Genomic DNA, 53,505 nt, shown 5'->3' with positions numbered 1-53,505 from the left:
GGCTAATGCCATCCGGTGCGTCGTCGTTGATTGCCGCCACGTCGATGTTCTCGGCGACCTGCTCGGGGACTTCCCACGCATTCCCTGTGGACTCGGCGCGTTCGAGGTCACGGAGTGCGGTTGCGAGACTCGTTTCGGGCATCTCGTCGGGATAGAACCCGCCCTGCCGAGAGTGGTCACCAGAGGCAGCTTCCTGCGCTTTGTCTGAAAGCTGTACGTTGTTGTGCGTTGTCAGACCGGCGAACTGTACTACGTCGTCGGGGGTCGTGCTTCGGTTGCTCATAGTTGTGTCCCGCTCGTTGTTTTAGGACGCGGCGGGCTTACGTCCAGTGAACGCCGGGGTCATGAACCCCGCGAAGGCGTTACCTTACGTTCGGAACTTTTTTGCCGATTATGCGACCAGCCCTCCGTGTGGATTCTGTTGCGACCACTTGATGTAGTCGGGGTATTGGTGTTCAAGTGGCCCGTACCGCAGTTTCTTCTGGTTGAAGGCTTCGATAGTGTCGATTTCTGCCTTCGTCCAGCGGTAGCTATCGAGCGCCTTCTGTCGGTCGCGCAGATACGGCCACGCTGTTATGGCGATGCGGTAGCCGGCTTCGTGGAACCCAGCGAGGAGCCAGTATTCTACGCCATCGCCACGCGTCCAGTTGAATGCCGCACAGCCATCCTCGTTCACTCGGAGCGCCCCACAGGTGAATGTGCGGGCGATGACTTCACCAGAGAGGAACCGTTCTGGGTCTTTCATCCGCTGGCGAAAGTGCGTCGTGATGTGGTATTTCTCCGGCTGATGCGGGTAGTCACTGAGGGAGAAATCTTTCCCGCGCTGAATGTCGAGTTCGATTTCAGGGTTCACGGGGAATCACCGTGGTGTCGGGGTCTAGCATCGCCCGCTCGATGAGGAACCGCACGCCAATGTTTTCGGCCATCACTTCGTCCATCATGGCGTCGTTCTGGTCTCCCGTCCCCATCCCCAGTGTGACGCCTTCGACGGCGTTGGTTCGGGGCCAATCGTCGCCCTCGAACTTGATTTCTGCCCGTTTTGGGACGCTATCGAGGTTCGTGTGCTCCGAAGTCGTCGGGTCGAAATCGAGGTTGGTGAGATACTGTTCCACTTCTGAAGTTCGCTTTGTTTCGGTCATGTTGTGTCCCGCTATCGGCGCGGGAACGCACCGCCGGGGAGTCGAACCCCGGTTGCTCCAACGGTGCGGCCCCATCGAGTCCCAACCCGATGAGGCGGAGGTGCCCTCTCCAGCAAAGAATTAACTCACGATGCCTTAACTGTTACGCCGACTACAGCTTGGTGAAGTCTTCTGTTTTCGGTCCCTTATCAGCGAACACCACGTTGAAGGCCACTTCGTCACCTTCTGCGATGTCATCGAAGTCCGCTTCTCCCATGTGGAAGAACACCTCTCGGTCTACTGTGTCGGAGTCGATGAAGCCGCATCCCCCGGTTCAGTTGTAGAAGGACACAAAGCCTTCGTGGTCGTAGTCGTCGCCGGCCTCATCGGATTCCGACTCTTCCGAGATTGCCTCTACGATGATTTCACGGAGTTCAGCGATGTCGTCGCGGGTTTCCCCGGCGATTGGTGCGCCGTTTGCAGCACTCTTGATGTCCATCCACAGATTGTAGAACTCATCGAACTCGTCGCTGTTGTCGAGAATGTACTCGCCCTCTTCCTCGCTGATGGAAGACTCCGCGAAGATTTGTGGGTTCGTGACCTCTTCACTCGGCTCGGACTCCAGCACGAGGTTGCGGCGCGTCTGGCAGTAGCTCATGAGGGAGTCCGGGTCCAGCCCCAACACTGCATCGAAGTCTTCGTGCTCAAACACTGGCTGTGAGAGGTAGCCGAAGAAGTCGATGAGCATGGAGAGTTCGTTAACCCCGCAGTGACAGTACGGGCAGAACTCCATCTCTTCTACGAACTGGTCGGTTACGCCGAAGCCGGGGTCATTGCTCGCATACTCTTCGCGAATGTCGTGCTTGTGGTCTTGGTGCGTGTGGCCCAGCCCACAGATGTTGCACTCGAAGCGGGTTACTTGACTCTCTGAGATACCTTTCTTCGCTGCTGTCAGCACGTCAGCGAGACCGGGGTTCAGGTCTTTCACCTGATTGATAGCCGAGTCTAACTGCTCGGTATCGATGCCTGCATCTGCCGTGTGGCTGCCAAGCGACCAGCGACCGGCGCTGCTTTCGTACTTCTCGACCGGCTCTGGCTCTGGCGATTTGGACCGCTCATAGAGTCCACCGAGGAAGCTCGTGGCGCTTTCATTCTCGTTCTCGTTACCGCTGTCGTTGTCGTTGTTATCTCCAAACATAGGTCGTTGTCCCGCCGTCATTTGGGCAGAGCGCCCGGCGAGTGGCGCAAAACGTAGTCGGGGAGTCGAACCCCGAACCGGGCCTATCCCGCTACGTCACTCGAAGGCATTCACCGCGCATTAATTCTATGGAACTCGCTTCGTCTGTTTCGATGAGTTCGTAAGTAGAGGAAGCGCCCACCACAGTTGTGCTCATTGGTTTGGTGCCGCGGTGATGGCCCACATTGCCCGAGCAATGAAGTCCATCTCGGTGTCTGAGAGCCGATACTCCACGCCGTCGAGTTCAAAGTGCCGCTTCGCATCTTGTTGTGATTGCCACGTCGATAAATTCACGTGGTATGCCATTACGGACTGTCCATCGCCGATGATATTGCCCGAGCGAGTCTTCGACTCGGTGTTCGGATGGTAGAACTCACCATCCCATGTCAACAGCAGATGGTCGTTGATGAACCAGCCGCCGTCTTGCCTTTCAGCGTGCCCGTCAAAGGGCGGGAACTCGATGAGGCGGGAGAACAGCCGCTCCCGCACGTCGCTGTTTCGCAGCCGGTCGTAGAGTTCGGTGAGAGCCTGCTGTATGTCGTCGTTTTCGTGGCCCTTCATCAGCGCATCAACGAGTTCGGCCTTTTGGTGCGCTTCGAGGTGCAGCGGTTCGAACTCGCCAAGTTCGAGTGTGAATGTTCTGGCGTTTTCGCCAGGAATCAGCCGAACTTTCGGCTTCACTTCGTAGATTTCACTGCCGCTTCTGAGCACCCCCCACAGATTACGCTCCATGATGAGGCGGTTCATCGGCGATTTCGAAATCATATCGACGCTTCCATCATCGTACTTCACGAGATAGTTCGCGTCGTTTTCATCGACTATATCGACCATCTTACTTGTCTCCTGTTTTGATGTGGTTCATAGGCCATTCTGAATCCTCGTTCCACGTCCGGTCATCCATCGTCGCAACGAGGTTGCGGATGGATGTGTTGTCCAGTTGCATCGGGTCAAGCCCGATGTCGTGCATCCCCATTAGGACGCTGCCGGTGAAGTCGTCTGCTCGATTGCGGTTGAACAACCCGTAGACTTCACTGTCGTTGTCCCATTTCGGAGTATCCGCCTTCAACTTATACTCGTCCATGTCGCCATCGAGCGATTCCCAATCGATGTGGTCAACCCACTCCATTCGAGCGTGGTACCTGAACTTCAGCCCGATGATGTCGCTCCTTCGTGGGTAATCCTGAGCGAACGCATACGCGGCCTGCTCCAGCGTCTTCGCATCTGCCACACAGAACAACGGCTCGGTGCGAAGCGAGTTGCCATCATCGTCCGTGTTCCAGTAAGGCTGCTCGTTCATGTCTTCGGCGAGCAGTGCACGAAGTGAATCGTTCTCCTCGCTCAAGAGCAACTTGTGTTCCTTCTTGGTGGCGTAAGCGATGATGACGTGCCTGTCGTCCATCTCGATGAGGTCTTTCACCTTCATGCCGCCCTCTTCGGTGGCGATGACTGTGTTTTCAGCCCGCGAGATGAACTCGTCTTTGGTCATCACTCGTGGGTTGTCCTTCATCACCTCGTACTCCTGTGAAGTGACCGACGTGATTGCGGCCCACCGCTGAAGCCCGTAGTTGTCGCTTACGTTGTGTTCTCCGCCGCGGGGGAACACAACCAGCGTGCTTTTCCCGTTGAGCCTGCCTTCATCGAGCTTTTCAAGCGTCTCATCGACCGTTACCTTCCTATCGATGGTGGTGTTGCGGTTGTTCAACCGCAGCGAGAGCTTCCGGTCACCGATAGCATCAACCACTTCGTCGCCGGCCTCATCGGATGGCGACACGTCCCGTTTGTGCGCATTGTGAATGTGCTCCGGTACGTCGAAGTCGTGGTCGTCGCTCTGCTTCATCGGCACGTCGTTGAGCAGCTTGAAGCCGAAGTTCTCTTGGTACGGACCATACTCGCTGGTCTTCTTCGCAGCGATAATGCCTGCGGTATCGTGCGTGTTGAAGACGACTTTTGCGCGGTCTTCGTTGATGGTGCAGCCAACGTAGACGTTTTCACGTGGGATGTCAGCCAGAATGTCCCCGAGGCGCTTATTTTCACGGGAACCTTTGTTTCGCGGGTTGTGGCATACCCGACTCGCGTAGCTCACTTCATCGAACATCTCGTAAACGCGCTCTGCGGTTTCGTCGTCCCAATCTGCGAACTCGTCTCTGTCGTTTACGAAGTCCGTGAAGTTCACCATTCGAACGAAGACCTTCCAATCGTCCGGGTTGTTGCGAATGGCTTCTGCTGGGTGGTCAACCGCAGTTATTTCGTTCGTAAACTCGGTGACGAGGGCGAGTTCAGCAGACTTCACTTCCTGCGAGACGTACTCGAAGAACGCTTCCTGTTCGTCGTCCTTCTGAAGCCTGTCGCGGTCTGCCGTTGGCTCTGGAAGTACGATGTCGTCTTCGTGAAGGCCACCGTTTTGCTCAACCGGAGTGCGGTACTTCCCGCGGTTTGGTCCCGAGATAATGCGACCCTGTTCGTCGTGAATCTGGATGGCAACGTTCCAGAAACTATTCACGCTCGCTTTTGTGTTTCGGCTGATAGGCATTGACACCAGCCATGTGTCATCTCGGGTATCGTTGTACGAGAGCCGCCCAACCTTCACGTCTGGTCCGGTGACTGCCGTGAACTCGCCGGGACGGTCGATGGCAACTGGTGGTTCACCGAACGAGTCGATGAACTTCACGCCGCCGTACTCTTCCTCGCGGATTTTGGTTCCGTTTTCGTGCTCGGTGTAAGCGACCGGCACCTTCAGTTTTGCCGCATACTTTTTCACCCAGCCGTGAAGGTCGCTCATACTGACGCCGCCCTTCTCCGGTGTAAGCACCGGAATCTCGAAGCGCGTTCCCTGAAAGTCGTCGGAAACGTCGCCGGGAAGCGGGTTGAAGCCACCGAGATAGGCGCAGACTCGAATGCCTTCGTAGTCGTAATCCTCTGCATCAGGGCGGCACGTCTTTGTCGTCAAGTCCATGTCGCCCTTTTTCCCGGCGAGAGGGACGAAGGTGAGTGCCCCCATCCCCCACTTGCCGCCGGTATCGCCCTCGATACCAGAGCCGGAGCGACCCGTGAAGTTGTACGCTTCATCGAGTTCTTTGAACGTCATGCCGATGCCGTTGTCTTCCCACACGATTTCTCGCTCATCGTGGTACACGTCCACCTCGATGGTTGGGTCATAGCCAATGTCGCGGGCTGCATCGATGACCGTTTCAATCTTTCGCGGGAGCGTTATCTTCGTGAGGTCATCATCGGCGATGTCGTACTCCGCGAGGATTCGCTGGCGGTCTGGCGTGTTGTTGACTTCGGTGATGGTCTCGTCGTTCTCTGCGTCGTACCACACCGTTCGGTTAAGGAACTGCGAACCGTACTCGGGGTGCTGTGAGAGCAGCAGCCGAGCTTTGCGAATGCACGCCGTTTCGGAGTTCTGCAAGAACTCCCGTGCGAATGCTGAATCCTCATCGTAAATCTGTTCGGCGAGGATTTCGTTCAGCCAGTCGTTGTCCACTTGGCGCTTTCTCGCATCGGTGGAGCCAGTCGCTTGTGCGACAGGGTGCGTTTCATCGACTACCGTGAAGTCCTTCGTGTCTGTTTCGCCCGAAGCGGCGCTTACGATGTCGTTGTTCTGGTAGGTGTGCACTTCTGCATCATTACTCTCCTTCTTCTGCATTTCTTTTGTCTCTGAATCCATAGGTGTGTCCCGCTATTATAGCGGGAAAGAACCGCCGGGGAATCGAACCCCGGTTACACCAGTCGGTTTGTCGTGCTCATTCGAGCGCTCTTATGGGCATTACGCGATGCTCGTCCAATGGAACGACGGTGTTGTGCCGTATTTCCACCTTCTGCTGAAGCACATGGCGACCGTTTCCGTTGTATCCATCGAAGATACCCACCGATTCCCATCTTTGTTCACTCACCGTATAGCTCCTCAGCCGCAGAATCGATGAGGTCGCTCATCTCACTCATGTTTTCTTCGAGTTCATCCCATTGGTCGGCTGGGAGGGTGTGTCGCAGTTTTCTGAACTGCTCAAGATGGTCGTTCCACTTTGCCGTGAAGTCGTCTTTGCCCTTTGCTCTCGTCATCGCTCGTTTTCCTCCATGAATACCAACGCTTGCTCTTCGACTTCAGTTCGGTCGTTGCTGTCGTGAATCACGTCGATAACCCGATGGTCATCCACGAAATTTTCGGGCAGCGTTACCGCACTGTAATCGGTTTGGTGGCCTGTTCCGAACTCGATGGACACAATGAGGCCATCTCGCGGTCGTTGAAATGCTTGCTTCTGTTGCGTGAACTCCGTGTTCAGTTCGTGCCAGCCGTCGGGAATGTCGTTTGGTTGAATCATTAGTAGGTCAGGACGAACTCTTCTACGTCGTCCATCGGTTCGAGTTCCGTGTTGTATCGCTTCATTGGTGTCGTCTCGGATTTGACCACGTGAAGCCAGTAGTCGCCGCCGTCAATCTCAGCGCGTTCGCTCCGGCGAAGCTGTTTGAGCACTCGATTGTGGAACGACGCGCCGCTTTTTCGCCATGCTTGCTCGGCATAGCTATCTTGCTTTCGTGCTTCTGAGTCGCCCTTCGAATCCTGGATTTCGTAGGCGAAATACTGCTCGTAGTACGTGAACTTGATGATGTGGTCCCACAGTTCGATGCGGTCTTCGCGGTTCTTCACGCCGTACTCTTTCGCGAGAATCTGCTGAATAGCAAGTTCATGTGCGAAGTCTTTCGGGTGGTCGTACATTCTCTATTTCGCACTGCTTAGTTCACTCCGGACTACCTCGGAGCCCAGCCACTCGGGGAGGCCGCCCGCTTCGCGCCGCAACTTCCACTGGTAGGTGTCGTTTTTGTAGCTGTGAAACGGGTGCTCTGGAATATCGCTCATAGTTCCTCCGGGGGAAGGTCGGTCAGCATGTAGCCGTCGCCGTTTTTCCACACGTTCGATTCATCGACTTCGAACTGCTCGCCGCCATCGGTAACGATGGTGCAGCGGGGGCCGTGGTCTACGAGTTCACCGAGAACGACGCCTTCCCACGGGATTTGCGCAAGCACTTCATCGCCGCGCTGCATTGCTGCGCTCATTGGGCTGCACCTCCGTACAGCGCCTCTTTGTTCTCAAGCCATGTAAGCAGGCTCATGAAGTCCGGAGACTTCATTCGCCCGCCAAGTGGAACTCCCTCGCGGCTCACTTCGATGCTGTCTAACTCCGTTCGGTTCACCATGAAACCGCGCCATCTTACGCACACGAACGTGCCATCCAGCAGTCCCGCTAAGAGGCCGATTTCTTGCTGCTTCGTTGGGTTCATGATGCTCTGTACTTTGCTCTCTTCGTTGTTTTCGTTCGTCATTGGTTGTGTCCCTTCAAAGGGGGCTGAACGTAGCAGACTGAAGGGTAGCCTGCCGTCATTGCCCAGTGTTCGCTTCGTGTTTCAGACCGTTTCGCCGGCCTTCAGTCGCTCTCGGTTACTCCGAGTGTCCTTCGCTCCATCAGTGTACTTCCCACTGCTTAGATGCCGTGGTTCGAACCCGTCTTCCCAGTCGGTACGGCGGGCAGCCTCATCGGGTTCCGACTCGTCCTTAGTGCTGTGGTTGTCCCTCGTAGGGTGGTACTGCTCTACCTTACCGTATCTTCGGGCATTGTAATTCGCGGTTACAGCGCGAAGTCCTGGGTCGGTTACGTCTTTGAACTGCGAACGGTGGTTCCAGTCGTTTTCTTCGCTCATCGCCACGAAGTCCCTGAAATGTCTTTGCTCTCAATTTCCGCGCATTGCATCTCGTAGTCGGTTGCTCTGTCTCGCTCTCGTACTTCTTTCCACAGCTGTTTTTCCTCGTCCGATACCTGCCTCGTCACTTCGTGCGTGTCGCTCTGCGAGGTGCGGCGGTTCACTTCCCGTCGTTGCCCTCGCTCTCTATCTTCGCGCCGTACTTCGTGCTTTCGCGCCGCTCTTCGCGCTTCTTGTCTTCGACCTGCTTCAGTACGTCCTGCACTTGGGCCTTAAAATCACTCATGGTTTCATGCGTATTTATGCCGGGCGGTCGCCACCGCATTGCTTTCGCCGGTCATGAACCGATGAGGCCGTTAGCCTACGAAAGCGGGAACCGTGGTTCGCAGCTTAGAGGTTGCGAACCTGTTCGATGGCTTCGCCTGCGTCCATGCCGCCGTCGATGAGGCGGTTAACCAGCGCCGCCTTCTCCTCGCCGCTCTCTGGGGCTGCTTCAGCCTCTTCGCTTTCCTGCGAACCCTCGTTCTTCGCGAGCTTGTTGCGGCGGCTTCGCAGCGCCTTTAGCGCCTGCTTTCGCCCGCCTTCGTAGCTCTCGTTCTGCTGCTCGGCGGTGATGTAGGCTTCAGCCTCTTCGACCGTGTGAATCTCGGTCACCATGTCGCGAACTTCGCCGACCGTAAGCTCCGTAATGCCGGCTTCGGGGCCAAGCTCTACGCTCTCCTCCTCTTCGCCGAAGAATGCGTTCGCCGTTTCCGCGCCTTCGGCGGGTGCTTCGCTCTCTTCCTCTTCGACCGGGGCAACGCCCGACTCTTCGGGAAGCTCTTCAAGCTGCTCCAGAGCAGCCCCAAGCTGCGCTTCGCTGCTAACGAAGCACGGCATCACTTCGCCGCCGAGAACGGGCAGGAGAACGGGCAGGCCGTTGCCAAGCTCTGCCGTAGAGCCTTCGGGCCACGTCTCGTCGCCGTCGTCGTCGGTTGCCTTCCCTTCCTGCGCTTCGAGGGTCGAGAGAATGCCGCCGTCGATGGCCTCCGTCTCGATGGTGGGAAGCTCGGAGCCAAAGGCTCCCGCGTACCAATCTTCGCTCCCGAAGCCGATGGCGACGTTGCCCTCTGCCTCTCGCTGTCGCTGGCCGAGGTCACCCTTCACTTCGTGAAGGGCCTTCACGTAGCGAAGCTGGGGGGACATCTCTCGCTCTGAAAGGCCGCTCCAGTTCGTGTCCATTGCCGGGTGCGCCTTCAGGAAGGCCGAAGCAACCGCCTTCAGGTGACCGATGCCGATGTAGAAGTCGCTCGTTTCGTTCGCAACGATGCTTCGCACGTTGCTGCTGTCGTCGGTGGATGCTGTCTGGCTCATGGTTTCGTTGTCGTTTTCGCTCGCAAAGAAGTCGTTTGCCGCGCTATCGTTGTCGCCGCTGTAATCTTTGTTGTATCGGGTCGTCATGGGGTTTAAGCCTCGCTGTGGTGGGGGACCGTTTCGCCTGCTTCGTGCAGTTCGAGCGCTTCCTGTACCTCTTTCGCTTCCTTTCGTGTCATTCGGTTGTCGTATCCCATAGTCTCTTTGCACTCTTTAACGGGAGCGCAAACCGTTGCCGGGGGAACGAGGGGCTTCCCTCGCTCCCTAACCGGCGGCGTTAATCGCCTGTCGGTTGCAGAGCATCATCGCCGTAAGCCCTCCGGACTCCCTGCCTCCTTCACGCCATCTTAAGTGGGTCGTGAAGACTCTCCGGGTCGGTTTGGCGCATAATTCTCGCGCCGTTTGGGCCGTTTCGCCGTTTGAAAGCGCAACTGGCTCCGGGGCTAACTGCTTTTAAGCAGGACTCCTCCGGCCTTCTTAACGCTGTGTTGCTCGCTCCACCGTCATTACTGGACTCTCCTCTCGGAGCCATTGTAGCGGCTTCGACGCGTCAATTTCCGCGGCGGTTGGCCGCACTCTTAATGAGTGCTTTCGCTCTGGGTAACATCTCGTGACCTTTGCCCCACTGCCCCGTAAGGGGCGCAGGATTCACGTCGGTCGGTTAACGCGTTCTTTGCTTTTCGACCCGATGAGGGCCGCCAAGAACGCGAGCCTTCGTAGCTTCATCAGAACACACTTCGCGGTCAAACTTCGCGTGTTCCTCGCCTGCCTCGGTTGCTACCCAGCCAATTACTGCCTCTCCTCCCTTTGCGGGTTTCAAGTACGTTCGTTGGTGGGGCCGATAGTCTCCCATTAGGGAGCGAATTTATCTCCGAATCCAGACCGGCTACTGCCTCATTAAGAGGGTTCACGATTTTCGCTGGGGGAGCGCTCCTGCTTCCACATTCGCGCGTTCCCCATAAGGGGTTCGCGCTTCGGGATAGCCCGAAGGCCGCGACGGGGCGTGCTTAAGATACACAGGGTTTTGGGGCGAATTAACGCGAGACACTTTAAGTCTTTCGCGCATTTAGGTATTCGACGCTTGGTGTTCCGCCAAGCGACCCACTTTGGCCCCCCTTACCCGAGACTGCCTTCGCGCGGTTAATCTTCGCGCGAAGCCCTTATCGGAACCGAGGGGGCTACCATTTGCGCTCGTTTAATGCGAGCGTTCGTAGCGTACCTCACCGCAGCGACCCAGAGGGCCTTTCGCGTAATGCGTGTGTGCGGTGATGTCGATGTCCCGCCGGACCAAGCCGAGTCAGGCAGCGTGCCGGCTGCCCGCGGGAGCGACGTATCAACAGACCCACCGGGGGATAATAAAGCTACCGATGGTCCGAAAGTCGCCGCCCTCTTGCGGTTTTCGACGGAATCATGTGGTGTGGTAGCATGGTTTTGACAGAGTGGTATCACCGGAGTATAAATCAGCAGTTTGAGAGTGATGAGAAGCTGAAAACGACAGTCTCCAGCCTCCTACTGTCGGAATCCTCAAATCAGGGAAATCCGACGAAAAGTGGATTCTGAGGGTAGCAGGCTCCTACCGTCCGATTTCGGCAGTCTCAGCGGTTTTGAGATACCCCGTTGACTCGGTGGTATCACTGGGTGGTATCGACCTTTCTGGCCCCCTTCGCGCGAGAGCGAAATGGAGCGAATCGGCGGCGGCTGCCTCATCGGATTCCTGCCGCGAAAGCCGTTTCAAGCGTCGAAACGCGAAGCCTTCGCGGGGCCTTTCGCGGGGCCTTCCCCCGAGCCATTTGCCCCTTACGGGGCCTTACGGCCCCCGATTCGCGCGATTTCCCGATTGGCGGGGCTGAAGCACGCCAATCGACGCGCGAAGTCCCTTAGCGCGCGCTATGGCGCGCGAAGGCGCGCGCTATGCGAGGCTCGCAAAAAAGGCCGCCCGCCCGCTTTCGCGCTTTCGCGCTTAATTAAGCGCGTCGGGGTGGATTTCGCGCTTTCCGGCCTTCTCGTGTTTCACACAAAACGTCGTGTTGAAGCCCTGACGGCCGTAATCGCAGCGTTCCCCGTTCGCTTTTTTCGCGGGGCAGCGCCCTTTCGCGTGCCTGTGCTCTTTCGTGCCCTCGCAAATTTTGTTCACCGTCTCGTCGTCTGCCATTTCGCGCAGATTCGCCCGCTCTTCGTCGGTCAAGTCGAACCAGCTTCCCTCGTGCGATTTTTCGCTCGTGCCTGCCTTCGCGAGCGAGGCTTTTTGCTCTTCAGTCTTCTTAGGCTTCGCGCCTTTTTCGGCCACGCCTTCGTGCGTAATTTCGTGCGAACCGAAAACTGGGTGCTCGACATTAATTCGCACGTGCGAAGGGGAGACACCGAGCGATTCTGCGATTTGGTTAACGGCCTGTGCCACGTCGTCGGCTGCCATGTCGTTTGACATTGCGATTCAAGAGATGCACCGCTTTGACTTATATCTGTCGATGGTTGAAATCGCAAGACGGCGGCGGGGCGACCACGTAGCGAGGGTCGCATAAGTCACCGCGCACGGGCACGGCTTGCGCGCGAAACGCACAGGCGTAGCGCGAGAGCGGAGCGAGGCTGGCGGCAGCCTCATCGGGTGTATTCTCCAGAGTTGAGGCTTGAGAGTGGAGAATCGCGATTTCACTGCGGGCCAGCCAGAGAGAGCGAAATGCCCCAGAGAAGGGCCAGAGAGGCAAGATTCCCCCCGAACTTCACCACTTCATGCGAAACCCGATATTGGCATGTCCATACCGGGCGACTTCACCAAGCCCTGAAACCCCCGATTTCGGGGGGCAGAGGGTGGGGGGTCCCCCCTGCTGCCAAGGCGCGCCTACCGCGCGCATTATGCGCATGCCGCGCGGGTTGGCACACGGGCGGGCGGGCGCGCGCAGTGTTAGTTAGTAAGTTGCACCGCGACGTGAACCCCGAAATCGCCTGATTTTCGGCCTTTTTGGTGAAACCGGGGTGAACACCCGAAATACACGACTTCAGGGCAAAAACCCCCCGGTATGCGCGCTAAATGAAGTCCGAAAATTTCTGTGAGTGATTTTTCGAGCAATTTTGCCGGTGAGCGCGCGCGAGAGGAAAATCGAGGGCAAATCGGCGCATTTTCGACCTGAAGCGCCCGATTTCACCCCCTGAATTTCGCCGATACGGGGTTGAGTATATGAATACCCCCCATCCCTATATATACCCGCTACCTTTCATAGGAGTACACCGACTCCCCCGAGGTAGTAACCGAGGGTGGTAACACACGAGCAGTATGATTCCTACACGGTAGTCTCCAACGCGTAGTGGTAGCGCGCAGTCAGTGCACCCACGGCGCGTTGGGGCGGCGGCCTCATCGGATTACGGCACGCGTCTGTACTGACGCGTAACTACAACACTAATGTCGTCCACAGAACTCACGGGTATAACCGCCGAGGAAATCCCCGAGCTACGCGAACAGCACGAAGGCGGTAAAACGCACTCTCGTCACGGCATCGAGTTCGAGACGATGTTCTGTTTGGACAAAATCGGGAAGCAACCCGATGACTACGACGGCCCGCAGCGTTACTGCACGCAGCGTGTCTCGAAGTACACGCCAGAGGAGTGGGCGGAGAAGTACGACGACGAGTACGACGCCTACGACGAGCGCGTCTACACGCCGACGTGCCGCTATCACTTCCGCGACAGAGGATTACACTCTGAAGGAAGACCCGAAAACCTGCTCGAACCCGGATTAGCGAGGATTACACACGGAATGTACGCAGAAGATTGGCGGCTGGCCGAGGATTTCTCCGAAGCCGACGCACAGATGTTCAACTACGTGATGTCGTGGGCGGACATCTACGGATGGCCTGAGAAGGAGGAAGACCCCGCCCGCTACGACCTGCTTGAGCAGTTCGCCTACGACCGGGTTCGCTCACTTCGCTCGGAGGAGTACTTCGAGCACGTGAAGGAGGAGAACGAAGCTGAGGGCAACGCCGGTAGCTCTGAGATTGAGTACCGTGAAGTTCACGACGACGATGGTGTTGTCGTGGGCGAGTTCCCCGTTCCATCCACCCTCACCGAAGACCTTCGCCTGCTCCGCAAGGACTTGCGGGACCAGATGAAGGAACTGAACCTCACGCCGAAGTCTCGCGGTGAGATGGACGCGCTGGAGTCACAAGCAAACGTTCACGATGCGGTCGGCGAGATGGTGCAGGAGGCCCTGTCTGGAGACACGGAGTACGACCCCGAGCAGTTCTCCGATGAGGCCGACGACGATGCAACTTGAATCTTTTTCGAGCGGATACTGGCTCGCGGGCGGTGTCACGGTAGACACGCACGAGGGCGAGTACGCGTTGATGGATGAAACCCTCTACGACAGCTTAGTTCAGACCATCGGCGACCCGCTCGTCGGCCACATCGACGGCCTTCACTACGAGTTCATCCCGACGAGGAATGTTCTCACGGACAGGGTTGCGGTTCCGGCGCGGAATCACAGCACTGACCGGGAATTGCTGCTGCTACTCGCAAAATGAAAGACCTCACACCAGAACCGGACGACGAAGAGACTGAATCTGAGTTCTCCATCACCGACGACGGAAAACTGAAGAAAAACCCTGACGCAGAATCGCAGGACATCGAGGAGATGAACTTCGATGGTTGACACTGAACTCAGCTTCAGCGTAACCGACATGGATGTCTTCGATGAAGCAGTTGGCATGGCCTACGTTCTTGGCTTGAGCCAAGGCATGCTCGTGGACGACTGCTGCGAGACCTGTTCGTGCGGCAGAGACATCGAACAATTCGAGACGGACATTCCGGCTTCGCTCGGAAAGGAAATTCTCGAAGACGACGACTACGTTTATCGGCTGGAGTTCACGCCCCAGCACGTCGTGGCGGATGTCTGTCGCTGAGGCGGGCCGCCTCATCGGAGGTCTGCGCGTATGATTGACGACCGCGACGGCCTCACGCCTGTTCGTCTTTCGACCGCAGAAGCCGGAGATGTAGCACCGCTGCCTACGGATGGCGGAGGCATTAACATCATCGAAGTGACCGATGTTGATGACGAACCTGCGGGCCTCCTCATCGAGTGGAAGTCCGAGAACGATTCTTGCTGGATGTGGGCTGAAGTCGGCTCATACGGAGACCTCATAGATTAACATGGATGGATTAGGAGACCTCGCTGAACGCTTCGCTGAACACGGAGCTGACATCGAGGATGCTGAAGCGATTCTCGAACGGTGGACAGGCCACCCGGAGAAAATCGCAGAAGACATCTTCCGTGTGCGCTCACAGGAGACACACAAGATAGAGCCGCTTCGGCTGTTCTATCCATACCAGCCGAAGCTGATGCACGCCTACTTCTACGGCGATTCACGGCTGACTAACGTCTACAAGGGCCGACGTATCGGCGTTTCGTTCATTTTCTGCGTGTGTATCGCAATTGACGCGCTCGCACACGGCGGGACCAACTACGCTATCGTTTCACGGACGAAAGCACAGTCTGAGGCCCGAATTTCGGACATCGCGGACCTTCTGAGCGAATCAAAGCTCGGTTTCACCGACCTCGACGCCGATTTACCGACGAACAACAACGGTGAACTGGAGTTCCCGAATGGGGCGAATATCAAAGCCTTCACGGGGGAACCAGACGGTGCGCGTGGTTTTGACTCCGCGAAAGTCGTTTTCGTGGACGAAATGGCCTTCTTGGACGACCAGAAGGCGACAATGCGGGCTTTCATGCCGTTCATCAACCTCGGAGACGCGCAAATGCTCCAAGTGAGCACTCCGCGTGTTGCGAACGACACATTCCTCCAAACCCACCGGAACGGGACTGAACAGGGCAAAGACGGCGTTATTTCGATAAAACAGCCCTCGTTCAAGAATCCAGAGGAAATCGACCCTACGAAGTCGCTTTTCGACCAAGATGCGGTCCCTGTGCGTCCAGACATGAACGTGCAGGCCGTCGAGGTCGAACGGGCGCAAGACCCGCAAGGTTTTGCACAGGAGTACCTGTGCCAGCCTGTTTCCGACGAATACCGATTCTTGTCGAAACAGAAGGTTGGAGACGCTATGAGGCGCGGCGCTGCGATGCCCGAGAACTACGAACTCGGCACATCGAACGGTGGCCGGCCAACGGGTCAGAAACACTACTGGCACCCAGCAACGCACGCTCGCTGCGGCGGCATGATGTCAATGGGCGTTGACATCGGCACAGACGGCGCTGACGACACTGCTATCACAGTCTTCGAGCACGTGGGCGAGGAGCGGTACCTTCGCTTCCACACGCTCCTCGACCGTTCTGACCTGCGTGCGCTCGATGTCTACCCCGAAGACACGGCCAACCCCGAGTCGGTGGCGAACTACGTCTACCGGCTGGCGGAGAACATGGGCGTGGACAAAGTGTTCATCGACATGACTGGTCCCGGCAAGGGGTTCCAGAAGTCGATTCAACAGCGACTCGGGAATCGAGCGCAGGGCTTCAACTTCTCGGACAAAAAGGAGTTGGAGCGCATGTGGGGCGACCTGAACTACGGGTTCCACAAGAATCTCGTCCATCTGGTCCCCGACGAAGACTTATTCGACCAGTTGTGCGCAATCGTGAAGCAGCAGTCGTACAAGGACCAAACGCCACGTTTCAGCGGCAAAGACCAAGCCGAGGATGGAAAAGACGACCTCGCAATGGCGACTGTTCTTGGTGCATATCCGCCTCACTTCGACGCAAATCGTTCAACAGAGGCACATGCACGCGAGAACGTCTCGGGCGAGTCGTATTCCGATGAGGCCGGCCCACAGAAGTCCGAAGGCGAGAAAGGCACACGTGAACTTCGTGTGCAGAACTCCCAGCGGCGTAGTTACGGCGACGATGTTCAGACCCCCGGTGGCGTAGTTCGACTCGCAGGGGGAACCTCGAAGCGCAGTCAGACACGCTACCAGAACCGTCATAACCGCAGCAATAGCCGTCGGCGCTACTAATCATGGAAAACCAAGGCAAATTCGTTTCCCCCTCTGAAGAAGAACAAGAACTCGGCTTCTATACCGATTCACCGAAGGGGGTCATCAAGAACGTACAGAACGCGGGCGCTGGCGCTGATAACTCGGTTGCGGCACCGCAGCGTGAAATTCAGCGACACCGCGAAATAGCATACGCCGACCCTCACGTCAAAGAGGCGGTGTGGACGCTCGTGGACTGGATTGCTGGAGACGGCTTCAACATCAGTCCGCAGTCGTTCGAAGATGCGCTCCAAGACGGCACGGGTGAAATCGCCGCGCTCGCCAGCGGCGGTGGACAGTTAGGTGAAACTGCGACACCGGAGTACCAGAAATCGGTTTCCGCGAAACTCGAAATGCTGATGAAGGCTTCGCCGTTCTGGCGAGTGTTCATCAACTGGATTTACTACGCCATCGTGGACGGTCACGCGTTCATGGAACTCATCGTGGAAGACGGGCGCTTCGAACCGCGTCTGCTTCCATCAGACCGCATGAAGCGGGAAACCGATGAGTTCGGGCGAGTCATCAAATACATCCTCGAAGCGCCGGGTGGCGGCGAAGACGACCCGGAGTACGAGCCGCACGAAGTCGCGGAACTCTACTTCCAGAAGGAACCAACCGAAGACTTCGGACGGTCCTTCATCGAGTCGATTGCTGAGGCTGCGAACATCCTTCGCGACCTCGAAATCGACTACGCTCGCTTCATTGCGACGAAAGCGTACCCGCCGATTCTCTGGCAGCTTGGGACGGAGGAAGACAAGTGGACGCCCACCCAGATTGACAACTGGCTGGAAACCCTCGATGCGATTGAGCCGGATTCGATGCTCGCAGCGGGCCATGACGTAGACTTCGACACCGTTGGTGTCACGTCTACTTCGTCCACTGCGGGCGCGATGCGACTCGAAGACACCTTCCTCCACTTCCAAGACCGCATCATCACCGGTCTTGGCGTCCCGGCGCTGCTCATGAACATGGAGGGCGGCGGCGGTAGTCAGGGTGAAGCTGTCGCGACGATGCCTTCATTCAAGCGTCGTATCCGCAGGCTTCAGACCATCGTGAAGACGGAGGTCGAAGAGCAGATTCTCCGCTCCCTGATGTTCAATTCGCTCGAAGTGGGCGAAGCACAGGGCATCATCCCGACGTTCGAGTTCGGCGAATACTCTGCGGCAGAAGAGCGGCTTGAAGCAGACGTTGCCATCAACCTGATGAACAACATGCTGCTCACGCCTGACGCAGCCGCGAGACGCGCAGGAATCGACCCAGACTCCGAGCTACCGGACATCTGGGACAACGTAAGCGGCGAGGAACAAATGGCTCTCCTGCAAGCTCTGGCCGGCTCAGGGGACAACATACAGAACCCGGACGGTGGCTCACCGACCGATACGGGTGGGGGTGCGGAGTCATCAGGTGGTGAAGTCACATCACGGCAAGACACAGGCGCAGATTCAAGCAATGGACGAAACAGGAAGTCAGTAACCGAGGATGAGAACGCCTGATGACATGAACGACCAAGAGCGCGGAAAACTGGACGAAATTCATTCTGATGTTCGTCAAACGCGCACTCGCATCGAAGTCATCGATGAGAGAACGCGGAGTATGAACTCCCGCATGAACACAATGGAGGAGGACATCAAGCTTAACTCAAACGACATCGACAAGCTTGAGGATACGGCCTCACGAAACTCCACGATTCTCGGGGGTTTCTTAACGGGCGCTTCAGCACTCTTACTGTGGATTTCAGACAAGCTGACAAAATTCGTGTAACATGACAGAAGAACTTGAACTGGACGCTGAACTGGACTTCGCTGCCTCTGCCGTGGACCCGGATGACAAGTCGCTCGACTTTGATTCCGATGAGTTCGTAGAGCAGGCTGGCACCGGATTCAACGAGTATGGCGTTCGGGAAAACTACGGTGAAGACGGCGACCTCGAATCAGTCGATGTCGTCTACGGTGCGATGGAACCCGGTCCACCTGACAGGCGGAACGGTGTCCGCATCCGAAAGAAGTTCCTCCGGCGCGTAGCCGGCAAGAACTATCGGCAGGAACCACCGCATCTACTGGACCACAGGGCCAAAGAGACGTTCGCCAACATGGGGACCGTCAAAACGGTCTGGTTCAGTGAACAGGCAGAAAAATTGGCGCTGATGGTTCGGGTACCGAACACGGGTGGGCCGACCCACTCGGAAGCCATCGCGCGCTATACCTACGAGCCGCCAGCCATTCGGAATGGCTCGGTCGGACTCGGACAGAACTACAAAGCCGTCCGCAACGACGACGGCGAACCCGAACTCGTGGACGGTAAGCTCCGCGAGTTCTCCGCCGTGAATTTCCCCGGCGGCTACGACGGTGGAGGGGTTGCCGCGGCGTTCGCCGAGGCAGCCACCTCCGCAGTCGGCGAGTTCGATGACGAGGCGAACGCGGACAATGCCTCAGAGAACTTGGCGACGGACAGCGAAACCGACGAGTTCTCGGTGACCACCGAGACACTCACCTTCTAACAACCCAACACACATGGACTTCAATCAGGTCAACTACGATGGCGACCTCGAAGGCCGCGATTCCGACGAACTCGTCGGTCTCGTGGAAGACTTCGAGAAGGCGCAGGAAGCAAACGTCGCCGAGTTCAACGACGCAAAGGAACAGATGCAGGAAATGCTGGGCGACGATGCAGACTTCGACGCCCTCTTCGGAGAGGTGCAGGACTTCGCTTCCGCGAAGTCGGAAATCATCTCCGAAATCACTGAGTTCGATTCGTTCGACGGTTCGCCCGTCAGCGAAGCCGACCTCAAGGACGCAGACTTCAACAAGGTTCGCGAGTACCACGTGTATTTCGCCAACCTCGACGCTGAGGCCGAAGAGGCCGATGCCAAGGAGGAGGAGAAGCCCGAGTTCAACGACATGGGCAAGCGTTCTCCCACTCACGACGACGACAAGGCGGACGAAGAGTTCGCGAAGCAGCACCTCAGCGGAATGCCCGGCTTCAACCCGCAGTAATACTTCACAATGGTAGACTGGAACATCGCAACTGGCGCAGAGGGGCCTATCAACCGGACGGGCCACCCGAACACTCAGGTTGTCGGCGAAGACGTGCAGGGCACGCTCGTCGGCTACCAAGACAACGGAGGCGTTGCTGAACTCGTGGAGGCAAACGCCGTGACGGGGGTTGCAGTCCCCGCTCTCGGCGTTCTCCTTCAGGAACAGGTCATCGACCTCGCGACCATCCCCACGGGTTCGTACCTCCAAGACCTCGAAGAGCAGCTTGTTCAGGAGAACAAGACGCTCAAAGACGACCGAGGTACCTTCGTGTTCAACGGCATCGAGATGGTCAACAACGACGACGACACCTCGTTCAACTACGGCGAGCCGGTGTATCTGGCAGAGGGAGGCGGCTTCACGCAGACGAAGCCCGCCGATGCCGGGGACATCGTGCAGTGTGTCGGCATGTGCATCCCGCCCAACGAGGATGCAGGCATCGGCACCGAGCAGGGTGACCGCATCCTGCTCGACGTTGACTGGGACTACACCACGGTATAAAGTCGCCGTAAAGACTTCAACATAGAGACTTAACTCATACATGGCACCTAACCCGCGACACCGCGTTACGACGAAGGACGGTGTGGACCTCGAAGACCTGCTCGAAAAGTCCCGCCGTCTCATCGACATCTACAACGAAGCAGAGCGACCTTTCCGCGACATGTTCGCAGAGGTCGTGGACCAGCAGACCTTCTACGACAACCCGAAGGACGCCGACGTGTACTTCGAGGAACTCGCAGAAGGCGAACACCCCCGCACCGTGGACCGCGATGCGGTGGACAATCAAATTTTCATCCGCGACAAGAAGTACGGTCGCTCTGTCGGGATGACGCAGGACTTCATCGAGAAGCACACCGAGGAGCGCGTCATGAAGAAGATTCGCACCATGCTCGAAGGTGCGGACAACACGATGCGCGAACTCATCATGTCTGCGCTGGAAGACGGCTACGCACAGGGCCAGCAGCTCTGGTACGACGTACCCGACTACGGCGAGTACAGCTTCTCGCAGACGCACAGCCACAAGTTCGAAGACACCGACGACCTCTTCGACAACGACGGCACCGACGACACGGCCTACGACGCCCACCAGCACATCGAGAACGCGAAGGACGAACTGACCCACCACGGGTTCAGCGGTCCCTTCGTGGCGCTCATCTCCAGCGGATTCAAGCGGAAAATCCGCAACGAAATCACGTGGGACGCGTCCTACCACATCCCGATGGCGACCGGGATGCGCTCGGCGGCGCTCGAAGACCTCGAACTGAACATCGACGGCGTGCGGCTGGTCGAGTCCCCGTGGATGACTGGCGACAAGTTCTGGGTCACGCAGGCGCAGAACGGCTCCCCGGTCAAAATCTACGAGGATTCGCCGGTCCACCTCCGGCGTGGCTCCGAGGGCGGCGGTCCCGTCTACTCGCCCGGCGACCTCGTGGGCGCAAACGCCTACGGGCGCTGGGGTGTGAAGAACGTGGACCCGCTCCGTGCAGTCCACGTGAACGCCACGAACATCACGCAGTCGTAGAGGTCGCTAACTGATGGCTTCCTCTGACGATGAGCTACTCGGTGAGGCCCGCATCCAAACCGGCTACTCCACCAGAACGCTGGACGACAGCGAATTTCTCGGGGTACTCAGCATCGCGAAGCGGCATATTCGGACTCGGAAAGCCATCGAGGAAGTCTGGTCCGAAGATGATTGGTACGCCAATCAGTATCGCGAGGAAGCCCTTTTTTGGTTCACCTGTCTGTTTTCGAAAGTCGCAACTGGCGAACTCGATTCACAGACGCTTCAAGTCGGTGCAGTAGACGCGAAATCTCTGCTCGCAAAGGAGAACGACGACGTGACGACGTGGTTCCGCAATGCGCGAACTGCGCTCAAGAGCGTTGAACCCGGCGAAAACACGGAATCCGGATTCGGCCACGGCATCGGTGGCGTGAGTCGAGAAGACCGTCTCTACGGCGATGAAGGCGACTACGGTATCCGTGGCTCATCGGAGGGCAACGCGGATGGGTTATAAATCACGGGCGGTTGTAGCCCAGGTTGAACGATTTGGTGAACTCGCGACACTCTACTCGCGGACTTCAGACGGGTCGGACGAGTTCAACAACACCGAGTGGACGTTCGACTCTGACCAGACGGTCTTGTGCTTTCGAACGTACCCGAACCGCAATACGGAAGTCCAGCAGAACGCAGGTGACCGCAATCGGGACAGTCCCGTGTTCCTGTTTCCGCTGGACGAGTACGAAGCTGTTTCTGACAGCGACCGAATCGGTTACCCGGACCAGAACGGCAACGAAACGCTGTATGAACTTCAGGCACCGACGCGGTACGCAACTCACGTAGAAATCTACGGCGAAGTCGTCACTAACTAAGCACTCATGGGAAAATTCCGACTCGACTACGAAATCGAAGGTGTCGAGCGGACCATGACCGCAATCCGTCGTGGTATCAACGATGGGATGCAGGACGCTGCTGGCGACCTCATCGACCGTGGACACGACGCCGCGCAACAGCAGATTTACACCACACGCCGCGTGTGGCACAAGGAAGTCTACAAGTACGGCTGGGGGTCCAAGGACGTAGATAACCTCTCACCGACCCGCGTGTCTGGCCGTATCACGAACTACTCCGAGCACGCCTACGTCGTTGATGAAGGGTACAAGGCCCGCTGGGGCCAGCCTCCCGTTCAGAACATCATCGAGTGGGTTCACAGCAAGGTGCAGGGCGGCTGGCGTCTCAAGGACGACGGCGGAGACGGTGGCACTGGCGACCCGCTGAAGACCCAACTCGACACCAGTTCGGTTGCTGACGGGGATGCGACAATCTCCGAAATAATCACCGGACGAGAAGCTGGATTCGAGCGGAGTGCAAATTCTGACAAGATTCAACTTGCAACATACGAACGGGGAGACAGGGCGATATTCAAACCGAACGATGTTGAAAGCTCGGTGACTGGTGTCGTAGAGAACGAGGAAGTTTTCTACGAGTTTGCCGACCGACTTGGCTGGACTGGTGATGGCGGATTCCCTGTTTCACGACAGCGAACTATCACCGACGTTAACGGGGAGCAATCCACCGGCAACTTGATGGAGTTTATCGAGAACGGTCGTGAAATCGGTGACGTTGTAAATAACGATTTCAAATTTGGCCACGAAACGGAACTAACCCCATCAGAGTTCGGTGAAGCTAACATCGAATGGTCTGCTCGCGTTGGTGTTCTCGACTACATCTTCAATAACGACGACCGGCACCTCGGAAACGTTCTGCTGGACGGCGACAACAAACCGTGGGCAATTGACTCCGGTGGTCACAATCCTCCGAACATGCAGTTTCAGTCTACGCGTGTAAAGAGGCTTCTCCCGGTCAGGCCGTTCAAACAACTCTTCCGTAAAGACAGAGATAACGAGTACGTTGTCAAAGACCCGGAGCGGATGAAGGCTGTCACAGATGCTATTTTTGATAGACAGGAGAAAATCTTCGATGAACTCCGCGACCTCGACACCCGTCGGGAGTTCGTAGAGTTCGCGGAGAACCTTCATCCAGAAAACTCCGAATGGAAGCTCCACTTCAGAGACTTGCTCTCACCCGATGAGCCGGGGTATTACCACATCTTCGGCGAAGAAAGCAAGTTCAACGATAAGGAACTCTTCCAGTACGACATTGACAACATGCGTGAACAGCTTCAGGAATCGCTCGAAGAGCGGAGAAGCCAAGACCCGCTTCCCGGCACTGACGAAGATAGCGGAAGTACGAGCAGGCCGGGACTCACATGGGACATGTACTCCCCGAGTTCATGGGACCCCGATGAAGTATCGAACAGCGACATGATGGACGAAATTATTGGAGAGTCCCCTGATGACAGTTGAAGTGTATAAATGGGTGAGCGACACCGAGGAATACACGCTCGCCGCTCGTCTCAACGACGACGGTACTGTTGAAGGCGACTCTTCCATGTCACTCCGACTTTCATTCGTGGTGGACTTCATCACGGAGTCCGGCGAAGACCCGGCAGACTACCACGATGAAATCAGAAAGAGACTTCACGCCAACTGGGTCAACGGATTCTACCGGGTGACTTGGGACTGATGGCTGAATCAGACTACGACCCGGCAATACAGGCGATGATTGACCAGTACGGGCTTGAGACAGTCCGCGTGTCCTTCGCTATCGCTCGAAGTATTGGCAACAAGGGCTATCCGGGGATTCACTTCTCGGAGGAGGCCCGCAAGACCATCCTTCAGTCCTACTACGGCGTGACACACGAAGCGATTCGCCGTAACGTGAATCGTGAACTCAGGGGTCTCTAACATGGACACAAAGACAGCCATCAAAACGCTGGTCAACCACCTGAAGGCGGACATGGCAGTGCCAGTTCGCGTTTCAGGCATGGAAGACGAGCGACCAGTTCCGGTCGTGCTCATCTCCGACTGGGACATCACAGACTACACGTATCACAACACGGCGTTTGCTGGGCAGGAAGTAGACCCCACCGACGACGTGGAGAAGCAATGGTATCGCTTCTACTACGACATGCGGATAGAGATTACCGTGCGGTACTCCGATGAGGTCGCCGCCCACTCTCTGCTGGACGACCTTCGTTCCTCGCTCCGCATGGTCGGGGAAGACCCGCTTTCATTCCACGAGCATCTGAACGACTTGATGCTCCGTGGTTCAAGCGGCATTGACCACCAGTTCCTCGAATCGACGGAAACGGAACTGAACCAGAGCATCGTGCTGAAAACGTTCAACGAGAGCACGACGCCTGCTTCACAGTACACGACCATCGATTCGTTCGTGAACAACATCGACATCATACCCTAACTCATGGTTAACACTTACGGCGACGAAACTGAACCCGGCATCATCACCGAGGAGACCTCAGCGAACAACATTGTTTCGACTGGGAACGCTCCCTCTGATGCCTGCATCGTTGGTCCTGCCGACCTCGCAAGCGCGACGAACGCAGCGACCCCCGACCAAGTGTACGAAATCACGCAAGAGCGAACAGCGAAGGACCGCTTCGGCGAAACTTCGCTGCTCACACACGCGATTGTGGACATGCTGCGCGAAGGCGCTGCACCAGTCTATGCGGCTGCGCCGGCCTCAACGGATGAGGTCGCGGAAGACCACAGCGCAGACTCGTCCACGACCATTTCGCTCGCAAACGCACCAGCGAGCGAGAACGGAGCCGACTTCACGGTGAACTTCGGCGGCTCTGCGCTGAACGTCAACCTCACTTACGAGTCGGTTGGCGGCAAAAGCCCCTCCGCTGGAGAGTGCTTCGTGAACCCGGTTGATGCCGAGGTCGAAGTTCCCTCCGCGCCTTCGGGCGTCTCTGGGATGGACGTGGACTACACGTGGTACGACTACAGTGCCACGCTGGACGCTATCAAGGCGGACATCGAGGTCGCAGAAACCATCGACTTCCTCACAGCGGTACAGGAGAACTCCGCAGTGCAGCAGGACGTTCTCGCAACCGCAGAGGAGATGTCCGACGACCAGAACTACACCATCGCGTTCGTGGCCCCCAACGCCACGGTCATCGATGCGTCGAACTACACGAACACCTACGACTCTTCGCGAGCACAGGTGGTCTACCCCACGCGATTCTCGGACACCACCTCTGCTCTCGCAGCCTACACGGGCAAGCGCGCAGAACTCGGTCTGACGCGAACCGCTGTGGGCCAGCAACTCGACAGCGACAAGCTGCTCATGCAGTCGCTCACTCGGCAGCAGCGCGGCGACCTCATCGATGAGAACGTCGTTCCGCTGGAGAACCGTACTGGGGGTGCGGAAATCAAGGACGACAAGACGGCAATCGCAGACGACAACACCGACGAGCAGCACATCGACTACGGCTTCAAGCGACTCGTGCTGGACTACGTGTACGAGACTGCACGCGCGAACGAGCAGCCCTTCATCGGGCGGCTCAATCAGGTTCACATCCGGAACACGCTCCAGCACCTCATCGCATACCAGCTTACGGGACTGCGGGAGTCCAACCTCATCGAAGACTTCAGCGTCCGTGTGTACGAGGAGTCGGCGACGAAGGCTCGTCTGGAACTGAACATCGTGGCACCCGACCCGCTCCGGTTCATCGAGAACAACGTGGTCGTGGGTTCGGCCTAAAGACTTCACACACGAGACATAACTCATGCCAACTACCAACACCACGCCCAACGGCGTTGACCGCATCGAATCGGCGGCAAACATCAGCCTTCAGGTTTCACGGGGTGCAACGCAGGCAACCACCGACAACACGAGCGACGTGGATGCGGCCACGCAGGAGGTTCCCATCTCCCGGCTGGACACCACGAAGGACATCGAAATCACCGAGATTCGCGAGTCCAGCGTGAAGGCAACCGGCTACTCCATCACTGCAATCTCCTACTCGGGGACGATGATGTTCAAAGGCAGCACGCTCACGCGGCTGTTCGAAGACGGGACACAGGGAATCTATAAGCTCGTGTACGACGAGCAAGGACTTCCTGAGCCGGTTTCCATCACCATCACTCACGAACTCAACAACGCTCCGGAGACCTACCAGACTGTCCTCGTTACGAGTGAATCCTACCAAGTTCGCTCGGAGGAAGTCACAGAGACAGCGTTCGACTGGGTTGCGATGGACCGCACCACGGACCAGCCCGACGCGTAATAGCGCACTAACCACCTTCACTTTTCACGCATACACATGACCGATTCAACACTCACCGAAGAGACCGACGAACAGACCGACACGCCGAACATTTCGAAGCTTCGTGAGATGGCGCTTCGAGGCGACCAGTACCGCGATGTCATCGAAGACTTCACGTACTACGGCATGACTGGCGACCTCTACGTGAGGCCGCTCACAGACCCCGAGTTCCTGCCCATCGCAGCCATGCTCGAACAGCGACTCGACATGGACCCCGAAGAGGCGCAGGACGCACTCGAAGAGGAGAAAGACCCCGACACGGGCAAAATCGACGCATCCGCGTTCGACCGTGAGTTCGTCGTCATCATGGCGGAAGCAGCCGTCATGGGTATCGACTACACGCAGGGTATTGCCGAGGGTGAAACCAAGGAAGGGATGCGCGAAATCTTCGGCATCGCTGGAGAAGACGACGACGAAGGCATTGGGCTTCAGGGTGGCAAAACGCTCGTCATCGCGGAGCGAGTTCTGTCGATTTCCTCGGACGCAGACAGTGCGAAATCCTTTCGCCGAGACGGGAGCGGCAAATAGCTTTCTCGCAAACTTCGAGGAATTGGGAATGGGCTTTCGTGGGTCCGATTCCCAGCTATCACTGACTCCCTTTCAGCGCCAAGTTATCGACGCAGAGCGAGTTCGCCGGTCGAAACAGAAGCAAGAGCAGCGCGAAGAGATGATGAATCAGGGGCAGGGCGGCCAGCAGTCCCAACCCCCGATGAACAGTCGTGCCGGTGGAAGCGGCGGAAACACTAACAAGCAGTCGGAAACTGTTCGCTACGTCAACGAGAGCGAGAACCCCGACTTCATACCCCCAGAACAATAATGGCACAGCCAGTTACAATCAATGTAGACCTCGATGCTACAGACGCCCTTAACGAGTTAGCGGAACTCGAAATCCTGATGAAGTCCATCGGGAGCGACTTCCGCGACATGGACACCGACTCCATTACTGGGGACATTCAGGATATGGTCGATGCGCTTGAAAGCGCAGAACGGCGCACCGAGAACATCTCCCGCCACATGCAGAATGCTGCTCGCGCATGGGACGACATGGGCTTCGAAGGTCTTCCAGCAATGGGTAGTGGCGGAGGCGGTGGCGGGGGTGGTGGCGGCAGCAGAGGCGATGGGGGTTCGAAGAAGAACTCCATCCAAGACCTCCTCCAGAAGCTCGACAATCTGTATGGAACCCGAGAGGGCTTCCGCATGGATGAACAGATGCGTCTTTTCGACGGCCAACGAAGAGGCTCTGACGGTCGCTTCATCTCAAATACTCGCGACCCTCTACTCGATGAGGCGCAGACGCCAGCCCGAGGCATGAACGGAGAGCTATTCTCCAAACGTATGCAGCGGCTTCAGGCCGGAATAGACTGGTCTGGAACCAGCACAAGTGCAGCAGGAGACGACTTTAGTGCTATTAGGTCTACGCGAAGCCGCCTGATGGCGAACCTCCGCGACTCGTTCGACCTTAACGAGAGCGGAAACATTACCGGCGGGGAATATCTCGAAGCGTTCGAGAACAAGATGAAGAAGATGATGCCCACCATGCGGAAGTGGTGGCAGCTTCTCGCCCTCATCATCCCGCTGCTGATTGCAGCCGGGGTGCAAGCCCTCGGAGTCGCTGCGGCCTTCGGTGCGATTGCTGTGGCAGGCGCATCCATCATCGGTCTTGGTCTCATCGGCCATGCAGATAACATGGGTGCAGCCTTCCAGCAAGCAAAGCTGGAGATTGCTGACTTCAAGCAGGAACTCTTCGACGTATTCAGCCCGACTGCACAAGCCTTCGCGCCAATACAGTCGGAGTTCATGGACTTCGCACCAAGTGAACTTACAGGCGTAGCTGACGCCATGAAGGGGCTGGTTGTCTACTCTGACATCCTCTTCGATACGTGGTCCGCATTAGCAGGCGGCACGGAAGAGTTCATGAACATCCTCGTGCGAAACGAGTCGGTTGTCGGGCAGCTTACGTCGCGGTTCGGCGGCCTCATCGGGTCGGGAGCCTTAGAGTTCTTCGACTGGCTCATCCAATCGGCCTACCGAAACCAGAATATGCTCGTCCAACTGGGCGGCGTTCTGGTGGATGTGATGGTCGCTATCTACAACGTCTCGATGGCCGTCTCGACGGTCGTCGCGGCGTTTGCTCCGATGTTCAAGATGCTCGTTTGGATTAGCGATATACTGAACACGGGCGTTGTCATCAACCTGATAACGATGATAGCGCTGCTCTACATGCTCGGAAAGGCCGCGTTGGTCATCTACGGAATGTACAGCGGCTTCATGATGCTCGTTTCAGGCATTCAGATGGCAGTTGGCTGGCTCACAGTCTACGAACTCTCTACGTGGGGAGCCGTTGCTGCAACACTGGCACTCGTCGCTGCCGTTGGTCTTCTTACCCTCGGTGCTGCGACAGTAATCGGTGGAGCCGTCACGGGCGGCGTGATGGCTGGGTCCGACATTCCGAGCAGCCCCGGCGGTTCGCTTGGTGGCGGCGGTCCCAACTTCGGCGGCGGCGGTATGACCGTCCAGAATACGTACAACTCGAACTACCAGTTCGAGAGCAATGGTCCGATGAGTGGGGGGCAGGAACAGCGCATCCGCACGGAGTTCAAGCGGATGGAAGGACAGTCGTCGGCGATGAAGCCACCTGACGTGAACGATGGCAGTAGTTCATCTACGACGAACAAAAACGCCGGTAACGGCTCGAAGACAGGTACCTCCAAGTAATGCGATTCACAGCAAGCGGCGGCGGTGGAACTACCGGAGAGCCACAGGGGACGTACAACTTCGACATCCCCAACAACCCGGAAGAAGAACTTCCGTTTGGCATCGAGTGGGACGCCGGCAAAGGCGTAGCTGGCGTCTACTCATTCGACCCTCAGTATTACCCCGAACGGTTCCCGCAGACAAAAAATAAGGAACTGACGCGAAACGGGAATCAGTGCGGCGGTGAAGACATCTCCATCAAGGCCGTGAAGAACGTGGAGTTTCACATCGCCGGACGTGCGCTCGCCACTGAAATCCCGGCCCTGAAGCGACTTCAGGACCACACGGGAGTTGTGGACGTGTACTCGCCAATTTCACCCACCGGGGGTGTTGAAGCCTACCTCACGAACGTCGAGATTGACGCGACCCCGAACGGGTTTGACCCGATGTTCCGTGAGTGGCAATTCAGCTACACCATCGACCTCGTGAGCACGGGACGCGATGAGTACAGCGGCGACCGAAACACCATCGTCTCGGCAATCACTGGAAGCACGGCAGAAGCAGAAACAAACAGCACCAGTGGCGGCGGTGGGGGAGAACTCGACGCATCATGAACTGTGAAAACGGTGAGTGGACGTTTCGTTTCCCCCAAGTAGAAGGCCGCAATGGTCCCTTCGAAATCTCGCCACGGGAAATGACGCTCTCGATGGAGCGAAACGCCTACGACTATGCGAACGGCGAGTTCGATACGGAAGTAGGCGAGATGATGAAGCCCCACACCCGTAACGACGGTGGGCAACTTCGCTACGCCCAGCACGTGCAAGTCGTGCAGGATGGCGATGTCATCAGCACGCTCTACTTCAAGCCCGACTTCGTGGAGTACGGCGACCAAGCAACGTACATCGAGCTTCACGACCTACAGGAATCACTCGACTCCGGCATCGTAGACATACAGCGTTACCGAATAACGCTTCGTGAAGCCTACGAGTACATGTTCGACAAGCGCACGAACAACCTCATCAACGACATCAAGTTCACCGACAACATCAGCAAAGGTGTACTCGGTGAGGAGCGCGCAACGGAACTCCTCGGTTCCTCAACGCTTCCGCCCGGAGAACTCTACCCGGAAAATCAAGGGTCGATTTTTTACGACTACGCTGGCGACTTCGTATCGACAGGAAATCGGCTGCTTCATCCAATAAAGAAGAACGAAATAGAAGCAGACGCAACGAAGCGTCTCGTTGATGGCTTCTACGCACTGGACTTCGACCAGATTTCACCTGCGAAAGCAATCTGGAAGCTAAACCGGATGTTCAACATCCAAACGTGGGTGGACAACAACCGCACGCTCTGGGTAGGCGTTCCCGAAGCGGGCGCAATTCAGCACATTGCCGCGCCGAACGACAATCGCGTGTGGCGATACAAGACAGAAGGAGTCAACATCCGGCACCCTCGCGACCCCATCTACGGAATTGTGGTCGAAGGTAGCTGGATTGATGAACCCGGAGTCGGCGGGTCTGAAGACATCATTTCGTGGTTCGACAAACGCGACGAGAACGGCTTTGGTGACGTTCGTGCTGAAGGTGTCGCCTACATGCCAGACGTTGACTCCAGCCGCGGGCAGATGCTTAAGGTCAAAAACACCACAGCGAAGCGCGATTCTCTTTCCGCTGTTGCGCAGATTTCGCTCATCGAAGCGATGAAACAGCAGCACAAAGGCACGGTGCCACTGGACCCATCGAAATCGGGCGAGTTCACTGGACCCGTGAAGTCACTCCGTGTTGGCGATGCTCTCAGACTCATCCCCAACGACAAGTTCTTCGACTCGGTTGATGAGAACACGGGGCAGCTTGGCGATGAACCACCCGATGAGGCCGTGGAGTGCGGGAGCTTCATCCACAATGAAGTCTACCTCGTAAGCGGTGTCACGCATAAAGTGAGCGGGTCAGACTGGACAGTCAACGTTGACGTTGGCATGTTCCCAGACTTCAAGGTCGATAGCTTCGTTCGCTACTTCGACCCACGCGCGGACAACCCGGAAGACGCCTACGTTACGGAGGCAGACGTGTTCGATGGGTGGCTAACCATCGAAGACTTTTAATAGTGAGAACCGTTCTCATACCCTCCCTATAAATACCCGCTACCTTTCATAGTTATGGAACACGGCATCATCACGAGCACTCGCTACGAAAACGGCGTCATCCTGTGTGACGTGCAGGCAATTCGGGTCAACACCGAATATCCTGACGTGCCAATGCTGAAGCCATTCTCGGCGTTCACGGTGGTTCCGTCCATCGGTCAGAAAGTCGGAATGGTGAAACTCAGCGACGGCAAGCGGTTCATCACAGGCGTTATGGCGGCAGAAGGCGAAGGCGTCCAGCCAGCATCAATGGAGCAGGGCGAGGTCGCGCTGCAACTCGATGAGGCGACCCGCCTGACGTTCAGCAAGAACAGCAGCGGCGGCTACGACATCGAGCTTTCTGCCAGCGGGCAAATCACGCTCAATGCAGACGGCGACGTAGACCTCACCGCAGGCGGGCAAGTTTCGCTCGATGGCGTCCCGTTCGATACACACACCCACGACTACACGTGGGACGATACCGCCGGGTCAGGCACGACCGACCCACCACAGTAACCCCACATGGATTACTCACTCAACAGCGACATGGACATCCACTTCACCGAGTGGGGCGACTTCGTGACGGTCGAAGGAATCGAAGAGTTCCAGCAGGCGCTCACCGTGCAACTGCACGACCAACAGCGCATTCTCTTCGGCTCTACGGCGAACGACGCCACGCTCGAACTCCGTGTGAAGCAGATTGTCACTCGGCTTGCGAACCAGTACAGTGTCATCGATTCTATCGACCATCTGAAAGTCACGCGAACTAACACGGCTTCAGATACAGTGAAAATCATCATCGGCTTCAACACCGGGGACTCCTTCGAGGAAACACTCTAATGCCATTCACCGACGACGGCTACGAAAAGCTCACAGAAGACGAAATCTACGACCGACTTCGAAACAAATTCGAAGCCAAACTCGGCAAGACGGTCGAACCGGGAGACTTGGTATCTCAGCAACTCCGGGCGGAAGCGGAGACACTTGCAGAGAACCAAGAGGAGGCGATGCAGCGGGTCTACAAATCCGCATATCTCGCCGATGCCGAGGGTAAAAACCTCGACAAGCTCGCCCAGTACATCGGCCTCACGCGGCGTGAAGCTGTGCCTGCGACCGGCCTCATCGAGTTTAGCCGCGACGACATTCCCACGACGAGCTACACCGTTCCGAAGAACTCCAAGATACAGACACGCGGAAGTTCACCCATCGAGTTCGTCACCACGAATCAAACCACGTTGGCCTACATCGACGGGTTCGAAGACAACCTGAACGCGTGGGAAGGCGACAAAGCAGACTTCAGCCGCGTGCAGGCTGGTGCGCTCACCGAGAGCTACTCGCTCGAAGTACCGGCAACAGACGCCGTTGCACTCCAGACAGTACGGAAGGACTACAAAGTCGGGACGACGTTCAATCTGGACTTCGCCCCCTCATCGGATTCCATCACGTCCTTCAAGTTCGGCATGAACGACGCCGACAACTACCACGAACTCATCGTGGACACATCATCCGGTGACATTCATCTTCGGACGGTGGTTGACGGCACCGAAGATGCTCTCTCCACGGAGGTCGTCGCCGTACCAACTGGGACTGCATCGCACGTAGAACTCGATTGGTCGCTCTACGACGATTTGCGTGCAACCATCTACGAGAGTTCAGCCCGAACCACCAAGGTCGGTGAAGCCACGTTGGCGTATGAACCCGAGTGGAACACGGGCGCGTTCGAAATCGAATCGAACGATGGCGTTGCCACCGCACTCGTAGATGAAGTCGCGACCTCCGTGGTCACTGCATCCATCCGTGGTATCAACGGCGGCGTTCACACGAACGTTGGCCCCGACACGATTACCGTGGCTACTTCGGGCCTCACCGGCATCGAGAACATCACGAACCCCGTGCCTACGGGCGACCTCAGCTTCGTAGACCGGAACCTCTCGCCGCTCATCCTCGGCCAAGAGCGCGAAGACGACGAAGACCTGCGACAGCGCGCCTTCGAGAACTCCTCGATTGGTGGCGCAGCATCACTCAGTGCGCTTAAAACAATACTGAGCGAAGTCGCTGGCGTCCAGTCGGTAACCGTGAAGCGTAATCGCGAAGACACGGTTGACGGAGATGGACGACCGCCGCACTGCTACGAACCTATCATCTACGGGGGGCTTCATGGCGACATCGCACAGGCACTCCACGACACGGCCTCAGTTGACTCAAACGACGTTGCAGGCTACGCCGGTAACGAGGTCACCTACGATATAGAATCGCCCGCGACGGGCCAGACGGAGACGTACAGGTGGTCTGAGCCAATCGAAGTGCAGTTGGACGTTACGCTCGACTTGGTGGTCGATGAGAACTACGTCGGAGATACGAGCGTTCAGTCGATGGTCGTAGAGTATATCGGCGGGACGGACATCGACGGTTCACAGCTTGGGGGGCTTGCCAACGGAGAAGACGTGTACGAAGCCGTTCTCGCGGGGAAACTCGTTGACCCCGCCGAAACCGGCATCTGGGAGGTTGACTCCCTCACGATTGACGACAACAGTGATGGCAGTGACGATACGACAACTACGGCCAGTGGGGCCGACGTGTACGCAGTGACCGACGATAAGGTCGCGGTAACAGACGCCCGTGATGGTTCCATCACGGTGAACACCACACTCAAGTAAACTTCATGGCAGAACTTACCACAGCAGGCTACCAGAGCCTCCGAAACTACGTGAACAGTGAAAGTGCGTCGCCCCCGCCGTGGGACTACATCGAACTGTACGACGAAACGCAGTCGGCTATTACCCGAGTTTCTATCACGGGTGACACGCGCTGCCAGTGGCTTGACGCCGACGGCGACAACACGCTTCAGGTTGAAATCAGCTTGCAGGGTTCCGACGCAGACATCCCGCAGCCAACAACCATCAAGTATTCCGCGCTGTGGGACGCCTCATCGGGTGGAAACCAGTTGACGCCACAAGAGCAGTTCGCTGAAGCAACGCTGAATCAAGACGGGGACAGTGTGGTAATCACGCACTCGTTGAATATTCCGCAGTAATCTGAACTATGGCAGAACAAATTGATGCGTTCGAGTCGGTTGGGTCGTTCACATCGCATATGAATGGTAACCATTGCAAACCCCGAGGGGCCAAGTAAATGCCAATATTGGTAGATGGTTTTGAATCATATTCAACCGGTACTATAAACCCCGGTTCGTGGAATTCTACGCACAGCGAATACACCGTCAACACTACTGAATCCTATGCCGGGGCGCAGTCGTGGGGCGACACGTACGAAAACGCGGATGTGTGGCCGAATGCCTACATCTACCAAGATATAACCGTAGAAGGGGGCAGAGAGATACGAGCTGAGATGTGGTTCAAGTCATCAGGTGCATCGGGGAGCGGTGATGGTTCTGGTGGCTCACAACAATACGTTTGGGAGGACGACGCGCGGCTCCATCTATACGCAAAAGATGGGTCTGGGACCACCCTCCAAGAGTGGAAGACCATGTGGACCGGAGAGCGGTCTAACCCGAACGTTAACGGCTGGAACAAACACTCTCTGGAAGTATTCCTACCCGTTGGTACAGAGACGCTCAGATTCCAGATGGACGGGGGTGACGGTAACGACACCGTCATCGACGCCGAGACTGGTCACTCCGGGAACGCCGGTGGATACTACGATGCAACATTACTCGAATATGTAAATCCAAAACCACCGTCCTCGCTGGCGGCGACAAACGCTGACGGCGACATAGACCTGTCGTGGGTAGACGAAAGCAACAACGAGTCCATATTCAACGTCTACCGTGCTACATCAAGCGGGACTACCACAGGCGACTACACGCTCATAGATACCGTAGACGCCAACGATAAGTTCGGCGGCTTCGAGTACATGACGCCGTGGACCGTCTCAAACGGCGGTCAGGCGACCGACCGAGTGGTCGAGGGGAGCAACTCGTTCTACTCCGGGGCGAACGGCACCGGGCTACAGGCCGAGTGGACGCCGTTCGCGGGCGGCGAACAGCCGGACAGGTTCGTCTACTACTTCCAAGAAAGAGAGACCAGCGCCGGGGGCGGCGTCCGCCTCGTCAACTCGAACGGCAACTACGAAGGCGGAACCGCGACGGACAACTCCGAACACGTCATAGACTTCGCGCCCGGTTACGAATATACAAACACCAGAACCGGCGAGTACGACGCGTGGGTGCGAGTCGAGTGGGACTTTAACTGGGGCACGGGTGAGGTAACTGCGTCGTTCGAGAACTTAATCACGGGGACGAGTTCGTCGGCAACGCGTTCGCTCAAGCAGGGCGTAGACATCGAGTCCGTCGAGCTTTGGAACTTCAACAACCCAATTAGCGTCGGATGGGGGGACGGCACCCTCGATATGTGGTGGGACGGGCTAAACTTCAGCGGCGTCTCGGAGACGTACACGGACACCAGCCCGCTGACAGGGGAAAACTACTACCGCGTGACGGCGGAGTCCGTGTTCGGTGGGGAGAGCGCAGTCTCCAACGAGGCGAACGCTAAAATCCTACCACCCAGTCCATCTAATCTCAGCATAGATGATTCTGCCACGGAACGTGAACTCACAATCGGATGGGACAACGTTTCAAACGAAGACGGCTACCGTGTTTATAGAGCAGCGGCTTCCGGCTCTGTTGTCGGTGACTATACTGAAGTTGCTAATCTATCTGCTGATACTATATCATATACAGATATTGGCCTTCTTGACGGTGAGCAATATTTCTATCGAGTTACTTCATACAATAGTGGTGAAGAGTCGAAAGTCTCAAACGAGGTCTCTGAAGTAACACTACTTCCGCCTCCAACTGGGTTAGAAGTCCTCGATGTGCGTGACAATGAAGCCGACATTCAGTTTATCGACAACGCAAACAACAAGGACGGCTACCGTGCTGAAGTCGCCGAAGACGGGAAAACGCTCAACTGGACCCAGAACGGCTCGGATATAACCACCACCGTCACCGAAGGTGAAACGGTAAGCCATACGGTCACGGGACTGAAAAACGGAGAAGGTTACGCCGTTCGCGTCAGTGCATTCACTGAACATGCAGAGTCATTTGACGTAGAAGGCTCCACTGGTCCCGTCGTCTTAGAAGACTTCGAGGGAGCCGACCCACTTGCTAAGTACACCGGCACAAACAACGAGTTATCCACAACAACTTCACCGGCGTTAGAAGGCTCACAGTCATTAGCCATCAACTCAGACACGGGTGGATACGAGGCGTCGCCCTACGTCACAATGGATGTGACTGTAGAGCGTGGCAAGACCTACAGCTACTTACAGCAGAACCCCGGCTCGAACAACGCTGGCTTCATCTTCGGCCACCAGACAGCCGACCCCGCAACCATAAGCGGGTGTGTTGTCTACCTCAACAGCGGTGGCGACCTCTACGTCTGGGAGTACGACAACGGGACTGCACAAGGCGGCACCGACAGCAACGTTGGAACGCCAACAGACGCACCGGTTCGCATAGAAGTCGAGTGGCAGGGCGACGACACTGTGGTAGCCACCGCAGTCAACCCTACCGACGATTCCGTGTATGGCTCTACGACGTATCAGGTAACCACGTTCCAGTCGACTTCCGGTGGCATTGGGTGGGACGCTGCACAGGATACGACCTACGTAGACGCGCTAACTGAACTGGACGGTACATGAAATGCCAGCAACATTCACAACAACGCTTCCAGATGAGGACCCACCCGCGCTTGACAACGACGTTGACGGTGAAATCTCGGTAGACCGCGAAACGCAAACCACGAACAACGGGGACATCAGGATTCAGGCCCGCGAAATCGGTAGCTCTACGTGGGACAATACCGCGAATGGATGGGCCGAGCAGGTAGTAACCTACGACACGCTGACGACAAACCTCACCATCAGCGGTGGACTTCTAAGCCATGAAGTCAGACTGCGTGCTGAAACTGAGCATGTTACTGGGGCATGGACTACGCCGGTTGCACTGTATCTTCTAACAGCCACTTCCTACGCTTCGGCATCTACGTCGAGCGCCGACCGCGCGTTGGAACTCGATGAGCGGGGCACCGCGTCGCACTCGAACCCGTTTGTATCGAGCGTAGTTCGTACATTCCAAAACGAACCAATCAATGTTACGTCCCACGCGTTACCGGCCTCATCGAGTTCCAGCCGTGGGTCGATTTCCGTTGAAAGAAGTACCATGTCCCACATGGCACCGGCAAGTACCGCAATCTACAACGACCGTACTTCACTCGAACTCCTCGACTACGACCTCACGTGGGACGAGGATGAGGTCGCGTGGTACACAGAGTGGTCACAGGAGTCGAGGATTACCGGACGTGAAGACCTATTCGCTGTCCGTGCACTCGTGGTCCCGATGGCAAAGAAGCCCGCAGCGACAATCCTCGTCCAGTACAGCGAGGATGGTTCTACGGTTGCCCAAGAGAGCGACCCCATCGACACGTATGACGACGAACTCGTGAACCATGTTCCCGAGTTGCCCGTCAACCCCGATGGCTACTACCGCATGAAAATCACGAACTACAGCGGCTACAACGAACTCTACTCGCTGGACATGGGGTTCATCCATAAATGATTACAGGATACGACAACGAAGCCGACATCGAGGAGAACTGGGACTACCCGGTTTCCCTCGGCCCGGAGAAGAACCTTACGAGTCTTCTGCACGTTCTGGCGAGCGAGAACGGCAGAATCGACCTCGAACTGGAGTCGATGTACGACGACCGCTTCATCGGCAGTGCAACGGGCAAGGAACTCGAAAAGCTTGGCGCATTCGTCGGCATTGTCCGAAAGACCGACGAAGGCGACGACAAACTTCGCGTTCGCATCCTCGGGGGCTTTGCTGCGGAAGCGAGCGACACGTCGTATGAATCGTTCGCCAGCGCCGCGATGTCTATCCTCGGTGCAGACAAAGGCGACATCACGCTCACGACGCCACCGGACACCATAGAGCCGAAGACCGTCGAGTTGGGTGTTGATGGCGCGATTCTGGATTCACACCCACTGACGAAGAACGAGCTTCAGATACTCCTGAACGGCGCGCTCAGTGTTGACGCCCGAGCAGTAATCACCTCCGAAGGGACATTCGCGTTCGAGGGCGACGAAGACGCACTCGAAGGCTTCAACGAGGGTACGTGGTCCTCGTCCATCTAACCACGGGACATACACATGGCACGAACCAAACTCGACTACACGCATGGAGACGTTGGAGCGAAACCACCGGGGTCACTCAACTTCGAGCAGAACGAACGACCGGACGCGCAGCAGTTCGACTGGTGGTGGGACGCCGTTAGTCAGGCCCTCGCCGACCACGCAGATGAGTTCACGCGTCTTGACTCGAACGACGACGGAATCGTGGACCAAGCCGATGAGGCCGACACCGTAGACGGCCAGCACGCCGCAGACTTCGCAGCCGCGGGGCACCTTCACGACGGACGATACTACACGGAAACCGAAGCCGACTCGAACTTTTCGCCATCGGGCCACGACCACGACGACCGCTACTACACTGAAACTGAAGTAGACACGAACTTCGCAGACGTGGGGCACCTTCACGACGGACGCTACTACCGCGAAACGGAGACACTTCGACCAAACGCACTCGTGCTCCCCGTTGGGAGCGACCAGTGGGCGTGATGTGAATGCCTGAGACCGGCTCGATGTGGGTAGAGGGCAATGACCTGCACTTTCTCGACGGCACGGAAACTGAGTGGGCCTACACAGGCGCAGACCTCGGTTCCGTTTCGAAATCTCCCGGCTATCTGGGGATTCAGGGTGAATACCTCTACTACGTTGATTCGAATCAGCGAAAGCGGCGCATCCCCCGAAACGTAGACTCTGCTGTTGCTGGCACAAAGGGGTCTATCTGGGTCGAAAACTCGCTCATCACTTACGTTGATGAAAGCCAGCAGAAGACTGCGGCTGGTGCTGACGAAAACGTACACACTGATTCGGGGTACTCAGACAACCCACCGCACGACGACACGCACAGTAATCACTCCGACCACTACGACAGTCACTCCGACACATCACACTCGGACAGTCACGAGGATTATCAGGCAGCACACGGGGACTTGGGGGCGTTCAGCGACCACACGGACTCTGGCACCGACCACAACGACCACAACGACCACGACGACCACGACAACACCGGCTACTCGGACAACCCGCCACACTCGGACGACTTCAGCGACCACACGAACTACGCTGACGAACCCCAACCAGTTTAATCATGAGCGTTCACGTCTCCGCAACCCTCCGCTGCAACATGGGCTGCGATTATTGCTACGAAGAACCGGGCAGACAATACGACCAAGCCCAAATCGACAGCGAGTACGACATCGAGGCGATAATGGGCCGCCTCAAGCAGTTCAAACAGCGCTACCCCGGCCAGACGCCGGGACTTCACGGAGGCGAACCACTCTTGATGCGCGACGAACACATCGAGAGAATCCTGAAGTGGACTCACGAAGAGTACGACCTCGAAGAGCAGAAAAAGAACACCCACATCCAGACGAACGGGACGCTCATTACCGACGAGCATATCGAGATGTTCGAGAAGTACCGCGTCAACGTCGGCATCTCGTGCGACGGGCCGGGCGACCTCAACGGATTACGATACGCCCGTTCGGAGATGGACGGCGAACAGCGCGACATCACGGACTCAATGACCGAGAAAACGCTCAACTCCATCGAGCGTGTCGCCGACTCAGACGCGTCGATGGGCATTATCGTGGTGCTCACAAAGCAGAATGCAGGCGACGACGAAAAGCTGGAGAACCTACTTTCGTGGATGGACTCGCTTCAGGAACGTGGCGTGAGCGGTCACTTCAACCCCGCCATTCCCTACGAAGATGTCCAAGCCGATGAGTCGCTGACACCGACGCGGCTCAAGGAAGTCTACCTCCGGACGTGGGAGTGGATGAAGGCTGAACCCTACCGCAATTGGGGGCCGATGAACGATATGCAGGACAACCTCATCGGCAACTCACTCCGCAACTGCGTGGAGAACAAGTGTGACGTGTTCAACGCTGGGGCAGCAAAAATCGCCACGGGAGATGGCAACACAACAGGCTGCGGGAAGACGTGGGGCACTGTCGGCGACGGCGCGGCGTTCCTACAGGGTGACTCGAACGGCAGCGAGTACAACAACACCGAGGAACGCTACGAGATGCTGAAGCAAGTCCCCGGTCCACACACCGAGGGCGAAGAAGACCACGGCGGCTGTAAGGGCTGTCAGTTCTGGAACGTCTGTCAGGGCGGCTGCCCCTCGTCTGGATTGGACTACGACTACCGCAATCGTACCCGCTGGTGTGAAGCGAAGTACGCCGTTCTCGACGCCATCAAGCACGACATGAAGGCGATGATGACCGGCATGCGCATGATTACTGATGCTCCGTGGGACGCACCAATTGCCGACCTCGCAGCGAGCGGGCAACTCGACATCAAGCCGTTCGCCGGGATGCACCAGAGTCAGGTCAGCCGAGACGCCACGAAGCCGAGCGTTAGTGGCGCACGTCATGATGAGAACAGCGTGTTGTCACAGAGCCTTCAAAACGCCGACTTCGACACCAAGCGCGATGCGTACATCGAGAAATACGGGGAAGAGAACGTCACGGCAGACCCCGAAACCGGCTCCATTCACGGAGACATTTCCCACTAATGACCGACGCCGCCTCACCACTCGACCCCGAGAGAGAAGCACCTGAACTAACCCTCGACCTTCCTCGTGTTGTCAAACACAACTGGAAAGGAACCGAGCTTCGCGACTACTGGAGCGACTACCTCGGTCCCTTCCCCGCCGCATTCAAGCAAGCGAAGGTCGATGCTGTACTCGATGACGAGCACCCGCGAAAGCTCACCGTAGATACGTGGAAAGCGGAGGACGTTCCCGGCCTCATCGGGTCACTGCCCGACGAAGTTCAGTTCGCTTCACAGCAGCGCAATCAGGGAACCACCATCGCGATTGTAAACACCTCGAAAATCAGCCCGGAAGCTGTTCTCAACAACGAACTCGACCCCATCCTCGGCATGGAACTTCAAGGCGTTCCACACTGCTGCGCAACAGCGCACCACGAAGACCGGCAGAACGGCTACGAAGACCCGATGGCGAGCATCGCTCGGCGAACCCCGTCGATGGAAGACAGAGGTGGAGAACTCGTCGTAGAGTCACCACACCACATCCTCAACACGTTCTGGGCCTACATGGGCTGGCGCTTCATCGAGTTTTACCCATGTTCGTTCGAGTGCGACCGCGCTGCTGACGTTGCATCGGAGAACGGACGACTCCTCCGTGAAGCAGGGCATGGCGAGATGGCCGAGAAAGTCTTCAAGTTCATCGCTTCGCCGGCTAAGTGGTCGGCATACCACGGTCTTGCGCACGTGACGAACGGCTACAGTCTGGGCGAGTACACGAGCGACGACAACTGGATTGAGACAAGCGTTCGCTTTGCGGGCTATCACGCCGAGAAGGCAGAGGTACCTGAATGACGTGGACAGTTCGCGCAATGCTCCGGCCTGAGCGATACGTGAAACCAGAACTCGACTGGTCTTCGTTCGACCTGCGTTGGTTCAACAAGAAGTTCACGTGGCAAGAAGACAAACTCTTCGGGGTCTGGGACAGACTTCAGCCCGTCGAAGAGACGCTTTCGAAGCGACAGGGCGATTGCGAAGACTACGCATTCGTCGCGGCGTCATACTTGCTCAGTGAGACAGACGAACCAGTGTCTCTCGCATACCTAATGCGGGGGGTAGAAGCCCACATCGTGTGCTTCACGGACGATGCGGTCTACTCCAGTGGGAAGACCTTCGAGTGGACATTGGGCCAATACTGCTTGCAGAAGAACTACAAGACGGTCTACACCAATGAACTACGAGCTTGATGAAACCGACGATTGGGTCGAAGAGTTCCGTCGCGATTGGTACCCACGGTTTCACGACCCGCTGACAACCATCGGAGAGGTGCTCGGCATCGGATTGTACTCACAGGGTAAAGTCGGCTACGACCAGTACGTTGCCGAACTCGATGAGGAGGAAGACACCATCGAACTAGAACTGGACGATGTTGGATTCCGAAGGAACCCCATATCTGCGCTGAAATCACTCCCCGATGGGAGGCTCAGTGAAGGCTCGTGGGTGCTGCTCCATCGTGATGCACCAGACCTCGTAGAGCACGGGATGCAGCTTCACGTGACGCTATTCCAGCGCGACCGGGGCGGCACCGGGAGAGCACTCTACGCACACTACGAAGACGACTGGCGGGTTGACCCGCTGGCCCACCTTCGCGCAAAACATCTGAGCACGAGAGCCGGTGTGGAACTCACCCGAAAGTATCTGGACGAGAACTCCTATCTCGTGCTGAAAGAATAGACACCCGACCAACGATTCATACACATCATGCAAAACCTACTCAACCTCGTTCCTGAAGTCGTCGTTGGCGACATCGAAATGCTGTTCCTCGGCGCAACGCTGGCGCTGGGCGCACCGAAGCTGACGAAGAAAGTGCTGAAGCGGCGCTACGGCGGGAAGAAAACGGAAGACAAGAAGAACAGCCAGTGATAACCACTCTCACCGGGTGGGTTCGCGGGTGGGCGCGGCGGCTTTTTCTGGTTACTCGGTGAGTGCGGCCTCAGCCTGTTCGCGGATTCGTTTTGCTTCTGCGCGTACTGTCGGGTAGCGACTTTCGTCCTGCTCCACGGTGCTCATCTCATCCAGAAGGAAGGCGGCATCCCGCGGGCTGATTTCCATACACGACAATTCACGCAGCAGACCTTATACCTGAGCGTCAATTCATTGGCGCTCCACAAAGACAGAAACCCCCCGGTAGGGGTGGGACCAACGCGGTCCTACTCCTACCGGGGGTTTTTTGCATTTTACACGGCGGTACTGCACGATGTGTTTACACTACAGCGCATACAGTGGCGGGCAGCCTCATCGGATTACAACACACGTGGTTGTCCCTCGTGGGTACCCTACGGGGGTGTGTGTGAATCGGGTGACACACGTTTGGGCTGAAGCTTGAGCCACAACCACGGCATCAGCACGGTGCTAAAGATGGTCCACACAGAGACGGCCAGCAGCGCAACGTCTAGCGGCACCACGAGCGCCGAGAATAAGATTATGATGCATCCTACAGCCGCGACTCGAAACGCCGCAGCATAGACCTGAGAGCCTCTCGTTGGACATCACCCACAGTAATATCCGCATCGACCTGCTCGATTAGCTTCGTCCACGTGATATACGTGTTCAGCCAGAGCCGGTCTTCGGGGATAGGGTCGCCGGGTTCGCGCTTCTCAGGGAAGATTACCTTCCCCCAGCCACCAAAACGACCTTCTACTCGCCGAATTTCGCTCTGCATTCCATCGACAACAGCAATAGGTGCAGCGCTTGCCGTTGTCATATCTTGTCTCACGCGTTCCATAAAGTTCTTTTCTCTGGGCGATTGACAACACCGCGTATCCACCCAATGAAGCCCATCAGACCACCAACTCCTCCCCACGTGGGTCTTCTTTCACGGCATCCAGAATCGAGTCCGGCGAGTTCTTCTGCCGAGCGAGGTAGAGCGCCTGTGAACTCGACGTGCTTTCCTCGTTGACCATCTGAGAGAGCCAGCGAGTTTTCACGTCGTACAGGTACGCCACGTCCTTCGGGTGATACTCGCGCAGCAACACGATGAGGCTCCGCACCACCCGACGCCGCCCCGCCTGCGCCGCTTCGGTCGTGTTGATGCCGCACTTCTGCGCGATGCTCGGGATGTGCTGGATGTTGTTGTCGAACGCCAGCCGCTCTGACGCCCACGTCATCGGCTTCCCGAAGTAGAACGTCTGTTCGAGGACCGCTTTTCGCTCGCGCCAGAGTTCAGCGTAGCCCTGCATCCGGTCATGGGTGCAGCACCCCTCGTTGTGTTCCGTGATTCGGGTCGGCGGATTGAAGTCGTCCGGCATGTTTCGTCGGACAATCGGGATGCCACAACCACAAAGACCACACGCTTCAGGGAAAAGTCTTTTGTGCGCGTAGTCGGGGTTCATCCACTTCCGGTTGACCCCCTGCCCCTGGAACTTCCAGAGCGGCACGCGCCACGACCCGATGAAGTTGAGGTGGTCGTCGGGTGCGTGTTTGCCCCTGACTCCAGACAGTTGCTTCAGCCGACTCCACGGGACGTGGGCGGCAGTCGTCTTCATCTGCTTGAAGGCGTACTTCATGCGGATTGTCCGCTCGATGTTGTCGCGGTCGCCCCACAGTCGCTCGTGCCATTCGTCGTCGCTCTTCGGGAACGACACCGGCTCATCGAGTGCATCCCCACCCAGCCGAGCCATGTTAGTTGAACCCCGCGATGCTTGTCTGCGTCTGTGCTTTCCCCTGAAGCGCCGCATCCATCTCCAGCCCGAAAGCGTCGAGTATGTCGTCCATTGGGTTTACCAGTAGCTTCTCCTGCATTGCCGCCGCGTCTATCTTCAGTTCGTCCTCGATTGGTTCGAGGTCGTAGTGGTCTTCGTAGGCGATTACGTCAACCATGTCGTCGCCGACCGAGAGCGTGGGCTTCACGTAGCACCGCTTCGGCTGGCTACCCTTCCCCAGCTTCACGTCGAGCAGGTGGTTCGCGAACCATGCACCTCGTGGGTGCGCGCTCTGTGGATGGTCGCCGTTGGGAGACCAGTCGTAGAAGTCGTCCCCGCCGGATTTCTCCTTCGAGAGCTTCTTTCCGAGACCCTGCGGCATCCCGATTCTGTCCCAGTCGGGGTTGGCGGGGTCGATGCTGGACGCAGCTTCGAACATGATGTCAGCTACGTCCTGCTTCGTCCCGTCTTCGAGGATGGTGTGCAGGATGGCGCGCTGCGTGTCCTTCGTGAGCGCACTGAAGTTCGACTTCACACAAGCGTAGCCGGCGATGGAGATACTGCCCTCCCCATCCTTCACCTTCTCATCGAAGGGCATCCCCTCGCTCCACATGGAGCGGTAGGCGTAGAACTTCTTACTACCCGACTGGAAGAAGCGGTCGGCCAGCATTTCGAGTTCGATGAACCACTCGTTCTGTGAGCGGTCGATGTTGAACTGGTCGCACAACTCGGGGTAGACTTCCTCGTTGAGCGTATCGCAGACGCCCTGGGCGTACTCAAGGATGCGCTCTTGCTCCCAGTCGTCGGGGTACTCCGCGTAGTTGGAGTCCGTATCCCCGTAGACCACTTCCGCCTCGGTCTCCTCGTTGATGTAGCGAGCCGTCTCTTTGATGACCACCTGCCCGGTGAGGGTGACAGCCGCCGCGATGTCCGGGTCGTAGAGTGGACTCTTGTCCCAGCCCGTGTAGCCGTAGTACGAGTTGTAGATGGTCTTCGTGGTGCCGTAGGCAACAGCGAGTGCGTCCCACTCTTCGGTGCCATACGTGGCTTCATTGCGACGACGTTTGAACTCCATCTTGATTTCATCGTACTCGTCCACGAGTTCTTTGATGATGGAGTCTACGTCGGTTCGGAAGCACGCACCGTTCTCCGCAACCACGTGGGGGACGTTGTTCTTCACCGCCCACAGCCGGTCTACCTTCGTGTCCGGCGAAGCGTTCAACATGTACTGCGTCATCGGGTAGAGTGAAGCGAGGTCTTTCCCGACCACGTTTCGCTTCAGCCCACTGAACGCATCGAACACGTAGGCACCCTCGAAGTTCACCTCATTGTCGTCCCTCTCGGCGGCGGCCCTAACGTGTTCGTTGTCCCACGCCGTGACCATGACGACGCCGTGCTCTCGGCACTTGCGCCGTACCGACATCTCTACGAAGTCGTTGTTCTGGCGCGTCTCTTCCCAGTCCACGCCAATCATGTCCTTCAGCCGCTTGTAGAAGCCGAAGACGTTCTCCGCGTGGTTGATTTCGACCGCCAACCGCGTGTCCTTCGTGTTGTAATCGGTGAACAACACCGGGTCAGACTCGTACATCTCGAAGTAGCCCATGTCGGGGTGTTCGAGCTTGAAGTCGTCCAACGCGGTTGCCGCCACGTCGTTGAGACGCTTGGAGTCGGGCTTCGTGAACTTCGTGTTCGCCCACCCGTCCATCAGGTCGTAGGTGCTGCGCCCTTTGATAGACGTGCGCCATTCGCCGTCGCCGATGTCTTCGTTATCGACGTAGCCTTCGCGGGAGAGACGCCCGACACTGATGCCGAGGTTCTTCATCCGCTCGATGAGGTGGGGGAGGTCGAAGCCGTCGTTCGAATCGTCGCCCGAGTTCCACCCGGTGATGATGTCCGGGTCGCTCATCTCGATAGCTTGGGCGAACTTCATGAGCATCCGCCGCTCACTCCGGTAGTATTTCAGGCTGGTGGGTTCCCCGAGCTTACATTCGATGAGGCCGGTGTCCGCATCCGGCCAGCCATAGAACTCCCCGATGGGTTTCTCATCTCCGTCGATGAACGTAGCGTACTTCCCTGTCCCCGAGTTGTACGCCGCGATGGAGAGGATTCGTGCTTCGCCGGGGTCGGGGAATCCCGTTGCCCGGTCGTCCGTCTCGATGTCGAAGTAGAGGACACGCGGTTCTACGTCTTCGATGTCCACGGCCTCTACCTCGCTGTGATGACACCGGGTGGACGGCACTCGAACGCCTGTCTTGATGTCCTTCTCGATGCGGAACAGCGACGTGAACTCCACGTCGGCGCTCCACGTCCGGTCCCACCGCTGGCGCAACTCACGGACGTATGGGTCGGTGGTGACGACCTTCGCCAGCTTCCGTGGGTTCTCATCGAAGCGGTCTTCGAGCGGAACGATGTCCGTCTCTTCGTATCGCTCCAGCTTGTCGTGTTCAACCGGCGCAACTACGTCCGTTTCATCGGCGGGCACGTAGAAGTACGGGGAGAACCCCTCGACGGTGATTTTCTTCGCTTCATCATCACGCGTTCGACCGTAGAGACGCACCGATAGCTCTTCTACGTCGTTGTCGCGCCGTGGATGAATCGTCTCGGTGTTCGTGACGTAGAGTTCTATCGTCATGGTGCAAGACCCCACTCACTGAGGTACTCATGGAGTCGGTCGATGTCCGGGTCAGTGAAGCCTAATTCCTCGGCTGCGGCGACGGCCTCATTGAGTTCAGCCTGCGTCTGTTTGAGCTTCTCCAGTGACTTCACTGAACACCAGCCGTACTCTTCTGGCACGAGTCTGTTGAGTCTGAGTGTCATGGGTGGAACGTGAACTCGTCCCACTCCCAAACGCGCACGGTGTTGCTATCGGAAACCACGCGCTGCTTGTCAGTGTAGACGCTATCGTCGGCGTGTTGAACTGCCTGTTCTCCCTCTACGATGCTGTTCTCGCCGGGACTGTACGCGATGAGGGTGCCAGCCATGAATGAAGCGATGTCGTATTCCAACATGCGCTTTTCATCATCGAGTTGCTCTGCGATGTAAACCGTATCGACACCGCGGCTGTGAATCTGAGTCAGCACGCCGACCGACACCGCGTAGCCGCCGTACTTCCGGAAGTAGTGTTCATCTGCATCGCGGAAGAATACAGCGCAGCGGCGCTGCTTGTCGTCGTAGCCCATCTTGCCGATGATGCCGGTACCGGACGGATGGAAGATTGGCTCGTCGCAGGTGACCACCAACTCTCGGTCGCCGAACTCTGAGAGCTTCATCAGTTGCTCACCTCGACCCGGCTGCGGTACCAACGTGTCGTCTTCCCGAGGGGGACCGCAACGCCCTCTACGTCTTCGCCGTGCTTTCGTCCGGTGTGTTGCTTCGCTTTGGACACGTCGATAGGGTCGATGTGATAGACCGTCTTCTCACCGAGGATGTAGACGTGTACGTCGTCCTGTACTGCCTCATCAACCTGCTCGGTTGGGATGATGAAGTGGGTGACTGCCGGCGAATCTCGAATCGTCGGCAGTTCTTCCTGCTTCAACACGTTGGCATCATGCCCGAGTAGCACATTCCGTCCGGAGAACCCGAGCACTAAGCCGGTCTCTCCCGTGTCGGCGGGGTGTGAAATCGTGTTCTTGAGCTTGAGCCGTGGTGCGATTGTGTCGTAGGTCATACTATCACCAGAGTTTCATCATCAGCGAACGCGATTAGCGCGTCTTCCAGTTTCTCTCTGTCGTGTTCTCCCAACCAGACAGCATCCCCTGAGCTATCTGCTTGGGTAACGGCGTTCAGAACGCACGTTATTGTTCGATACTGCTCGTCGGTTAGCGTTGGTTTCTTCATTGTGTTAGGTTGTGTCGCGGATACCGTCGCCCCGGCCTCATCGGATTACAGACCGAGACGATTACGGCTCCACGGACTCCGTGTGAAAGAACGGAGCCGGGGGTCTTAATTCTTTACGCTCTCTACGGTTCGATTTCGCCCATCTCGATTTCCTCGTCCTCGATGTCTTCCTCGTCGTTCTCATCGAGACGCGGTGCCCAGTCCCCGAGACGGTTGAGAAGACCGGACGTTTTCTCGTACAGCAGGGACAGGTCTTCGCCGTCGTTGACCATCACGCCGTCGTGGAGTCCTTCGGGGTAATCGATGTCGTCGGGCAGGAACTCAGCGTCTTCGTAGGTGAGCAGTTCCGCCAGCCCGAGTTCTTGGTTCTCCCGCTCGTCACGGGCCAACAGGTCTCCTGCTTCGAACTCTCCCTCCTGTAGCCGCTCCAGTCGATTGTAGAAGTCCGACCGGACGTTGATGAGCACGAAGCTCTCGAAGAAGTTATTCAGCACCATGTAGTCATCCACTGAACGAACCCCGTCGATGATGAGTGCATCTTCTTCGGCTCGGGCGACTGCCCGGTCGATGGTCCAGTTGGGGATGGCGCGGGGGTCATCCTCCCGTGTTCGTGCCGCGAACTCGCCGAGTTCTTCGGAGTCTTCAGCGATGTTCTCTGGCGCTTCGTGCCGGATGGCATCACCCATCGAGATGAACTCAGCGTGTCCGAGTTCCGCCGCGAACTCGCCGATGGTGGTCTTACCAGAGCCGGGCAGTCCGCAGAACGCGATGACGGGGTAGCTCTTGATGCGCTGACGGTGAATCTTGTCGGCGATGTCTGTCAGTTCGTGGGGTTCTGCGAACCCAGACATGTCATCGCCCTCGTTCTTTAGATAGCCAGCCAGCCCGCGAAGTGTGTTCTCCGTGATGTTCAGTTCGTTGCCGTTCAGCGTGATGTCGTGGTGTGAAAGGTCAGTCATGGTCGGGACTCTTGCAGCCGCTTGTGCATCCCCTCGTACTGCTCTCGTTTCTCTTCATCGGGACCGAGGACGTGGTATCCCTCCGAGAGTGTTTCCAGAAGCTCCTCGATGTGGTCGAGGTCTTCGGTGTCGAGGACGAGTGGTTCTCGTGCCATCAGTTCGGCCTCCACGTACTCGGACAGATGTTGTAGAAGTGGCAGTTGCCCGGCCCGTTGGCGTTGTCCCACGAGCACAACGGCTGCTCTTCGTAGTCGAAGTTGGCGGGAGGGCCATTGTCGTCGTCAGCGAGGTAGTCAGGCGTCTGCTGCAACTCCACGACCGTTGACTCGATGAGGCTGCGGCGGCCGGGGTGCGGCGTCTCTTCGAGCAGCAGCGTGTCGCTCTGTGGGAAGTAGTTGCCCGTGTAGTCCACTTGGAAGTGGGGTTCCACAGCCATCGCGTACATCTCGTTCTCCGTGAAGATGCCTTCGTGCCGGTACTGCGGGTTTGGCACCTTCCCTGTCTTGTAGTCGATGATGCTGACACCGTTGCCCTCAACTCCGGGCAGTGAGTTCGTCCGCACCATCAGGTCGATGCGCCCCATCCACGGGACTTCACCAACCGGCGGGCCGACAGCCACGTAGTCGGGTTCGCCCTGGCTCTCCACCCACGATTGGGGCGGCTCGCCAAGCCAGAACTCAGCTTCGACTTCCACAGGAAGCCAGCGGCGTCGTGCCATCCCGAGCGAATCGCCGATGGCGATTTCCCCAACGACCGACTCACAGGCGGCCCGCCAGCGGCGCTCTTCGAACTTCACGAAGTTCCCGAACTGCTCTATCCACTGGGCGTAGTTCGACCAGTGCGGCATGAGCGGCTGGAACTCCGCCGGACGCTCGCCGTGTTCCTCCACGTAGTCGATGAGGTTCAGGTGGAACACCTCGAAGGCTTCGTGCAGCCGTGAACCCTTCTCGGTGTGGTACGAACCCGGCGTTCGATGCCCGCACCAATACTTCCAGTAGAACTTCGCCGGGCAGGTGAGGTAGGTCTTCAGTCGCGACTTCGAGATGTACGGCAGGCCGTCGGTCAGCAACTCCGGGTCGGGCTGAAGCTGGGCGGCAGGGTCGATGCCCCCGAGGGTGGGTGTCGCGTTCGTGGAAGCTTCGCTCGTGTCGCTGCTCCCGTGACCGTCGTAGCGACTCATGCCAGCACCTCGGCCCAGAAGCCGAACAGGCCACCGATGAGCCAGTCAGTCATAGCTCTCGCCCCCTCTTCGGGTTCTTGTCCTGCTGGTTCTCCATCTCGGCCACGTGCTCGGTGATTTCCAGTGCGTTCGTGAAGTGACGACGCCCGTTCGCCGCTTCAGCTGTTCGCAACTCGATGACGGTGCGCTCTTGAGACGCAGCATGAGCGAGGATTGACGACAGCGTTTGCTTCACGTTCGGCGGCAGCCCAACGCTATCGTCCGATTGTTTCTCAGTCATGGCGGCCTCTCATAGCGAAGAAACGAGCTGCATCAATAGCGTGCTGAGAACGAGTAGTCCCACCGCTACAAGCAGCCATAGTTCCTTCGGACCTCGCGATGGCCCGCTCGATTTCAATGGCGAGCGCGTCGATTTCACCATCATTCGTCATCCTCAACTCCCAGTTGCGCCTCCACCTCCTCGATGATTGTCTCCATGTCGTTACCATTGAGTTCGAGGCGGAGTTCGAATCGCTGCATCTCCTTCGGCACATCGTCGCTCGACTGCCGATTGCGAACCGTCGTCAGGTTCGACAGTAGTTCGAAGGGTTCATCTTGTCGGTCGAGCAGCCTGTTCGCCAGTGCTTTGAGGGTGTCTTCGTCGTACATTAGCTGGTGTCCTTCCACTTGTCGCCGCTGGAGAACTCTACGTAGTTCATGTTCGCGTACTGCTCCGCCAGTTCGGTGTGCATCGCTGCGTATGGCACGTCGTCTTGGTGGGTTTCGGCGATGGACTCCTCGACCTCCATCCCATCGGCCACGAACCAGCCGTTGAACTCGCGAATCATCTTGTCCAGCCGCCGCGTGAAGAGGCTGAACGAGTTGAGTTCGTGCTGATTGGCGGGGATGGTTAGCTCTTCGACGTTCTGGTGCTGAAGCCACAGTTCCATCGTCTTCCCGACGAGCCGCCACGCGTCTCCGTAGTCGGCGTTCTTGCGCTCGTAGAGCGAGGAGCTGTCTTCGAGCACATCGAGGGCGCTTCGTCCGTTACTCATCTCCATCGCCCTCGTGAATCGTCACGACCCGGTGGTACTCCAGAAATTCATCGGTCCAGTCGGTGTACGTGACGTTCAGCTTCCGTACCATCGGCGGCATCTGCACCTCCTGCACATCGAAGACCGAGCGGAACTCGTCTTCCTCTGTCAGATAGGCGACTTTGCCTCCATCGATATTCTCTACGCTGGTTATCGTTCCGACGATGCGATGCTGTGTATTTCCATCGTAGAGTTTCGGGAGACAGTTGCCCGGTGCTATCAGCCTGTCTACCCCCAGATGCTCTACTACTGTGCTGCCGTCTACTTTCTTGTGTTCTGTTCGTACTTTCATGGTTGTGTCACTCTTCGGATTGTTCCGGATTCTCGCTGCGATTGATGAGGATGGATTCGCTCTCCGTGTTGCTCGCACCGCTCTCCATCGCATTGAGCGCCTCATCGATGTCGATGTCTGCATCAATCACGAAGTCGGCTTTGAACGCCAGCGACTCCGCTTTCTCTTCGTCCCACGACAGGTCGCGACCACACTGCTTACACCGGATGATGTGGTACGCGGTCTGTGGTGCGACGAGATAGCCGTTCTTCACTCGCCAATCCACGACGGATAACGGGTAGACTTCATCGACCTCCTCGACCTCGGTGTGCTCGCACTGCGTCCCATCGCCTTCAGTGCGGTAGACCTGCCTATCGACGTGCTGCACGTCCGCAGTGCTTCGGGTTGGCGACTTACCCAACAGTCGGGCGAGCAGTTCCTTCATCGGCTGGCCTCATCGGGTTCCGACTCGCCGAAGTAGTCGCTGTACGGACCATCTCGGTCGCCAATCAACTCGTCGTCGCCGCGAGTGACCCGAAGGTAGACGCCGAAGGCTTCTGCTCGCAGTTCCTCGATGACCTGAGCGACCATCTCGTCGTCGTCTTCATCGTACTCGGTGAGCGCTTCGTTGAGCGCTTGTGAGAGCGCCATTGAGCCGTTCTTGTACGCCTCAACCTCCGTGTGCGCTTCCACGATGTCGGCGGCGACTGCACCGAGTGGAGTCTTCTCACCGTCGGGTGTTTCGATTTCCACGTCGGTTATTATCTCGTTAATACGCTCGCCGGTTAGCGAGTCGAGGGATGGTACATCGTCGGCGCTTACTTCAGGTTCATTTTGCATGGTTATGGGTTGTCTGGGCTTACTCGGCCCGCAGCTTTCGCGTCTGAGAGCAGCCGGGAACCGTCGCTTGTACGTGGTACCCCGTCGCCAGCCAGCAGCAGACCGCACTCCGGGCAGACGGGTTCTTCGTCGTGGTCATAGCGACCTAACTCGACGTTATCCTCATCAGAACAGAGCGGACAGGTTAACGTGTACTCTCTGATGGACTTCTTCACGACGTTCCCAGAGGTGGTACTAATCAGTACCGGCACGCCGTCATCCCAGTACCGAGTGTGCGGGGCATCACAGATTCGAAACTGGTCTGCCCGACACCCGACTCGGCGATGTGATTCTGGCATTTAGCTGGACTCTCCTGAACCGATGACAGTCAATGACTTAACTGTTCCGCCGTGAAATGTTAGGCGAGTAGGCAAGACCTACTTGAAGTCCAGTGGGTAGAAGAACGTGATAGGCCGGTCGTCGGAAACCCCGTGCACTGTCGCCGCCGGTTCAGCGTATGCCGCGAAGGACTCTTCGTAGTCCGATGGCGGGCAGATGGACCCAGACATGATGATGGGGCGGTTGTCCAGATTCTCGACGCGCCACTCGTGGTAGTGTCCACGGTAGCCAATGTCGAAGGCATGATTGTCGTGCCACCCACGCCAGCGGTTCTGACCCGATGAGGTGCCGATGTGGAAGAGGCTCTTCTGCCCGTGACGGAGATGCCCTCGGTGACCCGACTGATAGGACGGGTTTAATTCACTGATTTTCACCCCGAGTGCATCAGCACGCCGTTCGTCTTCCTCGTTGTTGACCCGCATTCGAAAGTTCGTGAAGTACGAACCGTGAGATGAAACGAAGCTCACGTTACCGTAGTCCCGCCCAGCAACCCGGTCTTCGAGCATCATAAACGCGATGTCGTCGGCGTTTGAATCGGGACTCATCCCATCGCCGCGCAGTTCCCCGTGGTTGCCTTTCTGATACACCACCTGAACGCTCGGGAACTCACGTGCTGCTCGGTCGATGAACTCCGAGTACAGGTCCACGTAGAGCGCGATTTGCTCGATGAGAGTGAGGCAGGATTCCCACGGCTGGTCGTCGTGGATGCCTTCGCCGTGGATT

General features: G+C 57.3%; 69 protein-coding genes (1 of these 69 only partly in view). 38 read left to right on the top strand and 31 right to left on the bottom strand.

From position 1 onward, the window contains the following. The 15 genes from ACESMD_RS07110 to ACESMD_RS07040 form a co-directional block, all read right to left on the bottom strand. Nucleotides 1-283 carry the beginning of a hypothetical protein gene (locus ACESMD_RS07110; RefSeq protein ID WP_372611677.1) on the bottom strand. 1,106 nt of this gene lie to the left of the window's left edge, so the window shows 283 of its 1,389 coding nt (coding positions 1-283); its start codon is at nt 281-283; the stop codon falls past the left edge of the window. Nucleotides 284-391: 108 nt separating this feature from the next. Continuing rightward, a complete protein-coding gene (locus ACESMD_RS07105; RefSeq protein ID WP_372611675.1) occupies nt 392-853 on the bottom strand; it encodes a hypothetical protein in 462 nt (153 codons plus the stop codon). Beyond that, nucleotides 843-1,139 carry a hypothetical protein gene (locus ACESMD_RS07100; protein WP_372611673.1) on the bottom strand — a complete coding sequence of 99 codons (297 nt, stop codon included), beginning with the start codon at nt 1,137-1,139 and terminating at the stop codon, nt 843-845. The genes ACESMD_RS07105 and ACESMD_RS07100 overlap by 11 nt, the downstream gene beginning before the upstream one ends. 151 nt (nt 1,140-1,290) lie before the next feature. Continuing rightward, nucleotides 1,291-1,434, bottom strand: coding sequence for a hypothetical protein (locus ACESMD_RS07095; protein ID WP_372611703.1), 144 nt, complete (start codon nt 1,432-1,434; stop codon nt 1,291-1,293). Between the two features lie 18 nt (nt 1,435-1,452). Beyond that, a complete protein-coding gene (locus ACESMD_RS07090) occupies nt 1,453-2,316 on the bottom strand; it encodes a hypothetical protein (RefSeq protein WP_372611671.1) in 864 nt (287 codons plus the stop codon). Nucleotides 2,317-2,508: 192 nt separating this feature from the next. After that, nucleotides 2,509-3,186, bottom strand: a complete 678-nt coding sequence (locus ACESMD_RS07085; RefSeq protein ID WP_372611669.1) for a hypothetical protein — start codon at nt 3,184-3,186, stop codon at nt 2,509-2,511. Between the two features lies 1 nt (nt 3,187). Continuing rightward, nucleotides 3,188-6,001: a hypothetical protein gene (locus ACESMD_RS07080; RefSeq protein WP_372611667.1), complete on the bottom strand. Its 2,814-nt coding sequence runs from the start codon at nt 5,999-6,001 to the stop codon at nt 3,188-3,190. A 239-nt stretch (nt 6,002-6,240) separates the two neighbouring features. Next, the gene (locus ACESMD_RS07075) at nt 6,241-6,414 is read right to left on the bottom strand and encodes a hypothetical protein (protein WP_372611665.1); all 174 of its coding nucleotides are present in this window, start codon (nt 6,412-6,414) and stop codon (nt 6,241-6,243) included. Beyond that, on the bottom strand, nt 6,411-6,674 hold the full coding sequence (locus ACESMD_RS07070; RefSeq protein WP_372611663.1) for a hypothetical protein: 264 nt from the start codon (nt 6,672-6,674) through the stop codon (nt 6,411-6,413). The genes ACESMD_RS07075 and ACESMD_RS07070 overlap by 4 nt, the downstream gene beginning before the upstream one ends. Continuing rightward, nucleotides 6,674-7,069 carry a hypothetical protein gene (locus tag ACESMD_RS07065; RefSeq protein ID WP_372611661.1) on the bottom strand — a complete coding sequence of 132 codons (396 nt, stop codon included), beginning with the start codon at nt 7,067-7,069 and terminating at the stop codon, nt 6,674-6,676. The genes ACESMD_RS07070 and ACESMD_RS07065 overlap by 1 nt, the downstream gene beginning before the upstream one ends. A 137-nt stretch (nt 7,070-7,206) precedes the next feature. Next, complete coding sequence (locus ACESMD_RS07060) at nt 7,207-7,407, bottom strand: hypothetical protein (RefSeq protein WP_372611659.1); 201 nt, start codon at nt 7,405-7,407, stop codon at nt 7,207-7,209. Next, nucleotides 7,404-7,673, bottom strand: coding sequence for a hypothetical protein (locus tag ACESMD_RS07055; RefSeq protein ID WP_372611657.1), 270 nt, complete (start codon nt 7,671-7,673; stop codon nt 7,404-7,406). Before ACESMD_RS07055 ends, ACESMD_RS07060 begins: the two co-directional genes overlap by 4 nt. 535 nt (nt 7,674-8,208) lie before the next feature. Beyond that, nucleotides 8,209-8,334 (bottom strand): hypothetical protein, encoded by a 126-nt coding sequence (locus ACESMD_RS07050; protein WP_372611655.1) that lies wholly within the window; start codon nt 8,332-8,334, stop codon nt 8,209-8,211. A gap of 104 nt (nt 8,335-8,438) precedes the next feature. Continuing rightward, nucleotides 8,439-9,488, bottom strand: a complete 1,050-nt coding sequence (locus ACESMD_RS07045; protein WP_372611653.1) for a hypothetical protein — start codon at nt 9,486-9,488, stop codon at nt 8,439-8,441. A gap of 1,873 nt (nt 9,489-11,361) precedes the next feature. Beyond that, the gene (locus ACESMD_RS07040; protein WP_372611651.1) at nt 11,362-11,814 is read right to left on the bottom strand and encodes a hypothetical protein; all 453 of its coding nucleotides are present in this window, start codon (nt 11,812-11,814) and stop codon (nt 11,362-11,364) included. Nucleotides 11,815-12,795: 981 nt separating this feature from the next. On the opposite strand from ACESMD_RS07040, the gene ACESMD_RS07035 reads away from it, so the two are divergent. From ACESMD_RS07035 to ACESMD_RS06850, 38 genes are all read left to right on the top strand, one after another. Then, nucleotides 12,796-13,665: a hypothetical protein gene (locus ACESMD_RS07035; protein ID WP_372611649.1), complete on the top strand. Its 870-nt coding sequence runs from the start codon at nt 12,796-12,798 to the stop codon at nt 13,663-13,665. Beyond that, nucleotides 13,655-13,912: a hypothetical protein gene (locus ACESMD_RS07030; RefSeq protein ID WP_372611647.1), complete on the top strand. Its 258-nt coding sequence runs from the start codon at nt 13,655-13,657 to the stop codon at nt 13,910-13,912. Before ACESMD_RS07035 ends, ACESMD_RS07030 begins: the two co-directional genes overlap by 11 nt. After that, nucleotides 13,909-14,040, top strand: a complete 132-nt coding sequence (locus ACESMD_RS07025; protein ID WP_372611645.1) for a hypothetical protein — start codon at nt 13,909-13,911, stop codon at nt 14,038-14,040. Before ACESMD_RS07030 ends, ACESMD_RS07025 begins: the two co-directional genes overlap by 4 nt. Next, nucleotides 14,033-14,290 carry a hypothetical protein gene (locus ACESMD_RS07020; protein ID WP_372611643.1) on the top strand — a complete coding sequence of 86 codons (258 nt, stop codon included), beginning with the start codon at nt 14,033-14,035 and terminating at the stop codon, nt 14,288-14,290. Before ACESMD_RS07025 ends, ACESMD_RS07020 begins: the two co-directional genes overlap by 8 nt. A 30-nt stretch (nt 14,291-14,320) precedes the next feature. Next, on the top strand, nt 14,321-14,536 hold the full coding sequence (locus ACESMD_RS07015; protein ID WP_372611641.1) for a hypothetical protein: 216 nt from the start codon (nt 14,321-14,323) through the stop codon (nt 14,534-14,536). A gap of 1 nt (nt 14,537) precedes the next feature. Then, entirely contained in the window at nt 14,538-16,352 is a 1,815-nt protein-coding gene (locus ACESMD_RS07010) for a terminase large subunit domain-containing protein (RefSeq protein WP_372611640.1), read from the top strand. A gap of 2 nt (nt 16,353-16,354) precedes the next feature. Further along, nucleotides 16,355-17,863: a hypothetical protein gene (locus ACESMD_RS07005; protein ID WP_372611639.1), complete on the top strand. Its 1,509-nt coding sequence runs from the start codon at nt 16,355-16,357 to the stop codon at nt 17,861-17,863. Nucleotides 17,864-17,867: 4 nt separating this feature from the next. After that, nucleotides 17,868-18,131 (top strand): hypothetical protein, encoded by a 264-nt coding sequence (locus ACESMD_RS07000; RefSeq protein ID WP_372611637.1) that lies wholly within the window; start codon nt 17,868-17,870, stop codon nt 18,129-18,131. Nucleotide 18,132: 1 nt separating this feature from the next. After that, the gene (locus ACESMD_RS06995; RefSeq protein WP_372611635.1) at nt 18,133-18,867 is read left to right on the top strand and encodes a hypothetical protein; all 735 of its coding nucleotides are present in this window, start codon (nt 18,133-18,135) and stop codon (nt 18,865-18,867) included. A 13-nt stretch (nt 18,868-18,880) separates the two neighbouring features. Beyond that, entirely contained in the window at nt 18,881-19,363 is a 483-nt protein-coding gene (locus ACESMD_RS06990) for a hypothetical protein (protein ID WP_372611633.1), read from the top strand. Nucleotides 19,364-19,372: 9 nt separating this feature from the next. Further along, nucleotides 19,373-19,903 (top strand): hypothetical protein, encoded by a 531-nt coding sequence (locus ACESMD_RS06985; RefSeq protein ID WP_372611631.1) that lies wholly within the window; start codon nt 19,373-19,375, stop codon nt 19,901-19,903. Between the two features lie 82 nt (nt 19,904-19,985). Continuing rightward, a complete protein-coding gene (locus ACESMD_RS06980) occupies nt 19,986-20,924 on the top strand; it encodes a hypothetical protein (protein ID WP_372611629.1) in 939 nt (312 codons plus the stop codon). A gap of 13 nt (nt 20,925-20,937) precedes the next feature. Then, entirely contained in the window at nt 20,938-21,417 is a 480-nt protein-coding gene (locus tag ACESMD_RS06975; protein WP_372611627.1) for a hypothetical protein, read from the top strand. Further along, nucleotides 21,407-21,772: a hypothetical protein gene (locus ACESMD_RS06970; RefSeq protein ID WP_372611625.1), complete on the top strand. Its 366-nt coding sequence runs from the start codon at nt 21,407-21,409 to the stop codon at nt 21,770-21,772. Before ACESMD_RS06975 ends, ACESMD_RS06970 begins: the two co-directional genes overlap by 11 nt. A gap of 54 nt (nt 21,773-21,826) precedes the next feature. Next, on the top strand, nt 21,827-23,266 hold the full coding sequence (locus ACESMD_RS06965; RefSeq protein ID WP_372611623.1) for a hypothetical protein: 1,440 nt from the start codon (nt 21,827-21,829) through the stop codon (nt 23,264-23,266). After that, nucleotides 23,256-23,486, top strand: a complete 231-nt coding sequence (locus ACESMD_RS06960) for a hypothetical protein (RefSeq protein WP_372611621.1) — start codon at nt 23,256-23,258, stop codon at nt 23,484-23,486. Before ACESMD_RS06965 ends, ACESMD_RS06960 begins: the two co-directional genes overlap by 11 nt. Beyond that, nucleotides 23,486-23,707 (top strand): hypothetical protein, encoded by a 222-nt coding sequence (locus ACESMD_RS06955; protein WP_372611619.1) that lies wholly within the window; start codon nt 23,486-23,488, stop codon nt 23,705-23,707. The genes ACESMD_RS06960 and ACESMD_RS06955 overlap by 1 nt, the downstream gene beginning before the upstream one ends. Nucleotide 23,708: 1 nt before the next feature. After that, nucleotides 23,709-24,221 carry a hypothetical protein gene (locus ACESMD_RS06950; RefSeq protein WP_372611617.1) on the top strand — a complete coding sequence of 171 codons (513 nt, stop codon included), beginning with the start codon at nt 23,709-23,711 and terminating at the stop codon, nt 24,219-24,221. 3 nt (nt 24,222-24,224) lie between these two features. After that, on the top strand, nt 24,225-25,529 hold the full coding sequence (locus ACESMD_RS06945) for a hypothetical protein (protein WP_372611615.1): 1,305 nt from the start codon (nt 24,225-24,227) through the stop codon (nt 25,527-25,529). 25 nt (nt 25,530-25,554) lie between these two features. After that, entirely contained in the window at nt 25,555-26,055 is a 501-nt protein-coding gene (locus ACESMD_RS06940; RefSeq protein WP_372611613.1) for a hypothetical protein, read from the top strand. A 36-nt stretch (nt 26,056-26,091) separates the two neighbouring features. After that, entirely contained in the window at nt 26,092-26,622 is a 531-nt protein-coding gene (locus ACESMD_RS06935; protein ID WP_372611611.1) for a hypothetical protein, read from the top strand. A 288-nt stretch (nt 26,623-26,910) separates the two neighbouring features. Then, nucleotides 26,911-28,809: a hypothetical protein gene (locus ACESMD_RS06930; protein ID WP_372611609.1), complete on the top strand. Its 1,899-nt coding sequence runs from the start codon at nt 26,911-26,913 to the stop codon at nt 28,807-28,809. Next, nucleotides 28,809-29,402, top strand: a complete 594-nt coding sequence (locus tag ACESMD_RS06925) for a hypothetical protein (RefSeq protein WP_372611607.1) — start codon at nt 28,809-28,811, stop codon at nt 29,400-29,402. The genes ACESMD_RS06930 and ACESMD_RS06925 overlap by 1 nt, the downstream gene beginning before the upstream one ends. Beyond that, the gene (locus ACESMD_RS06920; protein ID WP_372611605.1) at nt 29,399-30,889 is read left to right on the top strand and encodes a hypothetical protein; all 1,491 of its coding nucleotides are present in this window, start codon (nt 29,399-29,401) and stop codon (nt 30,887-30,889) included. The genes ACESMD_RS06925 and ACESMD_RS06920 overlap by 4 nt, the downstream gene beginning before the upstream one ends. Nucleotides 30,890-30,943: 54 nt before the next feature. Further along, nucleotides 30,944-31,423 carry a hypothetical protein gene (locus tag ACESMD_RS06915; RefSeq protein WP_372611603.1) on the top strand — a complete coding sequence of 160 codons (480 nt, stop codon included), beginning with the start codon at nt 30,944-30,946 and terminating at the stop codon, nt 31,421-31,423. Between the two features lie 6 nt (nt 31,424-31,429). Further along, a complete protein-coding gene (locus tag ACESMD_RS06910; RefSeq protein ID WP_372611601.1) occupies nt 31,430-31,747 on the top strand; it encodes a hypothetical protein in 318 nt (105 codons plus the stop codon). Beyond that, nucleotides 31,747-33,564, top strand: a complete 1,818-nt coding sequence (locus tag ACESMD_RS06905; protein ID WP_372611599.1) for a hypothetical protein — start codon at nt 31,747-31,749, stop codon at nt 33,562-33,564. Before ACESMD_RS06910 ends, ACESMD_RS06905 begins: the two co-directional genes overlap by 1 nt. Nucleotides 33,565-33,569: 5 nt before the next feature. Beyond that, the gene (locus ACESMD_RS06900; RefSeq protein WP_372611597.1) at nt 33,570-33,941 is read left to right on the top strand and encodes a hypothetical protein; all 372 of its coding nucleotides are present in this window, start codon (nt 33,570-33,572) and stop codon (nt 33,939-33,941) included. A gap of 98 nt (nt 33,942-34,039) precedes the next feature. After that, nucleotides 34,040-36,568, top strand: a complete 2,529-nt coding sequence (locus tag ACESMD_RS06895; protein ID WP_372611595.1) for a fibronectin type III domain-containing protein — start codon at nt 34,040-34,042, stop codon at nt 36,566-36,568. Between the two features lies 1 nt (nt 36,569). Next, a complete protein-coding gene (locus tag ACESMD_RS06890) occupies nt 36,570-37,484 on the top strand; it encodes a hypothetical protein (protein ID WP_372611593.1) in 915 nt (304 codons plus the stop codon). Next, on the top strand, nt 37,481-38,062 hold the full coding sequence (locus ACESMD_RS06885; RefSeq protein ID WP_372611591.1) for a hypothetical protein: 582 nt from the start codon (nt 37,481-37,483) through the stop codon (nt 38,060-38,062). The genes ACESMD_RS06890 and ACESMD_RS06885 overlap by 4 nt, the downstream gene beginning before the upstream one ends. 15 nt (nt 38,063-38,077) lie before the next feature. Next, nucleotides 38,078-38,545 (top strand): hypothetical protein, encoded by a 468-nt coding sequence (locus ACESMD_RS06880; RefSeq protein WP_372611589.1) that lies wholly within the window; start codon nt 38,078-38,080, stop codon nt 38,543-38,545. A gap of 5 nt (nt 38,546-38,550) precedes the next feature. After that, nucleotides 38,551-39,138 carry a hypothetical protein gene (locus ACESMD_RS06875; RefSeq protein WP_372611587.1) on the top strand — a complete coding sequence of 196 codons (588 nt, stop codon included), beginning with the start codon at nt 38,551-38,553 and terminating at the stop codon, nt 39,136-39,138. Nucleotides 39,139-39,140: 2 nt separating this feature from the next. Continuing rightward, on the top strand, nt 39,141-40,571 hold the full coding sequence (locus tag ACESMD_RS06870) for a radical SAM protein (protein ID WP_372611585.1): 1,431 nt from the start codon (nt 39,141-39,143) through the stop codon (nt 40,569-40,571). After that, nucleotides 40,571-41,398 (top strand): hypothetical protein, encoded by an 828-nt coding sequence (locus tag ACESMD_RS06865; protein WP_372611583.1) that lies wholly within the window; start codon nt 40,571-40,573, stop codon nt 41,396-41,398. Before ACESMD_RS06870 ends, ACESMD_RS06865 begins: the two co-directional genes overlap by 1 nt. Further along, the gene (locus ACESMD_RS06860; RefSeq protein WP_372611581.1) at nt 41,395-41,790 is read left to right on the top strand and encodes a transglutaminase-like domain-containing protein; all 396 of its coding nucleotides are present in this window, start codon (nt 41,395-41,397) and stop codon (nt 41,788-41,790) included. The genes ACESMD_RS06865 and ACESMD_RS06860 overlap by 4 nt, the downstream gene beginning before the upstream one ends. Next, a complete protein-coding gene (locus tag ACESMD_RS06855) occupies nt 41,774-42,277 on the top strand; it encodes a hypothetical protein (RefSeq protein WP_372611579.1) in 504 nt (167 codons plus the stop codon). The genes ACESMD_RS06860 and ACESMD_RS06855 overlap by 17 nt, the downstream gene beginning before the upstream one ends. 27 nt (nt 42,278-42,304) lie before the next feature. Beyond that, nucleotides 42,305-42,466 carry a hypothetical protein gene (locus ACESMD_RS06850; protein WP_372611577.1) on the top strand — a complete coding sequence of 54 codons (162 nt, stop codon included), beginning with the start codon at nt 42,305-42,307 and terminating at the stop codon, nt 42,464-42,466. Between the two features lie 571 nt (nt 42,467-43,037). Here ACESMD_RS06850 and ACESMD_RS06845 read toward each other — a convergent pair. The 16 genes from ACESMD_RS06845 to ACESMD_RS06770 all read right to left on the bottom strand — a co-directional run. Continuing rightward, the gene (locus ACESMD_RS06845) at nt 43,038-43,307 is read right to left on the bottom strand and encodes a hypothetical protein (RefSeq protein ID WP_372611575.1); all 270 of its coding nucleotides are present in this window, start codon (nt 43,305-43,307) and stop codon (nt 43,038-43,040) included. A gap of 76 nt (nt 43,308-43,383) precedes the next feature. Next, entirely contained in the window at nt 43,384-44,223 is an 840-nt protein-coding gene (locus ACESMD_RS06840) for a hypothetical protein (RefSeq protein WP_372611573.1), read from the bottom strand. A 1-nt stretch (nt 44,224) separates the two neighbouring features. Continuing rightward, a complete protein-coding gene (locus tag ACESMD_RS06835; protein WP_372611571.1) occupies nt 44,225-46,876 on the bottom strand; it encodes a DNA polymerase domain-containing protein in 2,652 nt (883 codons plus the stop codon). Continuing rightward, on the bottom strand, nt 46,873-47,061 hold the full coding sequence (locus tag ACESMD_RS06830) for a hypothetical protein (protein WP_372611569.1): 189 nt from the start codon (nt 47,059-47,061) through the stop codon (nt 46,873-46,875). Before ACESMD_RS06830 ends, ACESMD_RS06835 begins: the two co-directional genes overlap by 4 nt. Further along, on the bottom strand, nt 47,058-47,513 hold the full coding sequence (locus ACESMD_RS06825; protein ID WP_372611567.1) for a hypothetical protein: 456 nt from the start codon (nt 47,511-47,513) through the stop codon (nt 47,058-47,060). The genes ACESMD_RS06830 and ACESMD_RS06825 overlap by 4 nt, the downstream gene beginning before the upstream one ends. Beyond that, on the bottom strand, nt 47,513-47,911 hold the full coding sequence (locus ACESMD_RS06820; protein WP_372611565.1) for a hypothetical protein: 399 nt from the start codon (nt 47,909-47,911) through the stop codon (nt 47,513-47,515). Before ACESMD_RS06820 ends, ACESMD_RS06825 begins: the two co-directional genes overlap by 1 nt. 292 nt (nt 47,912-48,203) lie before the next feature. Further along, nucleotides 48,204-49,040: an AAA family ATPase gene (locus ACESMD_RS06815; protein WP_372611563.1), complete on the bottom strand. Its 837-nt coding sequence runs from the start codon at nt 49,038-49,040 to the stop codon at nt 48,204-48,206. Then, entirely contained in the window at nt 49,037-49,195 is a 159-nt protein-coding gene (locus ACESMD_RS06810; RefSeq protein WP_372611561.1) for a hypothetical protein, read from the bottom strand. The genes ACESMD_RS06815 and ACESMD_RS06810 overlap by 4 nt, the downstream gene beginning before the upstream one ends. Continuing rightward, nucleotides 49,195-50,220 carry a PD-(D/E)XK nuclease family protein gene (locus ACESMD_RS06805; RefSeq protein WP_372611559.1) on the bottom strand — a complete coding sequence of 342 codons (1,026 nt, stop codon included), beginning with the start codon at nt 50,218-50,220 and terminating at the stop codon, nt 49,195-49,197. Before ACESMD_RS06805 ends, ACESMD_RS06810 begins: the two co-directional genes overlap by 1 nt. A 49-nt stretch (nt 50,221-50,269) precedes the next feature. Further along, the gene (locus ACESMD_RS06800) at nt 50,270-50,500 is read right to left on the bottom strand and encodes a hypothetical protein (protein ID WP_372611558.1); all 231 of its coding nucleotides are present in this window, start codon (nt 50,498-50,500) and stop codon (nt 50,270-50,272) included. A 140-nt stretch (nt 50,501-50,640) separates the two neighbouring features. Then, on the bottom strand, nt 50,641-50,868 hold the full coding sequence (locus tag ACESMD_RS06795) for a hypothetical protein (protein WP_372611556.1): 228 nt from the start codon (nt 50,866-50,868) through the stop codon (nt 50,641-50,643). Further along, entirely contained in the window at nt 50,868-51,254 is a 387-nt protein-coding gene (locus ACESMD_RS06790; protein WP_372611554.1) for a hypothetical protein, read from the bottom strand. The genes ACESMD_RS06795 and ACESMD_RS06790 overlap by 1 nt, the downstream gene beginning before the upstream one ends. Further along, nucleotides 51,247-51,585 (bottom strand): hypothetical protein, encoded by a 339-nt coding sequence (locus tag ACESMD_RS06785; RefSeq protein ID WP_372611552.1) that lies wholly within the window; start codon nt 51,583-51,585, stop codon nt 51,247-51,249. Before ACESMD_RS06785 ends, ACESMD_RS06790 begins: the two co-directional genes overlap by 8 nt. 7 nt (nt 51,586-51,592) lie before the next feature. Further along, nucleotides 51,593-52,009 (bottom strand): hypothetical protein, encoded by a 417-nt coding sequence (locus ACESMD_RS06780; protein ID WP_372611550.1) that lies wholly within the window; start codon nt 52,007-52,009, stop codon nt 51,593-51,595. Further along, nucleotides 52,006-52,404 (bottom strand): hypothetical protein, encoded by a 399-nt coding sequence (locus ACESMD_RS06775; RefSeq protein WP_372611548.1) that lies wholly within the window; start codon nt 52,402-52,404, stop codon nt 52,006-52,008. Before ACESMD_RS06775 ends, ACESMD_RS06780 begins: the two co-directional genes overlap by 4 nt. Nucleotides 52,405-52,820: 416 nt before the next feature. Then, nucleotides 52,821-53,505, bottom strand: a 685-nt coding sequence (locus ACESMD_RS06770) for a hypothetical protein (RefSeq protein WP_372611546.1), incomplete at its 5' end; no start/stop codon positions are given.

The organism is Halomonas sp., from assembly GCF_041689495.1.
Lineage (GTDB): Bacteria > Pseudomonadota > Gammaproteobacteria > Pseudomonadales > Halomonadaceae > Halomonas.
Note: the sequence above shows the minus strand (reverse complement) of the source record. Positions and strands in the feature narration are given on the sequence as shown.

What these genes read in the sequence shown, in the direction of transcription:
- ACESMD_RS06790 (WP_372611554.1), bottom strand. Translation starts at nt 51,254, where the DNA reads ATGAGTAACGGACGAAGCGCCCTCGATGTGCTCGAAGACAGCTCCTCG.
- ACESMD_RS06940 (WP_372611613.1), top strand. Translation starts at nt 25,555, where the DNA reads ATGCCAACTACCAACACCACGCCCAACGGCGTTGACCGCATCGAATCG.
- ACESMD_RS06970 (WP_372611625.1), top strand. Translation starts at nt 21,407, where the DNA reads ATGGGTTATAAATCACGGGCGGTTGTAGCCCAGGTTGAACGATTTGGT.
- ACESMD_RS07055 (WP_372611657.1), bottom strand. Translation starts at nt 7,673, where the DNA reads ATGACGAACGAAAACAACGAAGAGAGCAAAGTACAGAGCATCATGAAC.
- ACESMD_RS07025 (WP_372611645.1), top strand. Translation starts at nt 13,909, where the DNA reads ATGAAAGACCTCACACCAGAACCGGACGACGAAGAGACTGAATCTGAG.
- ACESMD_RS06815 (WP_372611563.1), bottom strand. Translation starts at nt 49,040, where the DNA reads ATGACTGACCTTTCACACCACGACATCACGCTGAACGGCAACGAACTG.
- ACESMD_RS06830 (WP_372611569.1), bottom strand. Translation starts at nt 47,061, where the DNA reads ATGACACTCAGACTCAACAGACTCGTGCCAGAAGAGTACGGCTGGTGT.
- ACESMD_RS06875 (WP_372611587.1), top strand. Translation starts at nt 38,551, where the DNA reads ATGCCTGAGACCGGCTCGATGTGGGTAGAGGGCAATGACCTGCACTTT.
- ACESMD_RS07070 (WP_372611663.1), bottom strand. Translation starts at nt 6,674, where the DNA reads ATGATTCAACCAAACGACATTCCCGACGGCTGGCACGAACTGAACACG.
- ACESMD_RS06805 (WP_372611559.1), bottom strand. Translation starts at nt 50,220, where the DNA reads ATGAGTCGCTACGACGGTCACGGGAGCAGCGACACGAGCGAAGCTTCC.
- ACESMD_RS06950 (WP_372611617.1), top strand. Translation starts at nt 23,709, where the DNA reads ATGGACACAAAGACAGCCATCAAAACGCTGGTCAACCACCTGAAGGCG.
- ACESMD_RS06795 (WP_372611556.1), bottom strand. Translation starts at nt 50,868, where the DNA reads ATGTACGACGAAGACACCCTCAAAGCACTGGCGAACAGGCTGCTCGAC.
- ACESMD_RS06930 (WP_372611609.1), top strand. Translation starts at nt 26,911, where the DNA reads ATGGCACAGCCAGTTACAATCAATGTAGACCTCGATGCTACAGACGCC.
- ACESMD_RS06845 (WP_372611575.1), bottom strand. Translation starts at nt 43,307, where the DNA reads ATGACAACGGCAAGCGCTGCACCTATTGCTGTTGTCGATGGAATGCAG.
- ACESMD_RS07045 (WP_372611653.1), bottom strand. Translation starts at nt 9,488, where the DNA reads ATGACGACCCGATACAACAAAGATTACAGCGGCGACAACGATAGCGCG.
- ACESMD_RS07050 (WP_372611655.1), bottom strand. Translation starts at nt 8,334, where the DNA reads ATGAGTGATTTTAAGGCCCAAGTGCAGGACGTACTGAAGCAGGTCGAA.
- ACESMD_RS06860 (WP_372611581.1), top strand. Translation starts at nt 41,395, where the DNA reads ATGACGTGGACAGTTCGCGCAATGCTCCGGCCTGAGCGATACGTGAAA.
- ACESMD_RS07085 (WP_372611669.1), bottom strand. Translation starts at nt 3,186, where the DNA reads ATGGTCGATATAGTCGATGAAAACGACGCGAACTATCTCGTGAAGTAC.
- ACESMD_RS07040 (WP_372611651.1), bottom strand. Translation starts at nt 11,814, where the DNA reads ATGGCAGCCGACGACGTGGCACAGGCCGTTAACCAAATCGCAGAATCG.
- ACESMD_RS06855 (WP_372611579.1), top strand. Translation starts at nt 41,774, where the DNA reads ATGAACTACGAGCTTGATGAAACCGACGATTGGGTCGAAGAGTTCCGT.
- ACESMD_RS07075 (WP_372611665.1), bottom strand. Translation starts at nt 6,414, where the DNA reads ATGACGAGAGCAAAGGGCAAAGACGACTTCACGGCAAAGTGGAACGAC.
- ACESMD_RS06900 (WP_372611597.1), top strand. Translation starts at nt 33,570, where the DNA reads ATGGCAGAACTTACCACAGCAGGCTACCAGAGCCTCCGAAACTACGTG.
- ACESMD_RS07010 (WP_372611640.1), top strand. Translation starts at nt 14,538, where the DNA reads ATGGATGGATTAGGAGACCTCGCTGAACGCTTCGCTGAACACGGAGCT.
- ACESMD_RS07030 (WP_372611647.1), top strand. Translation starts at nt 13,655, where the DNA reads ATGCAACTTGAATCTTTTTCGAGCGGATACTGGCTCGCGGGCGGTGTC.
- ACESMD_RS06800 (WP_372611558.1), bottom strand. Translation starts at nt 50,500, where the DNA reads ATGACTGAGAAACAATCGGACGATAGCGTTGGGCTGCCGCCGAACGTG.
- ACESMD_RS07080 (WP_372611667.1), bottom strand. Translation starts at nt 6,001, where the DNA reads ATGCAGAAGAAGGAGAGTAATGATGCAGAAGTGCACACCTACCAGAAC.
- ACESMD_RS07090 (WP_372611671.1), bottom strand. Translation starts at nt 2,316, where the DNA reads ATGTTTGGAGATAACAACGACAACGACAGCGGTAACGAGAACGAGAAT.
- ACESMD_RS06960 (WP_372611621.1), top strand. Translation starts at nt 23,256, where the DNA reads ATGACAGTTGAAGTGTATAAATGGGTGAGCGACACCGAGGAATACACG.
- ACESMD_RS06865 (WP_372611583.1), top strand. Translation starts at nt 40,571, where the DNA reads ATGACCGACGCCGCCTCACCACTCGACCCCGAGAGAGAAGCACCTGAA.
- ACESMD_RS06895 (WP_372611595.1), top strand. Translation starts at nt 34,040, where the DNA reads ATGCCAATATTGGTAGATGGTTTTGAATCATATTCAACCGGTACTATA.
- ACESMD_RS06780 (WP_372611550.1), bottom strand. Translation starts at nt 52,009, where the DNA reads ATGAAGGAACTGCTCGCCCGACTGTTGGGTAAGTCGCCAACCCGAAGC.
- ACESMD_RS06925 (WP_372611607.1), top strand. Translation starts at nt 28,809, where the DNA reads ATGCGATTCACAGCAAGCGGCGGCGGTGGAACTACCGGAGAGCCACAG.
- ACESMD_RS07005 (WP_372611639.1), top strand. Translation starts at nt 16,355, where the DNA reads ATGGAAAACCAAGGCAAATTCGTTTCCCCCTCTGAAGAAGAACAAGAA.
- ACESMD_RS07100 (WP_372611673.1), bottom strand. Translation starts at nt 1,139, where the DNA reads ATGACCGAAACAAAGCGAACTTCAGAAGTGGAACAGTATCTCACCAAC.
- ACESMD_RS06785 (WP_372611552.1), bottom strand. Translation starts at nt 51,585, where the DNA reads ATGAAAGTACGAACAGAACACAAGAAAGTAGACGGCAGCACAGTAGTA.
- ACESMD_RS06995 (WP_372611635.1), top strand. Translation starts at nt 18,133, where the DNA reads ATGACAGAAGAACTTGAACTGGACGCTGAACTGGACTTCGCTGCCTCT.
- ACESMD_RS07015 (WP_372611641.1), top strand. Translation starts at nt 14,321, where the DNA reads ATGATTGACGACCGCGACGGCCTCACGCCTGTTCGTCTTTCGACCGCA.
- ACESMD_RS06965 (WP_372611623.1), top strand. Translation starts at nt 21,827, where the DNA reads ATGACCGCAATCCGTCGTGGTATCAACGATGGGATGCAGGACGCTGCT.
- ACESMD_RS06915 (WP_372611603.1), top strand. Translation starts at nt 30,944, where the DNA reads ATGGAACACGGCATCATCACGAGCACTCGCTACGAAAACGGCGTCATC.
- ACESMD_RS06890 (WP_372611593.1), top strand. Translation starts at nt 36,570, where the DNA reads ATGCCAGCAACATTCACAACAACGCTTCCAGATGAGGACCCACCCGCG.
- ACESMD_RS07020 (WP_372611643.1), top strand. Translation starts at nt 14,033, where the DNA reads ATGGTTGACACTGAACTCAGCTTCAGCGTAACCGACATGGATGTCTTC.
- ACESMD_RS07060 (WP_372611659.1), bottom strand. Translation starts at nt 7,407, where the DNA reads ATGAGCGCAGCAATGCAGCGCGGCGATGAAGTGCTTGCGCAAATCCCG.
- ACESMD_RS06840 (WP_372611573.1), bottom strand. Translation starts at nt 44,223, where the DNA reads ATGGCTCGGCTGGGTGGGGATGCACTCGATGAGCCGGTGTCGTTCCCG.
- ACESMD_RS06945 (WP_372611615.1), top strand. Translation starts at nt 24,225, where the DNA reads ATGGTTAACACTTACGGCGACGAAACTGAACCCGGCATCATCACCGAG.
- ACESMD_RS06920 (WP_372611605.1), top strand. Translation starts at nt 29,399, where the DNA reads ATGAACTGTGAAAACGGTGAGTGGACGTTTCGTTTCCCCCAAGTAGAA.
- ACESMD_RS06810 (WP_372611561.1), bottom strand. Translation starts at nt 49,195, where the DNA reads ATGGCACGAGAACCACTCGTCCTCGACACCGAAGACCTCGACCACATC.
- ACESMD_RS06880 (WP_372611589.1), top strand. Translation starts at nt 38,078, where the DNA reads ATGGCACGAACCAAACTCGACTACACGCATGGAGACGTTGGAGCGAAA.
- ACESMD_RS07000 (WP_372611637.1), top strand. Translation starts at nt 17,868, where the DNA reads ATGAACGACCAAGAGCGCGGAAAACTGGACGAAATTCATTCTGATGTT.
- ACESMD_RS07065 (WP_372611661.1), bottom strand. Translation starts at nt 7,069, where the DNA reads ATGTACGACCACCCGAAAGACTTCGCACATGAACTTGCTATTCAGCAG.
- ACESMD_RS06835 (WP_372611571.1), bottom strand. Translation starts at nt 46,876, where the DNA reads ATGACGATAGAACTCTACGTCACGAACACCGAGACGATTCATCCACGG.
- ACESMD_RS06955 (WP_372611619.1), top strand. Translation starts at nt 23,486, where the DNA reads ATGGCTGAATCAGACTACGACCCGGCAATACAGGCGATGATTGACCAG.
- ACESMD_RS06975 (WP_372611627.1), top strand. Translation starts at nt 20,938, where the DNA reads ATGGCTTCCTCTGACGATGAGCTACTCGGTGAGGCCCGCATCCAAACC.
- ACESMD_RS06885 (WP_372611591.1), top strand. Translation starts at nt 37,481, where the DNA reads ATGATTACAGGATACGACAACGAAGCCGACATCGAGGAGAACTGGGAC.
- ACESMD_RS06775 (WP_372611548.1), bottom strand. Translation starts at nt 52,404, where the DNA reads ATGCAAAATGAACCTGAAGTAAGCGCCGACGATGTACCATCCCTCGAC.
- ACESMD_RS06825 (WP_372611567.1), bottom strand. Translation starts at nt 47,513, where the DNA reads ATGAAGCTCTCAGAGTTCGGCGACCGAGAGTTGGTGGTCACCTGCGAC.
- ACESMD_RS06910 (WP_372611601.1), top strand. Translation starts at nt 31,430, where the DNA reads ATGGATTACTCACTCAACAGCGACATGGACATCCACTTCACCGAGTGG.
- ACESMD_RS06870 (WP_372611585.1), top strand. Translation starts at nt 39,141, where the DNA reads ATGAGCGTTCACGTCTCCGCAACCCTCCGCTGCAACATGGGCTGCGAT.
- ACESMD_RS06820 (WP_372611565.1), bottom strand. Translation starts at nt 47,911, where the DNA reads ATGACCTACGACACAATCGCACCACGGCTCAAGCTCAAGAACACGATT.
- ACESMD_RS06850 (WP_372611577.1), top strand. Translation starts at nt 42,305, where the DNA reads ATGCAAAACCTACTCAACCTCGTTCCTGAAGTCGTCGTTGGCGACATC.
- ACESMD_RS06905 (WP_372611599.1), top strand. Translation starts at nt 31,747, where the DNA reads ATGCCATTCACCGACGACGGCTACGAAAAGCTCACAGAAGACGAAATC.
- ACESMD_RS07035 (WP_372611649.1), top strand. Translation starts at nt 12,796, where the DNA reads ATGTCGTCCACAGAACTCACGGGTATAACCGCCGAGGAAATCCCCGAG.
- ACESMD_RS06990 (WP_372611633.1), top strand. Translation starts at nt 18,881, where the DNA reads ATGGACTTCAATCAGGTCAACTACGATGGCGACCTCGAAGGCCGCGAT.
- ACESMD_RS06935 (WP_372611611.1), top strand. Translation starts at nt 26,092, where the DNA reads ATGACCGATTCAACACTCACCGAAGAGACCGACGAACAGACCGACACG.
- ACESMD_RS06985 (WP_372611631.1), top strand. Translation starts at nt 19,373, where the DNA reads ATGGTAGACTGGAACATCGCAACTGGCGCAGAGGGGCCTATCAACCGG.